This window comes from Neobacillus vireti (genome assembly GCF_036962345.1).
Classification (GTDB): Bacteria; Bacillota; Bacilli; order Bacillales; family Cytobacillaceae; genus Neobacillus; species Neobacillus vireti_A.
This window is the reverse complement of record NZ_JBALNB010000014.1, coordinates 1-57,671: the sequence shown is the minus strand read 5'-3', so window position 1 is coordinate 57,671 and position 57,671 is coordinate 1. Positions and strand designations below refer to the sequence as shown.

The 57,671-nt window shown below is 37.4% G+C and carries 59 protein-coding genes, 1 pseudogene and 1 riboswitch (1 of these 61 running past the window's edge); of the genes and pseudogenes, 31 read left to right on the top strand and 29 right to left on the bottom strand.

All coding sequences use genetic code 11. The annotated features are described in order from the left end of the window. The 11 genes from V7108_RS17405 to V7108_RS17355 all read left to right on the top strand — a co-directional run. A protein-coding gene (locus V7108_RS17405; RefSeq protein ID WP_335568953.1) for a carbohydrate ABC transporter permease crosses the window boundary here: on the top strand, positions 1-488 show its 3' portion. It extends 454 nt beyond the left edge of the window; the window shows 488 of its 942 coding nt (coding positions 455-942); its start codon lies off the left edge, out of view; its stop codon occupies positions 486-488. Positions 489-496: 8 nt separating this feature from the next. Next, positions 497-1,333, top strand: a complete 837-nt coding sequence (locus V7108_RS17400) for a carbohydrate ABC transporter permease (RefSeq protein ID WP_335509570.1) — start codon at positions 497-499, stop codon at positions 1,331-1,333. A gap of 142 nt (positions 1,334-1,475) precedes the next feature. Next, the gene (locus V7108_RS17395) at positions 1,476-2,819 is read left to right on the top strand and encodes an ABC transporter substrate-binding protein (protein WP_335568952.1); all 1,344 of its coding nucleotides are present in this window, start codon (positions 1,476-1,478) and stop codon (positions 2,817-2,819) included. An 86-nt stretch (positions 2,820-2,905) separates the two neighbouring features. Continuing rightward, positions 2,906-4,012: a glycoside hydrolase family 88/105 protein gene (locus V7108_RS17390; RefSeq protein WP_420489009.1), complete on the top strand. Its 1,107-nt coding sequence runs from the start codon at positions 2,906-2,908 to the stop codon at positions 4,010-4,012. A 121-nt stretch (positions 4,013-4,133) separates the two neighbouring features. After that, entirely contained in the window at positions 4,134-7,019 is a 2,886-nt protein-coding gene (locus V7108_RS17385) for a fibronectin type III domain-containing protein (RefSeq protein ID WP_335568951.1), read from the top strand. Positions 7,020-7,208: 189 nt separating this feature from the next. Further along, positions 7,209-9,014, top strand: a complete 1,806-nt coding sequence (locus V7108_RS17380; protein WP_335568950.1) for a sensor histidine kinase — start codon at positions 7,209-7,211, stop codon at positions 9,012-9,014. Further along, positions 9,007-10,569, top strand: a complete 1,563-nt coding sequence (locus V7108_RS17375) for a response regulator (protein WP_335568949.1) — start codon at positions 9,007-9,009, stop codon at positions 10,567-10,569. The genes V7108_RS17380 and V7108_RS17375 overlap by 8 nt, the downstream gene beginning before the upstream one ends. Before the next feature lie 172 nt (positions 10,570-10,741). After that, a complete protein-coding gene (locus tag V7108_RS17370) occupies positions 10,742-11,584 on the top strand; it encodes a sugar phosphate isomerase/epimerase family protein (protein WP_335568948.1) in 843 nt (280 codons plus the stop codon). 38 nt (positions 11,585-11,622) lie between these two features. Next, entirely contained in the window at positions 11,623-13,023 is a 1,401-nt protein-coding gene (uxaC, locus tag V7108_RS17365; protein ID WP_335568947.1) for a glucuronate isomerase, read from the top strand. A gap of 27 nt (positions 13,024-13,050) precedes the next feature. Beyond that, positions 13,051-14,520 (top strand): tagaturonate reductase, encoded by a 1,470-nt coding sequence (locus V7108_RS17360; protein WP_335509587.1) that lies wholly within the window; start codon positions 13,051-13,053, stop codon positions 14,518-14,520. 14 nt (positions 14,521-14,534) lie between these two features. Continuing rightward, positions 14,535-16,022, top strand: a complete 1,488-nt coding sequence (locus V7108_RS17355) for a UxaA family hydrolase (protein WP_335568946.1) — start codon at positions 14,535-14,537, stop codon at positions 16,020-16,022. Positions 16,023-16,064: 42 nt separating this feature from the next. On the opposite strand, the gene V7108_RS17350 is transcribed toward V7108_RS17355, so the two are convergent. Beyond that, on the bottom strand, positions 16,065-17,183 hold the full coding sequence (locus V7108_RS17350) for a metallophosphoesterase (RefSeq protein WP_335509590.1): 1,119 nt from the start codon (positions 17,181-17,183) through the stop codon (positions 16,065-16,067). A 204-nt stretch (positions 17,184-17,387) separates the two neighbouring features. On the opposite strand from V7108_RS17350, the gene V7108_RS17345 reads away from it, so the two are divergent. The 6 genes from V7108_RS17345 (at position 17,388) to V7108_RS17320 (ending at position 21,182) form a co-directional block, all read left to right on the top strand. Continuing rightward, positions 17,388-18,059, top strand: a complete 672-nt coding sequence (locus tag V7108_RS17345) for a hypothetical protein (RefSeq protein ID WP_335509593.1) — start codon at positions 17,388-17,390, stop codon at positions 18,057-18,059. Between the two features lie 19 nt (positions 18,060-18,078). Continuing rightward, positions 18,079-18,309, top strand: coding sequence for a 4Fe-4S dicluster domain-containing protein (locus tag V7108_RS17340; RefSeq protein WP_335509595.1), 231 nt, complete (start codon positions 18,079-18,081; stop codon positions 18,307-18,309). A gap of 19 nt (positions 18,310-18,328) precedes the next feature. Next, a complete protein-coding gene (locus V7108_RS17335; RefSeq protein ID WP_335568945.1) occupies positions 18,329-19,393 on the top strand; it encodes a 3-methyl-2-oxobutanoate dehydrogenase subunit VorB in 1,065 nt (354 codons plus the stop codon). Then, positions 19,390-20,136 (top strand): thiamine pyrophosphate-dependent enzyme, encoded by a 747-nt coding sequence (locus tag V7108_RS17330; RefSeq protein WP_335509598.1) that lies wholly within the window; start codon positions 19,390-19,392, stop codon positions 20,134-20,136. Before V7108_RS17335 ends, V7108_RS17330 begins: the two co-directional genes overlap by 4 nt. Before the next feature lie 7 nt (positions 20,137-20,143). Continuing rightward, positions 20,144-20,692: a 2-oxoacid:acceptor oxidoreductase family protein gene (locus V7108_RS17325; protein WP_335509600.1), complete on the top strand. Its 549-nt coding sequence runs from the start codon at positions 20,144-20,146 to the stop codon at positions 20,690-20,692. A gap of 148 nt (positions 20,693-20,840) precedes the next feature. After that, the gene (locus V7108_RS17320) at positions 20,841-21,182 is read left to right on the top strand and encodes a cupin domain-containing protein (protein WP_335509603.1); all 342 of its coding nucleotides are present in this window, start codon (positions 20,841-20,843) and stop codon (positions 21,180-21,182) included. 36 nt (positions 21,183-21,218) lie between these two features. On the opposite strand, the gene V7108_RS17315 is transcribed toward V7108_RS17320, so the two are convergent. Then, positions 21,219-23,396, bottom strand: coding sequence for an MMPL family transporter (locus V7108_RS17315; protein ID WP_335509606.1), 2,178 nt, complete (start codon positions 23,394-23,396; stop codon positions 21,219-21,221). A 189-nt stretch (positions 23,397-23,585) separates the two neighbouring features. Between V7108_RS17315 and deoC the strand changes: the two genes are divergently transcribed. From deoC to proC, 3 genes are all read left to right on the top strand, one after another. Next, the gene (gene deoC / locus V7108_RS17310; RefSeq protein ID WP_335509608.1) at positions 23,586-24,260 is read left to right on the top strand and encodes a deoxyribose-phosphate aldolase; all 675 of its coding nucleotides are present in this window, start codon (positions 23,586-23,588) and stop codon (positions 24,258-24,260) included. Positions 24,261-24,281: 21 nt separating this feature from the next. Further along, positions 24,282-24,452: a XapX domain-containing protein gene (locus V7108_RS17305; RefSeq protein WP_335509610.1), complete on the top strand. Its 171-nt coding sequence runs from the start codon at positions 24,282-24,284 to the stop codon at positions 24,450-24,452. A 66-nt stretch (positions 24,453-24,518) separates the two neighbouring features. Further along, entirely contained in the window at positions 24,519-25,322 is an 804-nt protein-coding gene (gene proC / locus V7108_RS17300) for a pyrroline-5-carboxylate reductase (RefSeq protein ID WP_335509612.1), read from the top strand. Positions 25,323-25,374: 52 nt separating this feature from the next. On the opposite strand, the gene V7108_RS17295 is transcribed toward proC, so the two are convergent. The 3 genes from V7108_RS17295 to V7108_RS17285 all read right to left on the bottom strand — a co-directional run bounded on the left by V7108_RS17295 (position 25,375) and on the right by V7108_RS17285 (position 27,679). Continuing rightward, positions 25,375-25,950 carry a YitT family protein gene (locus V7108_RS17295; RefSeq protein WP_335509613.1) on the bottom strand — a complete coding sequence of 192 codons (576 nt, stop codon included), beginning with the start codon at positions 25,948-25,950 and terminating at the stop codon, positions 25,375-25,377. A 110-nt stretch (positions 25,951-26,060) separates the two neighbouring features. Beyond that, on the bottom strand, positions 26,061-27,053 hold the full coding sequence (locus V7108_RS17290) for an inorganic phosphate transporter (protein WP_335509615.1): 993 nt from the start codon (positions 27,051-27,053) through the stop codon (positions 26,061-26,063). Between the two features lie 11 nt (positions 27,054-27,064). Continuing rightward, positions 27,065-27,679 carry a DUF47 domain-containing protein gene (locus V7108_RS17285; protein ID WP_335509617.1) on the bottom strand — a complete coding sequence of 205 codons (615 nt, stop codon included), beginning with the start codon at positions 27,677-27,679 and terminating at the stop codon, positions 27,065-27,067. Positions 27,680-28,003: 324 nt separating this feature from the next. Between V7108_RS17285 and V7108_RS17280 the strand changes: the two genes are divergently transcribed. Continuing rightward, a complete protein-coding gene (locus V7108_RS17280) occupies positions 28,004-28,264 on the top strand; it encodes a GlsB/YeaQ/YmgE family stress response membrane protein (RefSeq protein ID WP_335509619.1) in 261 nt (86 codons plus the stop codon). Between the two features lie 33 nt (positions 28,265-28,297). On the opposite strand, the gene V7108_RS17275 is transcribed toward V7108_RS17280, so the two are convergent. After that, positions 28,298-29,215 (bottom strand): RluA family pseudouridine synthase, encoded by a 918-nt coding sequence (locus V7108_RS17275; protein WP_335509622.1) that lies wholly within the window; start codon positions 29,213-29,215, stop codon positions 28,298-28,300. A 136-nt stretch (positions 29,216-29,351) separates the two neighbouring features. Here V7108_RS17275 and V7108_RS17270 point away from each other — a divergent pair, with 136 nt between their 5' ends. The 3 genes from V7108_RS17270 to V7108_RS17260 all read left to right on the top strand — a co-directional run bounded on the left by V7108_RS17270 (position 29,352) and on the right by V7108_RS17260 (position 32,394). After that, positions 29,352-29,738, top strand: coding sequence for a YhcU family protein (locus V7108_RS17270; RefSeq protein WP_335509624.1), 387 nt, complete (start codon positions 29,352-29,354; stop codon positions 29,736-29,738). A 146-nt stretch (positions 29,739-29,884) separates the two neighbouring features. Further along, positions 29,885-31,627 carry a phospho-sugar mutase gene (locus tag V7108_RS17265; protein ID WP_335568944.1) on the top strand — a complete coding sequence of 581 codons (1,743 nt, stop codon included), beginning with the start codon at positions 29,885-29,887 and terminating at the stop codon, positions 31,625-31,627. 44 nt (positions 31,628-31,671) lie between these two features. Further along, positions 31,672-32,394, top strand: a complete 723-nt coding sequence (locus V7108_RS17260) for an SDR family oxidoreductase (protein ID WP_335509627.1) — start codon at positions 31,672-31,674, stop codon at positions 32,392-32,394. A 106-nt stretch (positions 32,395-32,500) separates the two neighbouring features. Here V7108_RS17260 and V7108_RS17255 read toward each other — a convergent pair whose 3' ends face one another. Continuing rightward, positions 32,501-32,755: a YhdB family protein gene (locus V7108_RS17255; RefSeq protein ID WP_335509629.1), complete on the bottom strand. Its 255-nt coding sequence runs from the start codon at positions 32,753-32,755 to the stop codon at positions 32,501-32,503. A 150-nt stretch (positions 32,756-32,905) separates the two neighbouring features. Between V7108_RS17255 and V7108_RS17250 the strand changes: the two genes are divergently transcribed. Both V7108_RS17250 and V7108_RS17245 read left to right on the top strand, forming a co-directional pair. After that, on the top strand, positions 32,906-33,895 hold the full coding sequence (locus tag V7108_RS17250) for a M14 family zinc carboxypeptidase (protein WP_335509631.1): 990 nt from the start codon (positions 32,906-32,908) through the stop codon (positions 33,893-33,895). Positions 33,896-33,983: 88 nt separating this feature from the next. Then, entirely contained in the window at positions 33,984-35,393 is a 1,410-nt protein-coding gene (locus tag V7108_RS17245) for a SpoVR family protein (RefSeq protein WP_335509633.1), read from the top strand. Between the two features lie 46 nt (positions 35,394-35,439). Here the strand turns inward: V7108_RS17245 and V7108_RS17240 are convergent, their stop codons facing one another. The 8 genes from V7108_RS17240 to V7108_RS17205 all read right to left on the bottom strand — a co-directional run bounded on the left by V7108_RS17240 (position 35,440) and on the right by V7108_RS17205 (position 40,347). Further along, positions 35,440-35,805 (bottom strand): hypothetical protein, encoded by a 366-nt coding sequence (locus tag V7108_RS17240; RefSeq protein WP_335509635.1) that lies wholly within the window; start codon positions 35,803-35,805, stop codon positions 35,440-35,442. A gap of 60 nt (positions 35,806-35,865) precedes the next feature. Then, on the bottom strand, positions 35,866-36,156 hold the full coding sequence (locus V7108_RS17235) for a hypothetical protein (RefSeq protein WP_335568943.1): 291 nt from the start codon (positions 36,154-36,156) through the stop codon (positions 35,866-35,868). Between the two features lie 63 nt (positions 36,157-36,219). Continuing rightward, positions 36,220-36,549, bottom strand: coding sequence for a hypothetical protein (locus V7108_RS17230; protein ID WP_335568942.1), 330 nt, complete (start codon positions 36,547-36,549; stop codon positions 36,220-36,222). Positions 36,550-36,828: 279 nt separating this feature from the next. Continuing rightward, positions 36,829-37,347 carry a DUF1259 domain-containing protein gene (locus V7108_RS17225; RefSeq protein WP_335568941.1) on the bottom strand — a complete coding sequence of 173 codons (519 nt, stop codon included), beginning with the start codon at positions 37,345-37,347 and terminating at the stop codon, positions 36,829-36,831. 145 nt (positions 37,348-37,492) lie between these two features. After that, entirely contained in the window at positions 37,493-39,070 is a 1,578-nt protein-coding gene (locus tag V7108_RS17220) for a GMC family oxidoreductase (protein ID WP_335509866.1), read from the bottom strand. Between the two features lie 141 nt (positions 39,071-39,211). Then, the gene (locus tag V7108_RS17215; protein ID WP_335509864.1) at positions 39,212-39,586 is read right to left on the bottom strand and encodes a hypothetical protein; all 375 of its coding nucleotides are present in this window, start codon (positions 39,584-39,586) and stop codon (positions 39,212-39,214) included. 46 nt (positions 39,587-39,632) lie between these two features. Next, positions 39,633-39,917: a hypothetical protein gene (locus tag V7108_RS17210; protein ID WP_335509862.1), complete on the bottom strand. Its 285-nt coding sequence runs from the start codon at positions 39,915-39,917 to the stop codon at positions 39,633-39,635. 58 nt (positions 39,918-39,975) lie between these two features. Next, positions 39,976-40,347: a hypothetical protein gene (locus V7108_RS17205; protein ID WP_335568940.1), complete on the bottom strand. Its 372-nt coding sequence runs from the start codon at positions 40,345-40,347 to the stop codon at positions 39,976-39,978. Positions 40,348-40,618: 271 nt separating this feature from the next. On the opposite strand from V7108_RS17205, the gene V7108_RS17200 reads away from it, so the two are divergent. Both V7108_RS17200 and V7108_RS17195 read left to right on the top strand, forming a co-directional pair. Continuing rightward, the gene (locus V7108_RS17200) at positions 40,619-40,933 is read left to right on the top strand and encodes a hypothetical protein (RefSeq protein WP_335509858.1); all 315 of its coding nucleotides are present in this window, start codon (positions 40,619-40,621) and stop codon (positions 40,931-40,933) included. Between the two features lie 55 nt (positions 40,934-40,988). After that, a complete protein-coding gene (locus V7108_RS17195) occupies positions 40,989-41,576 on the top strand; it encodes a DUF1259 domain-containing protein (protein WP_335568939.1) in 588 nt (195 codons plus the stop codon). Between the two features lie 235 nt (positions 41,577-41,811). Here the strand turns inward: V7108_RS17195 and V7108_RS17190 are convergent, their stop codons facing one another. The 4 genes from V7108_RS17190 to V7108_RS17175 all read right to left on the bottom strand — a co-directional run bounded on the left by V7108_RS17190 (position 41,812) and on the right by V7108_RS17175 (position 44,697). Beyond that, positions 41,812-41,922, bottom strand: a complete 111-nt coding sequence (locus V7108_RS17190) for a YjcZ family sporulation protein (RefSeq protein WP_335568938.1) — start codon at positions 41,920-41,922, stop codon at positions 41,812-41,814. Between the two features lie 392 nt (positions 41,923-42,314). Further along, complete coding sequence (locus V7108_RS17185; RefSeq protein WP_335513389.1) at positions 42,315-42,482, bottom strand: twin-arginine translocase TatA/TatE family subunit; 168 nt, start codon at positions 42,480-42,482, stop codon at positions 42,315-42,317. 13 nt (positions 42,483-42,495) lie between these two features. Then, on the bottom strand, positions 42,496-43,665 hold the full coding sequence (locus V7108_RS17180; protein ID WP_335513391.1) for a ZIP family metal transporter: 1,170 nt from the start codon (positions 43,663-43,665) through the stop codon (positions 42,496-42,498). 18 nt (positions 43,666-43,683) lie between these two features. Next, entirely contained in the window at positions 43,684-44,697 is a 1,014-nt protein-coding gene (locus V7108_RS17175) for a multicopper oxidase domain-containing protein (protein ID WP_335568937.1), read from the bottom strand. Positions 44,698-44,920: 223 nt separating this feature from the next. On the opposite strand from V7108_RS17175, the gene V7108_RS17170 reads away from it, so the two are divergent. Then, a complete protein-coding gene (locus V7108_RS17170; RefSeq protein ID WP_335568936.1) occupies positions 44,921-47,059 on the top strand; it encodes a heavy metal translocating P-type ATPase in 2,139 nt (712 codons plus the stop codon). A 43-nt stretch (positions 47,060-47,102) separates the two neighbouring features. Here the strand turns inward: V7108_RS17170 and V7108_RS17165 are convergent, their stop codons facing one another. From V7108_RS17165 to V7108_RS17140, 6 genes and pseudogenes are all read right to left on the bottom strand, one after another. Beyond that, complete coding sequence (locus V7108_RS17165) at positions 47,103-48,179, bottom strand: putative glycoside hydrolase (protein WP_335568935.1); 1,077 nt, start codon at positions 48,177-48,179, stop codon at positions 47,103-47,105. 95 nt (positions 48,180-48,274) lie between these two features. Continuing rightward, a complete protein-coding gene (locus V7108_RS17160; protein WP_335568973.1) occupies positions 48,275-49,531 on the bottom strand; it encodes a DUF445 domain-containing protein in 1,257 nt (418 codons plus the stop codon). Between the two features lie 88 nt (positions 49,532-49,619). Further along, the gene (locus V7108_RS17155) at positions 49,620-50,591 is read right to left on the bottom strand and encodes an AtpZ/AtpI family protein (RefSeq protein ID WP_335568934.1); all 972 of its coding nucleotides are present in this window, start codon (positions 50,589-50,591) and stop codon (positions 49,620-49,622) included. A gap of 3 nt (positions 50,592-50,594) precedes the next feature. Continuing rightward, positions 50,595-50,981 (bottom strand): ATP synthase F0 subunit B, encoded by a 387-nt coding sequence (locus V7108_RS17150; RefSeq protein WP_335568933.1) that lies wholly within the window; start codon positions 50,979-50,981, stop codon positions 50,595-50,597. Positions 50,982-51,032: 51 nt separating this feature from the next. Next, positions 51,033-51,747, bottom strand: a pseudogene (gene atpB / locus V7108_RS17145) (F0F1 ATP synthase subunit A). A gap of 284 nt (positions 51,748-52,031) precedes the next feature. Further along, a complete protein-coding gene (locus tag V7108_RS17140) occupies positions 52,032-52,328 on the bottom strand; it encodes a HesB/YadR/YfhF family protein (protein WP_335513406.1) in 297 nt (98 codons plus the stop codon). Between the two features lie 369 nt (positions 52,329-52,697). On the opposite strand from V7108_RS17140, the gene V7108_RS17135 reads away from it, so the two are divergent. Further along, positions 52,698-53,033 (top strand): hypothetical protein, encoded by a 336-nt coding sequence (locus V7108_RS17135; RefSeq protein ID WP_335513408.1) that lies wholly within the window; start codon positions 52,698-52,700, stop codon positions 53,031-53,033. A gap of 67 nt (positions 53,034-53,100) precedes the next feature. Here the strand turns inward: V7108_RS17135 and V7108_RS17130 are convergent, their stop codons facing one another. The 4 genes from V7108_RS17130 to V7108_RS17115 all read right to left on the bottom strand — a co-directional run bounded on the left by V7108_RS17130 (position 53,101) and on the right by V7108_RS17115 (position 56,530). After that, positions 53,101-53,280: a hypothetical protein gene (locus tag V7108_RS17130; protein ID WP_335513410.1), complete on the bottom strand. Its 180-nt coding sequence runs from the start codon at positions 53,278-53,280 to the stop codon at positions 53,101-53,103. Between the two features lie 114 nt (positions 53,281-53,394). Continuing rightward, complete coding sequence (locus tag V7108_RS17125; RefSeq protein ID WP_335513412.1) at positions 53,395-54,747, bottom strand: hemolysin family protein; 1,353 nt, start codon at positions 54,745-54,747, stop codon at positions 53,395-53,397. A gap of 61 nt (positions 54,748-54,808) precedes the next feature. Beyond that, on the bottom strand, positions 54,809-55,210 hold the full coding sequence (locus V7108_RS17120; protein WP_335513417.1) for a MerR family transcriptional regulator: 402 nt from the start codon (positions 55,208-55,210) through the stop codon (positions 54,809-54,811). A gap of 186 nt (positions 55,211-55,396) precedes the next feature. Continuing rightward, entirely contained in the window at positions 55,397-56,530 is a 1,134-nt protein-coding gene (locus V7108_RS17115) for a histidine kinase N-terminal domain-containing protein (protein WP_335568932.1), read from the bottom strand. Between the two features lie 118 nt (positions 56,531-56,648). Beyond that, positions 56,649-56,755: riboswitch (TPP riboswitch) on the top strand. Positions 56,756-56,880: 125 nt separating this feature from the next. Here V7108_RS17115 and thiT point away from each other — a divergent pair. Then, positions 56,881-57,456, top strand: a complete 576-nt coding sequence (thiT, locus tag V7108_RS17110; protein ID WP_335513414.1) for an energy-coupled thiamine transporter ThiT — start codon at positions 56,881-56,883, stop codon at positions 57,454-57,456. Positions 57,457-57,671: the final 215 nt, after the last annotated feature.

Here is a 57,671-nt window from a genome sequence, read left to right as displayed (position 1 = left end):
TGGGTGTACTCAATGACTTGCTGATGAAAATGGGAATCGTTGATGAACCACAAGCTTTCTTAGCAAGTACGTCAACAGCCTTTACGTCTGTTATTATAGCTGAATTATGGAGGGGGATTCCGTTCTTTGCCATCACGTTACTAGCTTCATTATCAAGTATTCCGAATGAACTATATGAAGCAGCCAGGGTAGATGGTGCAAGCAGATGGAAGTCGTTTATTTATGTAACATTACCACAATTAAAAAATACGATTGTCCTAACTACATTACTTAGAGTAGTTTGGGAGTTTAATAACGTCGATCTTTTGTTTAACTTAACGGGTGGCGGACCTGCACATTCAACTACAACACTTACAATGTATATTGCAGATTTAGCTGTTCATGGAAGCAATTTTGGATATGGGTCAGCATTAACGGTCGTTTCATTTGGAATCTTACTCGTTTTCGCCATCCTTTATTTGAAACTATCACGTTATGAAAAGGAGTGATTTGAAGGATGTTTACAGCAAATAAAAAAGTCGACAAACTTTTAACTCTATACCTTCCTTTAACCATGTTGTTGAGTTTTACCATCTTTCCAATCTACTGGACATTAAATACAGCTTTTAAACCTGAAGGAGATATTGTAAAACGTCCTCTGCAGTACTTGCCGGTAAACCCGACAACTGAAAACTTTGTGACTGCGTGGACCAATGTCGGTTTTGCTACTTTCTTTAAAAATAGTTTAATCGTTGGAGTTTCTACTGTTTTGGTTGTGCTTGTCTGTTCGACTCTGTCCGGTTATGCATTAAGCAGATATCAGTTCAAAGGAAAACGCAGTTTTATGATTATGCTGTTATGTACTCAATTTATCCCAAGAGCGATGATGATTATTCCTTTGTTCGTCATTTTCAAAAATCTTGGGTTAATCAGTAATCCACTTTCACTCATTATTACATATACAGCAATTGAGATTCCGTTTACTACGATCTTGATGAGTGGATTTATCTCAAATGTTCCAAGGGAATTAGAAGAAGCAGCGATGATTGACGGCTGCTCGAAACTTCAATCACTGCGTCATGTAGTATTTCCATTATTGCTGCCTGGGATTGTAGCAACTGGAGTTTTTACCTTTATCTACACTTGGAATGAATTTTTAATCGCACTAATGCTGACCAATCAACAATCCAAATTTACCCTCCCTGTTGGATTAAGTACGATGCTGGGAGAATTTAGTATCAACTATGGTGCGTTGGCGGCTGGGAGTGTAATCGCTTTAATTCCTGCAGTTATATTATTTGCCTATGCACAGAAGCACCTGGTAAACGGTATGGGTGGAGCTGTAAAAGGCTAATTATAAAAGGCTCTTTAGAAAAGAGCTTGCAACCTTTATTATAAGCACCAAACTAGTTTGTTCCGCGTTAAAATCGGCTTTAAGATTTTAACACCATTCTTTTAGAAACAAGACTTATAAAAAATATTAAGGGGGCATTACCATGATGAAGAAAAAAATGACAACCTCTGTACTTGCATTAGCAATGGCGACAAGTATGCTGCTTGCAGGCTGCGGTGGGGAGGAACAAGCTGCAACAAAAACGACTAAGAAAGACACAACGAAATCGGATGAACCTGTAACACTCCAATTTTGGGATGAAAACGCAGGCCCAGCACGTACCCCTGTTTGGGAAGAAGTCATTAAGCGATTTGAAGAAAAGAACCCTAATATTGATGTTGAGTATGTTGGTATTCCGAATAGTTCAGCAAAATCAAAATATGATGCTGCAATTGCGGCAGATGATATGCCGGATATTGGCTCTGTGCAAACAACCTGGCTGCCAGAATTCTCTATTCGTGAAGCTTTGCTGCCACTAGATTCTTATTTCGAAAAGTCTGACATCAGTAAGAAAATTAACCCTAGTGCTACTGGTGTAAATAAGAAAATTACTCAAGATGGCAAGCTTTATGGTATTCCATATGCACAGAATTTAGATGCTTTATGGATTCGTACAGACTGGTTTGAACAAGCTGGTGTACAAGAGCCTAAAACATGGGATGAGTTCTTTACAGTTATTGAAAAAATGAAAGATCAAAACAATAATCGTTATGGATTTACCATTCGCGGTGGTGCAGGTGCATCTTTCACGATTCAAAGAGCAATGTTTGCTTATAGTGGTTTAGACTTTTTTGATAAAAATGGTAAGACGAACATCAACGATCCGAAACACGTAGAATTTGTTGAGAAGTATTTCTCTTACTATGACAAATTTACACCAAAGAGTGATATCACAAATGGTTATAAAGAAATGATTGCAGGCTTTGACACAGGTGTAGTAGCAATGGTACACCACAATCCTGGTTCTTACGGTGAGCACAATAAAGCGTTACCAGCTGGTTCCTACAAGTTAATTCCACTACCGACAACAGAAAAAGGTCAATATGTTGCAGAAGGTGGTAATGCAGTTAATCTAGCGATCTTCAAATCAACAAAGCATGCTGATGAAGCATGGAAATTCGTAGAATTTGTTAACTCAGAAGAAGCACAAAGCTATTGGAATGAACAAACGGGCCAAATCCCTACAAACTCTGATGTGTTGGATGATAAATGGGTACAAGATGCACAGCATATCAAAACAGCCTTTGAAGTTTACAATAATCCTGATACAAAACTATATGAACCGCCATTCTATCTGCCAGATTATCGTGCCATTCTTGATGGTGTAGTAGACCCAGGTGTACAGGCAGTTATGAGTGGAAAAATGTCTGCAAAGGACTTCCTAGATGAGTGGGCAAAAGCAATTGAAGACTCTAAAGAAAAATATGATGCAACATTTAAAAAGTAAGTTAGTACATTCTGGGTGTTGATTCTATTAACACCCAGTTTTCTTATATGGAAGATTAAATAGATAGCTGAGAAGGAGATAGGATAATGGAAAATACAACAGATAAAATAAGAACAGAAACTCCGTTGGTGATGGCGGAAAAGGCATGCCAAGCATTAATGAATACTTATCGGGCTGCGGATTTACCTCCAGTAAATTGGTTCCATTATCACCAAGGTGTCTTTCTATATGGAATGTATAGAGTATGGGAAGAAACCGGTAAGGAAGAGTATTTTAACTACATCCAAGGTTATTTTGATCACTTAATTGATGAAGAAGGAAATGTCGTTTTCGAGAGAGATCAATTAGATTCTATCATGCCGGGGATTCTTTTATTTCCTTTATATGAAAAGACAAAGAATCCTAAATATATGATTGCGGCAAAGAAATTAAGAAGCGCATTAGATACCATTAACAGAACCACTGAAAATGGTTTCTGGCATAAGGAAAAATACCCTTATCAAATGTGGTTAGATGGTCTTTTTATGGGTGGGCCATTCATGCTTATGTACAGCAAGCATTTTCAAGAAGAAGAATTGGTTCAGCATGTATTGCTTCAGGAAAAGTTAATGAGAAAACACATGACAGACCCTAGTACTGGTTTGCTCTTCCATGCTTGGGATGAGAAAAAAGTGCAGCCATGGGCTGATCCAGAAACAGGCTGTTCAACGGACTTTTGGGGCCGATCGGTTGGCTGGTACGGTGCGGCATTGATTGATCTGTTAGAGGTTTTGGGTGAAAAGAAACGTGGTCAAGAAGAATGGATTCAATCCCTCCAAAGTTTCATTCCAGCTATCGTGAAATTCCAGGATGAACAGTCTGGCCTATGGTACAATGTGGTCGATAAAGGAGACCGTCCAGACAATTGGTTAGAATCCTCTTGTTCTGCTCTCTTCTTATATTTTATTGCGAAGGCTGTAAAGCATGGTATTGTTGATGATTCTTACCGTGAAGTTTGTGATAAAGCCTATGCAGGATTATTAGAGCATATGGTGGAAACGAATGATTCTTCTTTCACCTTAAAAGGAATCGTGATCGGAACTTCAGCAGGAACATACGATTACTATGTATCACGTCCAACATCCGAAAATGATCTTCATGGAATGGGTGCATTTATTTTAGGCAGCATGGCGTACTACGACCTAATTAAGTAATAGCATTCAACGGAACGTTTTTTTTAGCCCTTCAGAATATTAAGATATGAACCTTTTCCTATGTAGCTTTTTTGCATAGGAAAAGGAGTTCCATAAAGTCAGAAAAAAGGTGGTAAAAGAGTTGAAGATATTTAAAAACAGTTTCTCTTTATTTTTTGCAATATTGCTGATATTCAGTAATTTGGGAACAGCACCTCTGGCAAAAACACAAACTTCTACTTCGGATGCACCAGTAAACTTACAGATACCGAAACTTGCTTTTGACGATGACAGCATCACCCTTGTGTGGGAAAAACCTGAAGATTATAAGGATATCGTTGATTTTAATGTTTATATGGATGGGGTAAAAATTGGCAGTGCTTTAAAGGATAACAGCGGTCCGGCAAAAGAGTATATAGATAGTTTCTATGAAAATATTGATAAAGATGATTTTCATGTCGACATTCTCATTCATAATTTCACCGTAGAAAATCTGGAAGCAAACCGTTCATATCAATTTTATGTCACTTCCGTAAAAAAAGATGGAGTTGAATCAGCTCCTTCTAACAAGATTGAAGGAAAAACAACACCAGTACCAGAGGTTTTCAATATTGTCGATTTTGGTGCCACTCCAGATGATGACACGAAGGATACTGCAGCCATTCAAGCTGCCATTGATGCAGCATCAACAGGAGCGAAAGTTTTAATTCCAGAAGGAAAGTTTACTTCCGGAGAGTTATGGCTTAAATCGGATATGACTTTACAAGTAGATGGTTACTTACTAGGTTCCAATGACCCGGAAGATTATAGCAGGAATTTCTGGGTATATGATTATTCGACAGATGAACGTTCCTATTCCCTGATCAATGCTCATACATATGATTATGGCAGTCTTAAGAATATTAGAATTACAGGGAAAGGAACGATTGATGGGAATGGCTGGAAGCTAGACCCGTCAAAAAAACCAACCATTGATGAACTAGGTAATGAACTGCCATTTTACTTTGCGGGCAATAACTCAAAAGTTACAGGCAATGTAAAAGTAGAAAATGGAAAGATGAGTCCGTTAGATCTTAATTCTCCTAATACACTTGGTATTTTAGGAGCTACCCAATCCTATGCGTCACAAGAGATGGGGATGAACGTGAAATCCGCTTATTCCACACGCTCTAGCTTAATTACGGTACGTGGTGTAGACGGTATGTATTATGAAGGATTTACACAACTGAATCCCGCTTTTCACGGGATTGTGAATCTTCATAGTAAAAACATTGTTGTAAATGGAACGATTTCAAAAACATACGATGCCAATAATGCGGATGGTTATGAGTTTGGGGACTCCCAGCATATTATGGTCTTCAATAACTTTGTGGATACCGGAGATGATGCCATTAACTTTGCAGCAGGTAAAGAACCGACTGGAAATGCATGGATCTTCAATAACTATATTCGTGAAGGTCACGGCGGGGTGGTAACAGGCAGTCATACTGGCAGCTGGATCCAAGACTTTGTCATCGAAGACAATATCATGTATAAAACGGATGTTGGTTTACGCAGCAAAACCAATACCCCGATGGGTGGCGGAGCAAGGAACATCCTATTCCGGGATAATGCTTTAGAAGGAATTGACGGTGATGGTCCATTTGTTTTTACTTCTGCATATGAAGACGCGAATGCTGCGATACTTTATGAACCAGCACAGCAAATTTCGCAATTCAGAGATATGAAGATTGAAAATACCACTGTACGCAACCAAGGCGGCAGCAATAAACAGGCAATCCTCTTACAAGGAAATAATGATGTCGGAGAAGTCTATCACGAAAATATTACCTTTAAAGATGTGAAATTTGATAATGTATATTCCGTGAAAATGGATTACGCGAAAGATATTAAATTTATAAATGTTGCATTTACGAATGTCAAAGATAACAATGGAAGTCCTTGGAGAATTACCAACTCTACTGGTCTAGTTTTTGAAAATACGACAGCAGCTCCTGTAAATGCCGCGCAAAAGCCTAAATGGTCTAAAGGTGCTGCGATGCAGGCAGTCTCATCTGAAGATGGTAAGAGTGTGACTTTAACCTGGGATGCCGCAACAGACAATTTAGGGGTAGCGGGGTACACTGTCTATAAAGATGGTGAGAAGATTGGAGCTGGCTACACGACAACGAAAGAATCGAGTTTTTCAGTTTCCGGTTTAACACCAGCTAAGAAATACACCTTTAAGGTAGAAGCAACGGACGGGATTGGCAATCGTACTTCTGATGGCCCAACCACCAAAGTAAAAACAAATGGAGGAGCGGATGTAACTGCTCCAGTGCTTCCAGCAAATACTGAGATTAAGGAACCAACAACTACGATTCCTGCTAGTGATACTTTTAGCGGCAAGGCAGTTGAGGTTATATATCCCGGCTTTACATGGGCTTCCGTTACATGGGATGCCGCAAGTGATGATACTGGTATTGCAGGTTATAATGTATATGCAAATGGCAAATTACAAGGATTTGCTAAAACTAGGAACTATACACTATCCAATCTTCAACCAGGCACAAAATATGATGTAACAGTGGCAGCAGTAGATCTTGCAGGAAACAAGACACCTTATAACACCACTCTTGAAATCGAAACAGCCGCTCCATATGCGATTGGAGCACCAAGCTTTAATGGTGGATTAAGGGCAAAAGTCGAAAAAGATAAAGCAAGTGTGACTCTCTCTTGGAACAATGCAAAAGCCAATAACCAAGAGGTAATTGGATATCGCGTATATATCAATGGGCAGCCAATTAGGCCTGAAGGTGTGGATTTTACGCCAATTAACGCAGAAATGACAACTGCTGCTACTACTTATACAGCAAAAGGTCTCGAACCAGGAAAAGAGTATACATTTAAAGTAGAAGCAGTCGGAAAAGGAATCAAGTATTCAAAAAGAGAAAGACTATCCGATGTCATTCCGAACGGTCTTGTCAGAGTGGAAGGCTATCGTTGGAGTGGCTTTGGACCAAGCAAAACGCTCACTTTAAAATGGTAATAATGCAGTAAAAGCATTAAGATTAATTGCTCCAGAGGTAAACTAGACTACAGCGGCTAGATTTTTTAATCTGGCCGCTGTTTTTATATCCAATTGACCAATAATTTTGTATTATGATAAAATGCGGAAAACGGTTACAATTAAATTAGAGGATATTAATAATTTATATACTAACAGGGAGTTCCTTCTATGACAGCTGTAAAGATTAAAAACTTTATTCGCAAACATTTTTTCTATTCTTTTAAATCCACCATTAATACTCTCTATTTACCTATCATTATTCTTTTTATACTCATTACAGGATGGGTTTCATCTTTGCTAGCAACCGCACAAATAGAAGAAAATGCCTATAAAAATGTGAATGATACGATTTTTCAAACGAAGAATTATCTTGATAATATGCTGGCAGATGTTTTTCAGCAGTTAGTCTCCTTATCGAATGATCCTAGAATATTATCGTTAGTAGATAAAGATGTATCTGAAATAAAGCCGGAATCTTATGTTGAGATTGATAATAATTTAAAGCTAATTTATTCACGATACAATGTCATTCTTGAATCCGTCCTCGTAAATCATAAGCAAAATGGTTTCTTATTGTATCATACCAATTACAATTCAAATCCAACGATCAATTATGATGAGTATTTTACAAAATTTAATGGTAACAAAGAGGGTTTTTATTGGAGAAATATCCACGAAGACCATGAATTTAATAAAGATAATAAGGTCATGTCGTTATTTCGATTGATTGATAAGAATCAATCATCCTCAAAAGGAATTATTTTATTTAATTTACGGGTAGAATTTTTTGAACAAGTATTGAATAAATCGTTAATCGGAGAGAATGGATACCTGACACTGATTAGTCCAGATGGAATCTATGAATCTAAAACTGTTAAAACCGAATATAAGCTGGATCAGCCTACTCTTCAATCGCTGCAAAACCTTAATGACGAAGCTGGGGAGTTCTCCTATGAAAATACCGCAGGGGAAGAAATGATTGTGATTTTCAATACATTACGTTCGAACAACTGGAAAATAGCAGCTGTAATTCCACAAGATGAAATCTTAAATAAAGTCAATTACATCAAAGATTTCACCATCCTATTGGTCATTTTGATGATTATGAGTGCAATTTTTATTACCAATATAGTAGGGAAATATATTACCCATCCATTTAAAAAAATGGCGAACCAGATGGCGATGATTAATAAAAAAAATCTGGACCTAAATATTGAAATGTCAGGTCCAGAAGAAATGAAAATTCTCCATACAGGCTTTAAAGAATTAATTATCCGAATTAATACCTTAATGGACCAAATCCGTTTAGAACAAGAAGAGAAACGACAATTAGAGTTCGCCATTATGCATGCCCAAATTAATCCACACTTTCTTTATAATACGATGTATTCCATTAAAGGATTGTGTGATATGGGTCTAAATAAAGACGCTAGCCAAATGATTAGTGCACTTGCAAGTTTTTTCCGCATTGGAATCAGTAAAGGAAGAGAAATTATTTCCATTCATGAAGAAATGGAACATATTCAGCATTATTTGTTTATACAGGAAATGCGCTATGGCGATGATTTTTCCTATGAAATTGCAATGGACAAAGAGATTCTTTCCAATAATATTATTAAACTTTCATTGCAGCCTCTTATTGAAAATGCTATTTACCACGGGGTAAAGCAGAAACGAGGGCAAGGAAAAATCACCATTCGTGGATTTCAGGTTAAAGATACCATCCACTTAGAGGTCGAGGATAATGGAAACGGAATTGAACCACAAAAGTTAAAAGATATCTTGCTAGAAATAGAAGCCTCGTATCAAGAGAAAAAGAGGTATCTCGGTATTGGCCTGCAAAGTGTAAATGAACGAATTAAAATTCACTTCGGAAACGAATATGGTCTTACTATTGCAAGTGAACCTGGTAATGGAACAGTAGTTAGCATTAGGATTCCCAAAACAAAAGGGGAGATTAACGAATATGCATAAAGTAATTGTTGTAGAGGATGATAGAATTATTCGTCGGGGCATATGCCAGGCGATCCCTTGGGGAGAACATGGTTTTGTTATAGCGGGAGAAGCAGGAGACGGTGAGGTGGCATTAGAGTTAATCGAAAAGGAACAGCCCCAAGTGGTCATTTCCGATATAAATATGCCCTTTATGAGTGGGTTAGAAATGGCGAAACAGATTAAAGAAAGAAGCCCTGAGACAAGAATTATTTTTCTGACTGGATATGAAGATTTCAAGTATGCACAGGAAGCTCTTAAGTTGAGAGCATTTGACTATTTATTAAAGCCTGTTGATTCGGAATACCTGCTAAAAAAAGCCAAAGAAGCAGCAGCAGATTGGGAAAAAGAATCAGTGAAGGAAAAAAGAATCATAGAGTCCCTGCCTTTACTGCAGCAGAAATTCTTTCAAAAGTTGTCTCGAGAAGGCGATTACCGAGTGGATGTCGAGAATGAGCTGCTGGCGCTGGATGTTGAAATGGAAGGTCCTTTCTATGCGGTTATTCTTGTTAAGAATACCATTGAGCTTGAGCTCGAGGGAAACTTTTTTAAAGATAAGATTACAAGTTTCACTTCTTCCTTTTTTATTGACTTACCTTGTTTGGTGATGAACGCAGAAGTTGGTGAATATGTCATCCTTTTATCACTTGAAAAAGATCAGGATTCAAGGAAAGGGGAGCTAGCCGAAGCTCTGTTTAATTATCTAAGCATAGAAATAGACGATAACATTACCATTACACATGGACGTGCCTATCCAAATCGGTTTGAAGTCGGTAAGTCTTTCCTAGAAGCCAGGGTAGCTATGGATATGAGACATATTATGGGGACAGGGCGTGTCATCTCTTTGGATGAGACGGTTTCAAAGTGTAACCAAAAAGAAGAGCATATCCAAGATTTAGAGATGAAATTCGAGAATCAAATCAAGTCCGGTTTACCAGAAAAGGCAAATGAAGCACTGGTGGAGTTAAGCACCGCTATAATTGATCGAAAAACGGTTCCTCTAGCAGATTTAAAAGTACTGGGACTTAAATTCAGTACTATGCTCTTTTTTGAAATTGAGAAATGGAAAAAGGAAGACTCAACAGATCGTTTTAACTCATCTGATGTATATAAAGATATCATGGCATTATCAAGCCTGACAGAAATGACAGAAATGCTGCATAGTCTAATCGAAGAATGGTCTTCAGCTATGTATAAAAAGAAAGAAAACAATTACTATAGTCATGTTGACCAAGCAATTAAGTATATGCAGGAGAATTTCCACGACAGCAGTTTAACTCTTCAAAAAGTTGCTGAGTTCATCCATGTCAGCACACCTTACCTTAGTAATCTATTTAAAATAGAGAAAGGGTTTAACTTTGGGGATTTCTTGCTAGAGTTACGCATGAAAAAAGCGATGGAGCTGCTGGGAGAAGGGAATATGAAAACGTACGAAGTATGTGAACAAGCAGGGTATAGTAATCCTCAATATTTTGGTATCTGTTTTAAAAAATATACTGGTTTTACCCCCGCTGAATTCAAGAAAAAATTCAAATAAATAACGAAAAAAATCCGCGTGGAAGATTCCATGCGGATTTTTTAATATTATGAAATTTTTAAGAAAATTGTTTAAGATTTTAAGGACTTTATCAGTATTAATTGTAACCCCTTTCACGGATTAATATAATCAACTTGTAAGGGAATGAACGGAAAATGACTGGAGGATGGAAATGACGGCGAATATAGGAATCCGGGCACATGATATTGGGGACCCATCAATCGAGAATGTCGTTAAAATAATCGCAAATAAAGGGCTCAGTTCTGTTCAGTTAGCATTAGGCAAATCCTTAAGGAATATCAATTCCGAATTAGGAAGCTTAAGTCCCGGTTTTGTACAAACTATACGGCGTGTTTTTAATAACCAGGATATTCAAATAGCTGTATTAGGCTGCTATTTCAACATGATTCATCCTAATCCCGCGGAAAAAAGAATAGGGATGGAGCGATTCAAGGAGCATCTCCGGTTTGCAAGGGATTTTGGCTGCTGTATTGTGGGGACCGAAACTGGAAATGTTCAGGCTGAAATCGTTTATACAGAAGAGAACTTTACGGAAGAGCCGTTTCTTGAAGTAGTGGAGAGTGTTAAGGAGCTCGTGGAGGAAGCAGAAAAGTTTGGTGTAATAGTAGGAATCGAAGGAGGAATCAACCACCCGATTCATACACCTGGGCGGATGAAGAGATTACTGGAGCTTGTTCCATCTAATAATCTTCAGGTAATTTATGACCCTGCCAACTTTATTTCCATAGATAATTATCCAAATCAAGAAGCAGTTATCCAAGAAGCGTTTGAGTTGTTTGGAGACAGAATGGTGATTATGCATGCGAAGGATTTTATTATTGAGGATGAACAAGTCAAAATCGTTCCAGTCGGTCAAGGATTGTTAAATTATGACTTACTATTTACCTTATTAAAAAAGAAAAAACCATTTATCAATATTTTAATGGAAAGCACACAGGAACCATACGTTGATGGAAGTCTAGCGTTCTTAATCGATAAATACGCGAATGCCTAGTTAGAGATAAAACAAAACAAAGAGAGTTGGGTGTCGAGATGAGAAACTTTATGGATGATAATTTCTTACTAAACAATAAAACAGCGATTACTTTGTATCGTGAATATGCAAAGGATATGCCAATCATTGATTACCATTGCCACTTAAGTCCAAAGGAAATATATGAAAATAAGAAATTTAAAAACATTACAGATATCTGGTTATCTGGGGATCACTATAAATGGCGCTTAATGCGCAGTAATGGAATTAATGAAGAGTTTATTACTGGCAGTGCCAGTGATTATGAAAAGTTTCTGGCTTGGGCAAAGACCGTTCCAATGACAATTGGGAATCCACTGTTTAATTGGACGCATTTAGAGTTACAACGGTTCTTTGGGATTAATGAGCTATTGAATGAAGAAAGTGCTCCAGTTATTTGGGTGAAGGTAAATGCTTTACTCAATAGTGATGGCTTTGGAGCAAGGGATTTTATCAAAAAATCGAATGTTCAAGTGGTGTGTACCACGGATGACCCTGTAGATAGTCTTGAATATCATCAACGATTAAAAAAAGAGTCCGATTTTGATGTAAAGGTACTGCCAAGTTTCCGGCCGGATAAAGGACTAGAAATTAATCGCGATGGATATCTCGAGTGGGTAAACAAGCTGCAGGAGGTTTCTGATATTCCGTTTGATACCTATGATGGCTTTTTACAAGCGCTTGAATCAAGAGCTCGTTTTTTTCATTCCGTTGGAGGAAGAGTTTCGGACCATGCGATTGACGTTATGATGTATGCTGATACAACAAAAGAAGAAGCTGCACAGATTTTTAAAAAGGCCTTGAATGGTCAAAAGGTTTCTATTGAGGATGAAAAGAAATATAAAAGCTATACATTAACTTTCCTAGGCAAGCTCTATTCCGAATTAGGCTGGGCGATGCAGCTCCATATTAATGCATTAAGAAATAATAATGCGAGAATGTTTAAAATATTAGGTCCAGACACAGGCTATGATTCTATTAATGACGAGGAAATTGCTAAGCCATTAGCAAGATTATTAAATACAATGGAGCAGGACAATGCGCTTCCTAAAACGATTATTTATTCTCTCAATCCTAACGATAATGCAATTATCGCAGCGATGATTGGTAATTTTCAAGGCGGCGGTATTCCAGGAAAGATTCAATTTGGAACCGCATGGTGGTTCAACGATAATAAATCAGGGATGCTTGATCAAATGCAGGCATTAGCCAATGTTGGGTTATTTACTCGTTTTATTGGAATGCTTACAGATTCCAGAAGCTTCTTATCCTATACAAGACATGAATATTTTAGAAGATTAGTCTGCTATTTCATCGGTGAATGGGTGGAGAATGGCGAGGTTCCTAATGATACAGAATTCTTAGGAAAGATTGTTCAAGGAATCTCTTATGACAATGCAAAAGAGTATTTTCAATTTTAGATGCCCCATTTATAAGGAGGAGCATTCATGGAACTTTTAAATAATAGCTTAGTTAAGGATCGCCAAAAATACCCTGAAAAAGTATTGCAATTTGGTGAAGGGAATTTTTTAAGAGGATTTGTTGATTGGCAGATTGATGTCATGAATAAACAGGGGATGTTTAGTGGCAGTGTTGTGGTGGTCCAACCGCGCGGCCAAGAAAAAATTGAGAGATTAAATATACAGGATGGTCTGTTTACACTCTACTTACAGGGGGTGAAGGAAGGTAAAGCAGTTCAGGAGCATTCAATAATTACCAGTATTAGTAGAGGCATAAATCTTTATAACGAATACGATCAATATCTTGAGCTGGCAAAGAGTCCAGAGCTGAGATTTATTTTTTCAAATACAACAGAAGCCGGAATTGCCTTTGACGAAAATGATCATTTAGAAGATCGCCCGCAAAAAAGCTTTCCTGGAAAATTAACCGCTTTTTTATATGAGCGCTACATTGCTTATCAAGGTGATAAGGAAAAAGGCTTTATTATCATTCCTTGTGAACTGATTGAACGGAATGGTGAAAAGCTAAAGGAAATCGTCCTAAAATATGCAGAATTTTGGTATCTGGATGACGAATTTATCTCATGGATACATGAAGGGAATACATTCTGTAATAGTCTTGTTGACCGAATCGTTCCTGGCTATCCAAGAGATACGATTGAGGAAATCACACAAGAGCTTGGATATAAAGATAATCTACTAGTCGCCGGTGAACAATACCATCTATGGGTAATCGAAGGACCACAATCAATTCGTGAAGAGTTTCCAGCACATTTGGCAGGACTAAATACGTTGGTAGTTGATGACTTGACACCTTATCGGACAATAAAGGTACGTATTTTAAACGGAGCCCATACGGCAATGACACCAGTTTCCTATTTATACGGGATCAATACTGTAGCCCAAGCAATTGAGGATGAAGTGACCGGGCAATTTGTCAAAGAGCTTATTTATGATGAAATCATCCCGACGCTGGACCTTCCAATCGAAGAATTGCATTCATTTGCAGAGGCTGTTTTAGATCGATTTAGGAATCCATTTATGCAGCATTTTCTATTAAGTATTTCACTTAATTCGATGTCTAAGTTTAAGACAAGAGATTTACCTTCATTATTGGAATATCACAAGCGGAAGTGTGAATTTCCAAAAAAACTTGTCTTTTCTCTTGCAGCCCTTATCTCTTTTTATAAGGGAAAAAGAGGAGAAGAACAGATTCAATTAGCCGATGACCAGGATGTACTGGAATTATTCAATGTACAGTGGAGTCAGTATAATGGAACAATCGACAGCGTTAAGAACATCGTTTCTACTGTGTTAGCATTCGAGAAGGTTTGGGAGATGGATTTAAACCAAGTGCCTGGACTAACCGCTGCTGTTACGAATGATCTTTTCACGATTGAAACAAAGGGAATGAAAAAGGCAGTAGAAGCAATTTTAGGACAAAAAGCAGCCAACTAACGGGGGGAAATCGAATGTTGGATATCATCCAGATCCATAATCAAGACAATGTTGTGGTTGCCTTAAAAGATTTAAAAGAAGGTCAAACTTTTACTGTAGATGGGGAAACAATCACGCTAAAGGAAGATGTGCCAAGAGGACATAAGGTCGCCATTCAAAACTTTGACATAGATGAGCATGTTGTTAAATATGGTTATCCGATTGGGCATGCCATCAAAGGAATTTCTGTGGGGGAACATATTCACACCCATAATACGAAGACAAATTTAGAGGGTATCCAGGAATATCAATATAATCAAAGGCTTAACACCACTCAATATGAAAAAGAGAACCGAACATTCAAAGGATTCAAAAGAAAAAATGGGCATGTAGGAATAAGAAACGAGCTGTGGATTGTGCCAACAGTAGGTTGTGTAAATGGCGTGGCTGAAAGAATGATTAAGCTGTTTGAAAAAGAAATAGGCGATATTAGTCCTTTCGAAAATGTCCTTGTCCTAAAACACAATTATGGCTGCTCACAGTTAGGTGACGACCATGAAAATACAAAGAAAATTCTTAGGGATGCTGTGCTACACCCAAATGCCGGTGGAGTGTTAGTACTGGGTCTTGGTTGTGAAAACAACAATTTATATGAATTCAAAGAAAGCTTGGGAGAATATGATGAAGATCGAGTAAAGTTTTTAGTCTCTCAAGAGGTGACGGATGAAATTGAAGCTGGTGTTAAGCTGCTTAAGGAAATCTATGAGAATGCAAAGGATGACAAGCGGGAAGCAGTGCCGCTATCCGAACTAAAGGTTGGTTTAAAATGCGGTGGTTCGGATGGATTTTCAGGGATTACCGCAAATCCGTTATTAGGAAGATTCTCAGATTTCTTGGTATCACAAGGCGGAACGACGGTGTTGACAGAAGTACCTGAAATGTTTGGCGCTGAAACGATTTTGATGGAACGGGCCGCAGATGGTAAAGTATTTGAAAAAACCGTTGAATTAATTAATGAATTCAAGGAATATTTCATTCAAAATAATCAACCAGTGTATGAAAACCCATCTCCAGGAAATAAAGCTGGCGGGATTACTACCCTCGAGGATAAATCACTTGGCTGTACGCAAAAAGCAGGTACATCGGTAGTAATGGATGTCCTTAAATACGGAGAAATGATTAAACAGAAGGGTCTAAATTTATTAAGTGCCCCTGGAAATGACCTTGTAGCATCTTCCGCTTTAGCTGCAGCAGGATGTCAATTCGTTCTATTTACAACTGGTCGCGGAACACCATTTGGAGCTTTTGTTCCAACAGTTAAGATTTCCACTAATACACCAATATACGAGGCGAAGCAGCATTGGATTGACTTTAATGCAGGCGTGCTGTTGGAGAAGGAGCCAGATGTAGTATTACGAGAATTTATTGAGTATATTATCCAGGTGGCAAGCGGCGAACTAGTAAATAACGAAAAAAATGATTATAGAGAGATAGCTATTTTTAAAACAGGAGTTACTTTATAGGAGTAGTAAAAAACGATAGGTCAGCGAAGACCTATCGTTTTTCTATATACCAAGTTTTTTTAAGAAGTCAACGGTTTCCTGATGTTCTGGTTTAATCAGTTTATATAACTTTTTATCAGTTTTCACAAGTGGGTTTCCGTTTTCATCGGCAATAGGTCTAGTAAATGAGGTGCTTTTTAGGATCTTCCACTTTCCAGCATTAGCCTCAAGCTGAAGGTCAATGATTCCAAGCCGGCTTCCAAAGGCACCTGCCATGACTACAGGTTTTCCATTAATTTTCCCTTCACTAATATTGGTCTTTGGTAAATCCTTATAGGTGCTTCCGGGAAATACGCTATGAGAATGTCCGGCCAATATTACATCAATATCTTTTATTTCGCTTAGGTAATAGACTGCGTTTTCTGTTTCAGGATGGTAAGGCTCACTATCTATTCCCGTATGAGCAAGGGCAATGATGATATCCGCACCTTCAGCCTTCATGATTGGTACAAATTCCTTGGCTGTCTCCACGATTGGCCTGGCTATCACTTTACCCTCTAGGTTTGCTTTGTCCCATTTCATAATTTGCGGCGGCATGAAACCGATGACACCAATCTTTATATTGTGGGCTGCCCCTTGTTTATCAACCATTTTTCTTTTTAAAATGACATAGGGCTTAAAGTAGGGCTTGGCTTTAATTGCTGAATAAACGTTTGCATTAACAACTGGCATTTTAGCCCCCTTCAAAACTGTTTTTAGAAATTTTAACCCATAATTTAGTTCATGATTGCCGATTGTAATGGCATCATACTTTAAGTAATTAAAGGCACGGTAAACGGGATGGATGTCTCCTTTTTGAATACCTTTGATCCGTACTAAGTATTCACCAAGGGGGTTCCCTTTTAAATGGTCACCATCATCAAACAAAAGAGAATTCATTGCCTCACTTCTTGCCTGATGGATAAGGCTAGAGGTCTTTACAAGTCCAATACTGTTGTCCGTTTTTGTTTGATAATAATCATAATTTACTAAAGCAGCATGTAAATCAGTTGTTTCAAGAATGCGTAAATCGATTATTCCATTGTTGTCTGCTTTAGTGGTTTCTGCGGACATCATGGAAGGAAATAAAGTCCAATTTACTGTAAGAAGAAAGAGTAATGGGAAAAACTTTTTAATTTTCACTAATGAGAGCCTCCTCTAAACTTCTAATTATATGTATTATTTGGCAGATGGTTTCGGTTGATACATTAGAAAAGACTCGTTTTCATTAAATTGTGACATTGGTCAACACAGTTGGGTGAAAAAGTCATTTATAATAAAAGTAGGCTAGGTACGTGATAGTGTTGTAAGTGTTTACAAAAATTCCTGGCGGAGGTGTTCATTCCATTGGAATTACATAAAAGAATTATTATTCTCACAGGACATTTTGGATGTGGGAAAACTGAAATCGCTATTAATTTAGCATTAAAGGAAAAGAAACTATATGAGAAAACAGCTATTAATGACTTAGATATTATTAACCCTTATTTTCGCTCAAGAGATGTATCCGATATTTTTCTGCAGCATGACGTAGATTTAATTGCCCCTCATAACCGCCTCGCAGCCTCAGATCTACCAATTGTATCTGGTGAAATCTATCGTGTATTACATGACGATCGCTATAGATTAATAATTGACGCAGGTGGTGACATAGATGGAGCCAAAGTATTAGGGCAATATTATCATGAATGGAAGTCATTAGAACCTGAGCTGTTATTTGTTTTAAATGCGAATCGTCCCTATGTCAGCACCTTGAAAGGAGCGAGTTACACGATTGAACAAATCGAAAAGGCATCGCGACTAAAGGTGACTGGAGTCATAAACAATTCCAATATTGGGAATGAAACGAGCATGGATGACATCCTTAAGGGTTATGAGTTGGGAGTCAGAATATCTGACGTGATTTCAATACCACTGGTTTGTACAACTATTTCTGTCGACTTAGAAAAGGAAGCAGAAAGTTTTGCGATAAATCATCCAGTCATGTTTATCAAACGTTTTATGAGAGTACCTTGGTAAGGATAGGAGATGAAATCAGGTGGAAAAGAAGGTTGTTTTTCATGAGGACATGTGTAAATCGTGTGGGCTTTGTGTACAGGTATGCCCGGCAAATGTTATTTTTCTCGCAGACTATTTGAATAGAAGAGGGTACCGTCCGGCTGCGGTAACCGATCAGGAGCATTGTATCAGCTGTGCAAAATGTGCACAAATTTGTCCGGATACTGTGATATCGGTATACAGACCGGTAAAGGTATTGCAAACCGTTTAACGTGAAAGGAGACTTCTTTATGGGGAAAGTATTAATGAAGGGAAATGAAGTAATAGCAGAAGCTGCTGTCCAAGCAGGCTGTAAGTACTTTTTTGGCTACCCAATTACACCGCAAAGCGAACTGGTTGCCTATATGGCGAGAAGACTGCCTGAGGTTGGGGGGCTTTTCCTGCAGGCTGAAAGTGAAATTGCCGCTATCAATATGGTATATGGTGCTGCAGGAACAGGTGTAAGGGTGATGACTTCATCATCAAGCCCTGGCTTTAGTTTAAAACAAGAGGGGATTTCTTATTTGGTAGGTTCGGAGCTTCCTGCCGTGGTTGTAAACATTGTTCGAGGTGGTCCAGGTTTAGGTAATATCCAGCCTGCCCAATCTGATTACTTCCAGGTAACAAAAGGAGGTGGTCACGGTGACTACAATATCCCAGTGTTGGCACCTGCCTCTTTACAAGAAATTGTCGAATTGACGAGTGCAGCATTCGATATTGCAGATCACTACAGAACACCTGTGATTCTGATGGGGGATGGGATGCTGGGACAAATGATGGAGCCAGTAGAATTTGAAGAAGAGGCCCAATCTGAACTTCCGGATAAGAATTGGGCAACTACTGGGACCCGCGGCGACGGTCCTCCTAAGATTATCACCTCGCTTGAGCTTAATGCAGAAGCGCTTGAAATGCGTAACGAGGCATTACAGAAAAAGTTTGCAAGAATAAAAGAAAATGAGGTTCGCTTCGAAACTTATAAAACGGATGATGCGGACTATATTTTGGTTGCTTTTGGCACAGTTGCCAGAATTACAATGAATGCCATTAATAAAGCAAGGCAGCAAGGCATAAGAGTTGGATTAATCCGGCCGATTTCACTTTGGCCTTTCCCTGAAAAACCTTTCCTGGAAACAAGAGATAGAGTAAAAGGATATATTTCTGTGGAAATGAGTACTGGGCAAATGGTTGAAGATGTAAGATTGGCTGTTAACGGTCATGCAGAGGTGGACTTTTATGGACGGACAGGTGGAGTTGTACCAACGCAGGAAGAGATTTATGCGAAGATTTTGAGTGTAACGGGAGTGATTACCGTATGACGATGAAGACAGTTTTCAAAAAGACAAGCGGTTTGACCGATACCCCTACACATTATTGTCCTGGCTGTACTCACGGTGTAATTCATCGCCTTGTTGGTGAAGTTTTAGAAGAAATGGATATTTTAGAAGATACGATTGGAGTTGCCTCTGTTGGGTGTTCGGTTTTATCGTATGAATACTTTAACTGTGATATGACACAGGCTGCACACGGAAGAGCACCAGCTGTGGCTACAGGTGTGAAAAGGGTTTTGCCAGACCGCTTTGTTTTCACCTACCAAGGTGATGGCGATCTTGCCTCCATCGGCATTAGCGAGGCCATTCATGCTGCGGCTCGAGGGGAAAAGATTACGGTTATCTTTGTTAACAATGCCATTTATGGAATGACAGGCGGACAAATGGCACCAACAACCTTGATTGGACAAAAAACAGCAACAACCCCTTTGGGGCGTGATGAAAGTGTTCAGGGTTTGCCGATTAAAGTCTGTGAAATGTTGGCAACACTGGATGGAACTGCCTACATCGAAAGGGTCTCAACACATGATGTACCACATATTCAAAAAGCAAAACGTGCAATTGGGAAAGCGTTTGAAGCACAAAGAAATGGTCTTGGCTTTTCAATGGTTGAAATATTATCGACCTGCCCGACAAACTGGGGACTTGATCCTTACGAATCCCTTGAATGGGTAAAAGAAAACATGATCCAGGTTTACCCTCTAGGTGTTTTTAAAAACAGAAGGGTGTGAAGTAACAATGTTGCAAGAAATAATTATTGCAGGATTCGGCGGACAAGGAGTTATGTCGATGGGTCAGTTGATTGCCTATGCGGGGATGCTTGAAGGAAAGGGGGTATCCTGGCTGCCTTCCTATGGTCCAGAACAACGCGGCGGTACGGCAAACTGTGCGGTAGTTATTTCCGATGAACCCGTGGGTTCGCCACTCGTCACAAATCCTTCGACTGCGATCGTTCTAAATAATCCTTCCTTCGAAAAATTCGAGCACCGTGTACGGCCAGGGGGATTACTGATTATTAATTCCTCATTAGTTACAAGGGTTTCAGACCGAAGCGATGTCGAAATAATTGAAATAACTGCAACCGATATAGCAGCGGACCTTGGAAATGCACGGGTCGCGAACACGATTTTATTAGGAGCATTTATCGAACTTACAAAAGTGGTTACCTGTGACTCCATCATCGAATCATTGAAGAAAGTCTTGTCAGAAGACAAGCATCATTTAATCGAAGTCAACAAACAAGCACTGCGTAAGGGAGCAGCAATGGTTTCGGTCACGGTAAAGTGAGATAAGCCAGCCAGACAGTTTGTCAGGCTGGCTTATTTATGGTTTGTTCAGGGAAATGTAAGAAAGAATAAACAGTGACACGCTTCACTTAATTGAAAATAATTTTCAGTTAAGATATAAGTAAGACAACGTTAGGAGGGAATTTAGGATGGAAAAAAATTCGGTAAAAGCCTACCAGGAATTTAATGAAGAGAGATTTACAAAACGAATTATCTACAAAAAAGGGGAAACAACAGCGTTTGTGTTAAACTTTATGCCTGGACAGCAGCTTCCGGTGCATAAGCACCCTGGTACTGAATTATATCTATATGTAGTAACAGGAAGCGGTACACTCATCATTGATGGTCAGGAAACCGTGATATCTGAAGCGGATTTAGTTCATGTAGGTGGAGAAGAAGAACTTGCCTTTAACCATACAGGCACTGAACCCGTAAGCTTATATGTAGTTTTAAGTAAGGTACCAAGTGAAGAATATGCTAAAAATATCTAGTAAGTAAGCGATCTAAACAGAAAAAGCCAGCTTAAATCATGCTGGCTTCTTTGTATTCTTTGTTTTACCTTTATATTTAATTCCAAAGAACCACCAGTTCCAGTCACCTAACAACTTCATCAACGCCGGAACGAGGACCATTCGAACGATGGTGGCGTCAATGAAAATGGCAATTGCGATGCCGACGCCAAGCTGTTTAATCGGCATAACTCCTGTAAAGGCAAAAGCTCCTGTTACGACAATCATAATCGCTGCGGCAGAGGTAATGATTTTACTTGTGTACGTCAACCCGGATATGGTAGCTTCCGTATTATTTCCAGTTTCTAAGTAAAATTCCTGTATTCTCGAGATTAAAAATACTTCATAGTCCATTGAAAGCCCGAAGACAAGGGTAAACACAAACACTGGTAAGATCAAGGCGATATCAACAGGCTCTACTCCAAAATGCCCCTTCTGAAAAATCCAGACGACAATTCCAAATGTACAGCTCAGGCTCAAGATGTTCATTACGATCGCCTTTAGTGGAATGAGAATGGACCTAAAGGCAGCCATGAGAATGAAGAAGGTTGAGACAACAATTAATAATAAACCATATGGTGCTTTCTCAAATATCTCATCGAAGATTTCTTGTTCAAACTTAATTGCTCCACCGAAATGGGTCGTTAGTTTTTCATCTCCATTTGATGACCAATCACGGACCCATTGTCTCGCTTCAGCAGAATGATCAGTAGTCTTTAAATACACGTCAACCAGCATTTTATTATCTCTGACAAAGTAATCAAGGATCGGTGCTGTCTGTTCTTTTGGACCAAAACGCAGCAATTGCGATAAAATTGACGTGTCGTCCACTCCCGTTGCAGAAAAAGGAGAATCAATCGTATCAACAAGTTTATCCTTCGAAAGTTTCTCAAGAAATCTGTTTACTTTCTCAAGATTGCTGGTTTCAATCATATTACCTTGCGTTTCTATAACAATTGAAACTTTGTTTTCAGTTCGTTTGTCTTTCGGGATAAAATGTTTTTCAAAGGCTTCGATGGCTATTCTAGATGGATATTTTTCAGGAAGGGATTCTGTTCCTGGAATTGACATAGTCATTTGGGCAACGGGAACAAGTCCTGCTAGAAGAATAACCAGAGATAACCCTGCCATAACAACGGGGTGCCTCATGACTAACTTGGCAAACCTATGCCATATACTTGTTTTTGTATCCTTGAAACGAAGAATGCTATATTTGTTAATTCTTGTACCGATAACCGCTAACAAGGCAGGAAGAAAGGTTAAAGCACAAAAGGCCGAAATCAATACAACGGCCATCCCGCCTAATGCAACATTCTGAAAGATATCAATTTGAATGAACCAGAGAGCGGATAAGCCAATAAAAACACAAAGACCTGAAAAGATAATGGATCGTCCAGCGGTTGCGACGCTAATTTTAATCGCTTCTTCAATCGACTTGGTATGTAATTCCTCTTTGTAGCGGTTTATTAATAATAAGGCAAAGTCAATACTTAAGGCGAGCCCAATCATCGGGACAATATTTAAAATAAAGATCGTCAAATCGGTGCCATAACTAAAAAAGAAAACAACACCCATTGTAGTTAAAATGGATAACACACCAATTACAATTGGAATAGAGGCAGCAATTAACCCTCCAAATGCAAGGACCAACACGATCAAGGCAATGGGTAATCCAATCATTTCTGCTTTTGCTAAATCCTCTTGGCTTGCGATATTTAGATCTTGAACAATAATCGGCTCACCCGTCATCGTAACAGATAGTCCCTGTTTGTTTTTCAGTATTTTTTTTAATTGATCAATTTCCTCTTCGAGATCCTCTGCTTTTTTATCAAAAGCTATCAGACCATAAGCAATTTCACCTTTCATCATTCCGTCCCTGTCTAAAGGACTGGTAATGCTTTTAGCACCATCGAACTCTTTTAATTTCTCAAAGGTATCATTGATAAATTGATTCCAGTCTGTTTTGTTAACAGTTTGCTCTTTTTCAAAAACAAGGATGATGGATGACTTGGCTTGTCCAAATTCCTCTTCAAGGAGCATTCTGGTTTCGTTGTATTCACCTTTATATTCAAAGCCATTTCCACTTAAAACGGCAGGTAATTTTAATGCAAAAACCACTGATAACCCAATCAGTACTACCCAAAGGGCTAGTACCCATTTCCGATAACGGTATGTGAATCCCCCTAGTCTCTCCAAATTTACCCCTCCTTTATCATAGGTTTTGATTCCCTACACTAGTATATCAGAACCAGTTCATGGAAAAGAATTTGAATATTACATTAGTTCGATAACTAATTTACAATTGTTTACCCGTTTTGTTATAGTTACATTTGTGAATATTAACCATAAAATTTATGCTTTTCTAAAATATGGAGGATGAAAAATATGACTCAAAATATAACTAAAATGATTGATCATACATTATTAAAAGCGAATGCAACCAAGGAAGAAATCGTGAAGTTAGTAGAAGAGGCAAAGAAATATTCATTTGCTTCCGTATGTGTGAATCCAACTTGGGTAAAAATATCAGCAGATATGCTTAAAGAAACCCCAGAAGTAAAAGTATGTACCGTAATTGGTTTTCCTTTGGGAGCATCTACATCTGAAACGAAAGCATTTGAAACAAAAAATGCGATTGAAAATGGTGCGAATGAAATCGATATGGTGATCAACATTGCAGCACTCAAGGATAAACAAGATGATTTAGTGGAAAGGGATATCAAAGCAGTTGTTGAGGCAGCGAAAGGCAAAGCATTAACAAAAGTTATTATTGAGACATGTCTTTTAACGAACGAGGAAAAGGTTAGAGCATGTGAACTTTCCGTTAACGCTGGGGCTGATTTTGTAAAAACTTCTACTGGGTTTTCTACAGGCGGTGCTACAGTTGAAGATATTCGTTTAATGAGGGAAACTGTCGGGCCAAATATTGGTGTGAAAGCCTCTGGAGGCGTTCGCAGCCGTGAGGATGCACTTGCTATGATCGAAGCAGGAGCTACTCGTATTGGTGCAAGTTCTGGAGTATCGATTAGTAAAGGTGAAATTTCTCAAAGTAATTATTAATTAACGATTTGAGGGATAAAAATGAAAGAAGTAGTATTGGCACTAATTGCTGGATTAATTGTAGGAATCATATTTAAATTTATGAGGCTGCCATTACCGGCCCCTCCAGTATTTTCCGCAGTAGTTGGGGTTTTTGGTGTTTATTTTGGAGGCGTTATTGCCAATTGGATGGTTAGTTTTTTCAATAAATAAAGTTTTTTACGTGAGACAGGCTGTGATCCCTGTCTCTATTTTTAATACTTTTGGAGGGTGAGCTTGGTGAATAGGAAGATCGGCTTCATCGGTGCAGGGAAAATGGCACAAGCTATGATTGAAGGCATGCTAAAAACAGATCAAATAGCAAGAGAAAATGTTATGGCAAGTGCTATTTCTGAAGAAACGATTGATAAGATAAAAACCGCCTGCCAAATAGCAGCGACTACGAATAATAAAGAAGTGGCAAGATTTGCAGATATTCTTTTTCTTGCTGTAAAACCTGACTTACATTCAAAGGTCATAGCTGAGATTCGTAACGAGATTAACCCCGATGTAATAATCATTACGATTGCTGCAGGGATTACATTAGCAGATATTGAACGTGAATTTGGTTTTCGGATTAAAACGATACGGACTATGCCCAATACCCCAGCATTAGTGGGTGAGGGGATGAGTGCAATTTGTCCAAATGATGTATTGAGTGAAAATGAAATAGTGGAAGTAGAACAGATTTTTCATACCTTTAGTAAGACTGAAAGAATCGTAGAGAAATTAATGGATGGTATTCCGTCGATAAGCGGCTCGTCACCTGCATATGTGTATATGTTCATTGAAGCCCTAGCAGACGGTGGTGTACTCCAAGGTATTCCAAGGGATAAAGCGTATCGTCTAGCAGCACAGTCCGTACTTGGGGCTGCTAAGATGGTTCTTGAAACGGGAATACACCCAGGAGTCCTTAAAGATAATGTCTGCACCCCTGGGGGAGCAACAATTGAAGCCGTATCCACCCTTGAGAAAATGCAGTTCCGCGGTTCCATCCTCGAAGCGATGGAAAGCTGTACAAAAAAAGTAAAATCACTAACTTAACGATGTTTAATAGGAAAAGAACCTACAATGGAGTAGGTTCTTTCCTTTTACATTAATAAGTTTGGGGTTTTTTAATCACTGTCAGAGATGTCATTAAGCCTACAAAAATAATCGTTAATAAAGAGTAGAAAAATTTCTCTAATCCAATTACTTGAATTCCACTTGTAATGACAAGACCATCAATTAAAAATATGATAACTCCAACATTAATGGAGGTAAATTTCGTTAGTATCTGGGCAAGTAAATCAGTTCCACCCGTACTCGTTTCGTAGCGCAGCATGAGCCCGATTCCAACTCCTACAAGAATGCCTCCAATGATTGTACTAGGAAAAATGCCAACCTCTATTTTTCCATTTATAAAGGATAGCAGGTCAATACAGAAAGAGGAAATAATTAATCCATGCAGACTGTAATAAAAATAACGTCTTTCATAAAACCATGCCAAGATATAGAGAGGAAGACTTAAAACAATCATACTCAGCCCTGTCGGCCATCCATAAAAATAATGAATAATTAATCCTAAACCAATCACGCCGCCATCTAAAAGATGATAAGGCACGAGAAAACCATTGACACCAAGGCTTAATAATAAGCTGCCAATCAGCATGGCGGCTATTTTTTGTTTCATTTCGCTCACTCCAAACTTGTCCCTCCATAAAAAATATGAAGAGGATTTCCATTTAGAAGTGCCGAAAATAAAAAAAGGATGGGAAAACCATCCTCTTTTAAAGTAGTATGCTAAAAAAACAGGTTTAAGATGAAATAAGAAATGGCTGCGATTCCAGCTGATATTGGAAGAGTGATCACCCAAGTTATCAGCATCCGCTGCGCTGTATCCCACTTAACTCCTTTTATGCGGTGTGCCGAACCAACCCCTAAAATACCGGAAGAAATAACGTGTGTTGTACTAACTGGTACATGTAAGAAGGTTGCACCAAAGATAACAGCTGCACCAGTTAAGTCCGCTGCTACACCGTTAATAGGTCTGATTTTCATGATTTTACCGCCAACGGTTTTAATAATTTTCCATCCACCGACAGATGTACCTAGTCCCATTGCCAGCGCACAGGAGAACTGTACCCAAAATGGAACTTCAGCATTACCGCCTAAGTAACCATTCGCAATTAGTGCCATAGTGATGATCCCCATCGCTTTTTGAGCGTCATTGGTACCATGAGAATACGATTGAAGTGCAGCGGTAGCAATTTGCATAAACCGGAAATTCCGGTTTGTCTTCGCTAAATTTGCATTTTTAAACACCACTTTAAAAATACTGTAAACAATATAACCGACAGCAAAAGCTAAAAGTGGTGAAATAATTAACGCTTGGATGATCTTCAAAAATCCACTATAGTTAAGTGCACCAAAACCTGCAGAAGCTAGCGCAGCACCAGCAATAGAACCGATAATAGCATGAGAGGAGCTGCTTGGGATTCCATAGTACCAAGTCAATAGATTCCAAAAAATAGCTGCGAGTAATGCGGCTAGAATAACCAGTGATCCATTTTCAAGCGTAAAAGGATCCACGATATCCTTTGAAATTGACTTTGCGACACCTGTAAACGTCATTGCCCCAACAAAGTTCATGATTGCTGCTAAGAGAATAGCTTGCCGCGGTCTTAGAGCCTTTGTTGAAACGGAGGTTGCGATTGAGTTTGCTGTATCATGGAACCCATTAATAAAGTCAAATGCAAGGGCACCAATGACAATTAAAATAATTAATATATCCATTTGTTTGCTCCTTAGGCATTTTTCATGATGATGGCTTCAAGTGTATTCGCAACTGACTGGCAGCTATCAGCGATATCCTCAAGATTTTCATAAATTTCCTTAAACTGAATAATTCTAATTGGGTCTTTTTCTACTGTAAACAAATGCTTAATCGATTGACGTAGAATGTTATCACACTTTGATTCGTAATCTTTTATTTTTATTGCATGCTCCCTCATTTGAGGTAATTTCTTATTCGCTAACAAATCAGTCGCTTTATCAATTTCATGAACACTGGATTTTATGGCGCTAACAAACTGAAGCATAAAATCATCCGCTTTAGTTATGGAATACATTTCAAATAATGCAGCTGTTGCTTCCAATCCGTCTAGTACGTCATCCATACTATTAGCTAGGTGAAGAATATCCTCCCTTTCAATAGGGGTGATAAAGGCATCATTTAATTGTTTAATTACTTCGTGAACAAAAGAATCACCTTTCGTTTCAATCTCTTTCATCTTTTCGGAGAAAATTTTCAAGTCACTAACATTTTTTAATTTATAATCAGCAAAGTAATCTGCGCCTTCGGTTAAATTAGAAGAAATATTACGTAAAAGACCAGAAAATTTATCTACTTTTTTCGCCATTGTATGAATCCCCCTAAATAGTATGTAAAAATTATTAGACCAACGGACAACATTTTATAGGAAAAAGAACGAAAAAACACAAAAAATTAACCTAATTTACAAAAACTTAACAAAAGAAAATTCTGTTAATTCAGTCTATCAATATAGATTATTATTTATTTCATTAATGTTACCTGACCAAATATTATTATGTATTTTTCGGAACAAAGAATAATCCTTTGTATGGAAATTCAAATGTTGGGTATTTTAAGGGTACACGGCAGCAATGTTTATCAATAATAAACCGTGTCATTAAAGTAATGATTTTAAAAAGGAGTGTTCTGAATGAGTTTCATTTGGTCATTAATCGTCGGAGGCGTTATTGGATGGTTAGCTGGTCTTATTTTAGGTAGAGATATTCCAGGTGGTATTTTCGGTAACATAATTGCTGGGTTTGTAGGTGCTTGGCTAGGTACTGCATTATTAGGAGATTGGGGACCTGTGGTTGCAGATTTTGCGATTATCCCCGCCATTGTCGGATCTGTGGCGTTGGTCTTCCTGTTATCACTAATTATGAGGGCATTTAGAAAACAGACAGATAAATAAGCAAAGGCCTCCCAAAATGGGGGGCCTTTTGCATTAAATACGATAGACATCGATTCCTCTAAATATAGGGGGCTGATCTATAAACGGGGCATAGCAAATAATTTCTTCACCCGTTATAGGGTGGGGGAACTCCAATTTTGCGGCGTGCAGTGCCTGCCGCTTAAACAGTGGTTTGCCCCCATACAATCGATCGCCTACTAAGGGATGGCCGATATGGCTAAAATGGACACGTATTTGATGGGTCCTTCCGGTATCTAGCCAGCATTTTACATAACAATCCCCATGATCTTCTTTGAGAAACTGATAATGTGTTTTAGCTTCTTGCCCAGTCACAGATACTCTTCTTCTAGTCGGGTGATGCCGGTCTCGTCCTATTGGCTCTATTATTGTCCCCTTCTTCTTCTTTAAGTGACCCTGGACGAGGGCAAGATAGGTTCTTTTTATTTCGCGCTTCTCAAGCATTCGATCTAAGATAGCACCCGCTAATCCATGTTTTGCAAAAAGGATAGCACCGGATGTATCCCTATCTAATCGATGTATCTGCCGAACCATCATAACTTCTCCTTTTGATTGGGCATAGAACTGAGCTGCATTTACAAGTGAGTTTGTATCAGAATCATCATTCGGATGAGTGTTCATATAAGGTGGTTTATTAAAAACAATAACATGGTCATCTTCGAACAAAACTTGTACATCATAAACGAAGGCAGGTATAGTATTTTGCTCTTCTTCAGCAAATAATTTAATAAGAATCTTATCTCCTATTGTAAGTGGTAAATTCCAATTCGCTCTATTTCCATTTACTAATAGGCTTTGTTCCATGCGGAAATGATGAGTAAGTTTCTTCGGGACCTGCCATTCCGTTCGAAAGATATCTTCAAGTGTTTTTCCTTCCCATTTTCTTGGTGTAATAATTTCCATCCAATTGCCTTTTCGCGTGTATGTAAGCATTTTTACTCCTTTTTCCTGGGATACCCCTGCAAGTTTTGACGTGGTTATAATTACCACCGTGAATTTTACTTTTTATATGCTATTCTTATGTATATATATTACGATAGATTATTGTTATCGCAAAGGTGGGTTACAAGTGAAAATTGTCTTTGCCTCGACGCCGGGTCAGGAAGAAGAAATTAGTGGACTTGTGAGGTATATCTATTCAACTGTTTTTCCACTCTACTTTACGGATAAGGAAATTAGTGAATTTGAAGAATTAAAAGTATTGCATACTCCAGATGACTTTAATACATTAAAAGATGCTTTTCAAGTGATGACAAGTATGCAAACTGTAATTTCGATATTGGAGTCTCCAACATTAGATGATCAATATGAAGCATTATTTAATAAGAATGTTTCCACATTACAAGAATTCGGTCTTTTCTTTCCGTTTGAGTTTGAGCAATTCGTTGAAGCAAAAAATATGAAAAACAGTGTATTTAGTGTTTATATCAAAGCCGCTAATGAGTTACTTATATAATTTAGAGGAAAATGTCTGCAATTGCAGGCATTTTTTTATTAATTTATCCTTGGAACTACTAAAGATACAATATACAATAAGTAGGTGTAAGTTTTTTGGGAGAAACAAACAATAATTAAGTATGGAAGGAACAAGGAGGAAAAATCATGAGTTGGAAAGAAAATGCAAACAGGTGGATGGGGTTTCCTGCTTTAAATGAAGAGCTAAAGCAGCAGCTTGAGGAAATCAAAAACGATGAAAAACAACTTGAAGAAGTTTTTTATAAAAATCTTGAGTTTGGTACTGGCGGAATGAGAGGGGAAATTGGTGTTGGTACCAATCGGATGAATCTATATACAGTTCGCAAAGCTTCCGCTGGACTAGCTGCGCACATAGATGAACAAGGCAGTGAGGCAAAACAACGTGGAGTCGTCATTGCATACGATTCAAGACATAAATCTCCAGAGTTTTGTATGGAGGCTGCCAAAACACTTGCTTCTAAAGGGATCAAAACATATGTATTCGATGAATTAAGACCAACTCCAGAACTATCCTTTGCATTAAGGTATTTGAATGCCTTTTCTGGGATCGTTATTACCGCAAGCCATAATCCGCCAGAATATAATGGATATAAAGTATATGGATCTGACGGCGGTCAGCTGCCGCCAGAGGCAGCTGACGAGGTAATTGCGAAGGTGAACGAAATAGCGAATGAATTGATAATTGAGGTTGACACTGAGGAAAATCTTAGAGCCCTTGGGTTAGTTAACACCATTGGTGCAGAGATTGACCAAGCTTATAACGAAAAATTAAAAACCATTTCAGAAAATCCATCGATTTCAAAAGAAATTGATGTGAAGATTGTATTTACACCGTTGCATGGAACAGCGAATAAACCTGTTCGTGCAGCTTTAGAGGCATTGGGATATACCAACGTAACCGTTGTCAAAGAACAGGAACTGCCAGATCCCGAATTTTCAACCGTGAAAAGTCCAAATCCTGAGGAACATGCTGCCTTTGAATTAGCGATTCGGGACGGTAAAAAAGTGGGAGCAGATCTATTAATCGCAACAGACCCTGATGCAGACCGCTTGGGAATCGCTGTTCTAAACCATGAAGGTGAGTATGTGGTGTTAACAGGAAATCAAACAGGAGCTTTATTGTTGGATTACATCCTGACACAAAAACAAAGCAAAGGTACTCTTCCATCAAATGGAGCTGTACTAAAAACGATTGTGACATCGGAAATCGGCAGAAAAATTGCTGAAGCATACAAAATTCCTACTTTTGATGTGTTAACAGGCTTTAAATTTATTGCTGAAAAGATTAAGGAGTATGAATTAACTGGTGAGTATTCTTTCTTATTCGGTTATGAAGAAAGTTATGGTTATTTAATTGGAGATTTTGCAAGGGATAAGGATGCAGTTCAAGCAGCTGTTTTAGCAGTAGAAGTCTGCGCTTATTATAAAAAACAAGGTAAATCACTTTATGAAGGCTTACTGCAGGTATTTGAAAAGTATGGTTATTACCAGGAAGGCCTAAGATCGTTAACGTTAAAAGGGAAAGAAGGGGCTGAACAGATTCAAAGCATTTTAGCTTCTTTCCGTTCAGAGCCAATCAAGAACCTTGGAAATTTAACTATTGCGTTATCAGAGGATTACCTCACAGGTATCCGCCAAACAGCAAATGGTGAGGAAAAAATTGATTTACCAAAGTCGAATGTATTAAAATATACTTTTACTGATGGATCATGGGTTTGCTTGAGACCATCCGGAACGGAACCAAAAGTTAAATTCTATTTTGGAGTAAATAGTGTAAGCTTAGAGGAAAGCAGAAACAAGTTACAGGAAATTGAAAAGAACTTTATGGGACTGGTTGACGAAAAAATTAAAATGGTCACAGGAAACTAATTTGCGACGCAGTTAAGTACTTCATCACGAAAGGAAAGAACAACATGCTAAAGGATCAAATCGCCATTGTAACTGGTGCTTCTAGAGGTATTGGTAAAGAAATTGCGGTTAAACTTGCGGAGCAAGGAATGAAGATAGCAATTATTGGGAGTTCGGCACAAATATCAGAAACAGCTGATGAACTTAAGAAAAGGGGCTTTCCACATATATTGCCGATTCAAGCTGATGTTTCAAAGGAAGAAGACTTACAGCAAGTAGTAAAAAAGACCATCGAAGAATATGGCCAGGTGGACCTTTTGGTTAATAATGCTGGTATTGGATTTTTTAAATTAACAGAGGAAGTAACGCTGGAGGAATGGAAAAAGGCGTTTGAAGTAAATGTCCAAGGTGTGTTTCTTGCTACGAAAGCTGTCCTGCCTCATATGAAAGAGCGCAAATCAGGCACCATTATTTCAATTGCTTCAGATGTAGCCAGATATACGATTCCCAACGGAGCAGCGTATACCGCAACGAAATATGCGGTTCAAGGCTTTTCTGGTTCTGTCGCACAAGAAGTTCGTGAATATGGTATCCGTGTAGGGACGATCAACCCCGGTATGGTGGATACGTACTTTGCTGAATCTACACAAGGTTTACCGGAGAAACAAGATTGGCTGAAAGTGGAAGATATTGCAAATGCGGTTGTCTATATGGCTTCAGCACCGAAGTATATGCTTATCGATGAAATTGTCCTTCATCCGCTTGTTCAACAATATCCCATTGCTTAATATAAAGAACTTTTAAAACGGCTTCCAGTTAGGAAGCCGTTTTTTTGGTGGAATTCTTTGGTCCGGTTAAGTATTTCTCAACAAAAATGGTATCCACTTGTTTTTTTCAGGAAAGACTATACATCGGTAACTCATTATTATCAGGATCACTGTTTTCGTTAGCATGGTCGATATAACGGAGCAGTGAATATAATTTCTTTTCAATTACTGAATAGTCACGTTCAAAGTGATAGGCATGCAGGAATTGCTCTATCCTTTTTGATAAGAACTGATCTTTCGTTCGTACCATGAGTATCAGTAAATTATCCCATTGAGATCGATGTGTATAGTACAAAGCTCGATCATAATCCATTTTATTCATTTGGTTTGTCTCCTCCTTACTAGGAGTTGAATTTATTTTATGATATTTTGCAGATAACTTTCGCAGAAAATGTTGGACAAACCGTTATATAGCGGTTTTCAACATTTACCTGTATAAAAGCAAAATTATTCATTTCGAAAGGAAGGCAGTATGAAGAAGCTACTCTCCATTTTGTTGGTTGTATCCTTCCAGATTGAACATATTGCGCATGCGAAAATTCTTGATACAAAACAACCTTATACATATGAAGGAATGAAAGAAGATATTGTGAAAATTAATCATCAATATCGTGCATTAAAAGTTAAAAAAATTGGGGAAACTCATTTTGGAAGAAATATTTACGCGATTAAGCTTGGAAAAGGAAAGAAAAATATTGTATTAATTGGGGCCCACCATGGGCGTGAATGGATTACAAGCATGCTATTAATAAAGAAACTTGAGGAGTATGCTGACGCTTATCATAGAAAAGTCAAATTTGGATCCTTTTCAACAGATGTATTAAATGATGTATCCATCTGGTTTATTCCTATGCTAAATCCTGACGGTGTCACCATCCAACAAAATGAACTTGATTCGTTTCCCAATAGATTTACCAAGAAACTGTTACGTATGAATGATGATTTAAAGAACTTTGAACGGTGGAAAGCAAATGGAGTTGGAATTGACTTAAATCGACAATATCCAGCGGGGTGGAAGGGGCTGAAGGATGGACCTACATATCCTAATTACCAATTTTACAAGGGGAGAAGGCCATTAGTTGCTAAAGAGGTAATATACTTAACTAACTTCATTGACGAGGTGAATCCGGAAATTGCCATAGCCTATCACTCATCTGGCAGAGAGATTTTTTGGAATTACAAAAATGGCAGGCACCTTCAACGCGACAAGAAGGTTGCGGCAAGAATCTCAAAACTGACGGGGTATCCACTAGCTAAACCGCCTAAACAAGCTACTGGTGGAGGTTTTACCGACTGGTTTATTACAAAATACCATCGCCCTGCCATGACGATTGAAATTAGCCCGCTTGTTGGAGAAACTTCCCCTCCGCTTGATGTCTTTGAATCAGAGTGGGAGAGAAATAAATATGTGGGACTAACCTTGGCCGAAGAAGCAAAAAAACTTGTTCAAAAGCAAAAATAAGTGGGTAGACTTGTTGTTTTTTACATCTTGTTTCATCATTCCAATATTTACTTCATACATTGTGGTAAGAGGTAAAGGGGGAATGGCGATGAATGGGGACGATCGCAAAGCACTTGAATACGCAATTAGTGAAATAACTGAAATTGCACGAGGCTTTGGTTTGGATTTTTATCCTATGCGGTATGAAATTTGTCCAGCAGAAATCATTTATACGTTTGGTGCCTATGGTATGCCTACTAGATTTTCTCATTGGAGCTTTGGCAAGCAGTTTCATAAGATGAAACTTCATTATGATTTAGGGCTAAGTAAAATATATGAGTTGGTTATAAATTCCAATCCTTGTTATGCATTCTTATTAGATTCCAATTCACTCATCCAAAATAAATTAATCGTTGCGCACGTACTTGCCCATTGTGATTTCTTTAAAAATAACGTTCGGTTCCAAAATACCAAGCGGGATATGGTAGAAAGTATGGCCGCCACAGCAGAGAGAATTCGCCGCTATGAAATTCAATTTGGTAAAAAGGAAGTGGAGACTTTTCTCGATGCGGTGCTGGCTATTGATGAACATATTGATCCTTCACTGATGAGACCTAAGCTTGCTTGGTCACTTGAAGATGAGGCTGAAGAAGAAGTCCAGCAAACAGCCACTCCATATGATGATTTATGGAAGTTAGACGATAAAGGGAAACAGGCGCCGGCTCAGCCTAGAAAAAAACAATTTCCACCAAGACCCGAAAAGGACCTACTCTTATTTATTGAAACGTATAGCAGAGAGCTGACGGATTGGCAGCGAGATATTTTAACGATGATGCGGGAAGAAATGCTATATTTTTGGCCGCAGCTTGAAACGAAAATCATGAATGAAGGCTGGGCATCCTATTGGCACCAACGAATTATCAGGGAGATGGACTTAACAAGTGGTGAAGCGATTGAATTTGCAAAGTTAAATGCCGGAGTCGTTCAGCCATCAAAAACAGGAATCAATCCGTACTACCTAGGTATTAAAATCTTTGAAGACATTGAAGAACGTTATAATAATCCAACCGATGAAATGATTAAAAGAGGGGTTGCACCTGGTTCTGGTCGGGAAAAAATGTTTGAAGTTCGAGAGGTTGAATCAGACATCTCGTTTTTACGCAATTATTTAAATAAAGACCTTGTCATGAGAGAAGATATGTATCTTTTTCAAAAGCAGGGAAGGGATTACAAAATAGTGGATAAACAATGGGAACAAGTACGTGATCAGTTAGTAAATATGCGGGTAAATGGAGGGTTCCCATACATTACTGTCAATGACGGTGACTTTTTAAAGAATGGCGAGCTTTATCTAAAACATTGGTATGAGGGTGTCGAATTAGATGTTAAATACCTTGAAAAAGTATTACCCTATATTCAACAATTATGGGGAAGACCTGTTCACATTGAAACTTTGATTGAAGAGAGAAGAATGTTATTTTCCTATGATGGAAAAGGTGTCCATCGGAAATACCTATAGACGATATCAAAACTTAAAAGAGTGGAACAAATTATTCCACTCTTCTCTAATTTCTTTTGAATAATTTTACGTCAGAAATGTTATTAGGTACAAATGAAGTAACATTAAAATCCCGGTCTTGGGTAAGTTTTTCAAGACGCCTTACTGCTTCATTAAACTCTTCCACAGTCATTTGTTTGGTTGCGAGCAGGGAAGTAAGGATGGCAAATGCAATTGGAGTGGTATCAACAAATACGTCAACTTGCACATCTACATCGGAATTACCACTTTGTCCAATCGTGTTAATGTTTTCACTTTTAATCCTTACATCATCTTTTTCGAAAGCAAGAGATTCAGAGGTGTTGTTATTATTCATCCTTGAGTTTTGCCAGCCAGAAGGGATATACCCGTTTCTACCTCTGTGTTTTTCCATTAATTCCCACCCACCCTTGTTATAAGGGTGGAATACATTTATCCCACCCTCAATGGTTTATTATAAATCAACGTCCACATCTGTATTTTGTTCTTGATCGTTGTCTTGGTCTTGATCCGATCTTACTCGAGCATTACTTCTGCTATTTAGTGCAATATCTACACGAGAATTTCCTGAATTATTGATTGTCGCTCTCGCAACATTTGTATTTCTGTCAGTATTACGTACTTCCGCATCTGCTTCTGATTCTGAACGGTTGCGAACATCATTTTCAAAATCAGTATTTACATCCACATTAACGTTTGTGTTTGTGTTATTACGGCGGTTTCTTCCTGAATTTCTTCTTGCCATTTTGGTAATCCCCCTAAAATTATAAATTTTGTAAAAGAGTTTAAGAAATATAAATAAAATAACTTAAAAATCTATATCCAAATCGGTATTTTGGTCTTGCTCATTGTCTTGCTCTTGATCAGTTCTTACACGAGCATTGCTGCGGCTGTTTAATACAACATCAACCCGAGCATTTCCTGAATCGTTGACAGTTGCTCTAGCAACATTTGTATTTCTGTCAGTATTACGTACGTCTGCATTTGCATCTGATTCAGAACGGTTGCGAACATCGTTTTCGAAATCGGTATCTACATCAATATCTATGTTAGTGTTATTGCTGCTATTGCTGTTATTGTTTTTAGAGCTTCTAAACCCACTTTGATTTCCCCGATTATCAAATTCTCTTCTAATCAATTAATCCACCCCTTTTCCTTTACCTGTTAAATAGTTTATTCTTCAAATGGAGTAAGGGAATGGACAAATTACCGAGGGACAAACACCTTTTTTTATTTGGTGAAAACTCTTCGCAAAGGTCATCGCATGAAGTTGAAGGAAACCGTTGTAATGACTAAAAATGATCTCTATATATTTAGTACTGGTAGCTATTACATAAGCTATGGAAGATATTATAGGGATAAAATATTTAAAGCCATTTGTGAGATAGAATAATAATCGTCACAAATGGCTTTGATTTTAAATCAAACCAACTTCTCTAGCGGCTTCAAAACTGTTTCTTGCAAACTTAAACGGATCTCCAACATTCTCCCAGTGCATATACATTAATCTTGGATTCTCAAAAAGCCAATGGTTATGAAATGCAGTTACAATAATGCCTCTCTTGCGCAACGCAGTTAGGAAAGGATTAATTTCTTTTTGAAGGATAACTGTTTCTCCTAGATTCAGCGTTCTTCCGTCAATGTTATTTTCAAAGGATAATGCAAATGGAAGTGCAAGTGGGGATCGGGTGCGGCGGCCTAAAATAGTACCATCAATGTTACGAAGACGTTGCACAACACAGGCAGGAGCTGCAGTAATAACCTCTCCTCCAATAATATCTGCAAGTTGTTGGCAAGTTGAGGTATTACTTTTTTTATCCATATTTCTTCTATCATTTGAAGGTCTTTTTCTTGAATCTAGATCCATATTCTGGTCAAAATCAAAATCTCTTGAGTAATTATCATTTCCTGAGTAATCATACGCTCTTCTACTCACTAAAATCACCTCCTTGTCCAAAAGATTTATTAATCAGTTTATTCAGTAATGAAAAATCGGAATAGGCATTAAACCGTTGGTAAACAACTATTTTCGAAAAATGGCTATAAGGTATTTTCAAAAGTAGTATATCACCAATGTTATTTTACTGTGTTAGGTGTTTCGCTATTGTATATCCAATTAGGTAAGCGGCTGCAGAAGTGTTACCGTCGACTGTAAACGGTATGATAGAAGCATCGGCAACAATTAAATTATCAACTCCATGTACATTACCAAAGCGATCAACTACCCCTCCGCGATTAAAAGGTGCCATACGTAGTGAGCTTTGTTGATGGTGGTTATGGTCGAAGTTTTCTCTTATATAGTTTTCCAGTTCTTCATCGTCTTCAATGGTTTCAAGAGTGGGACTAACCAGCTGATAATTAGGGTCAATTTTTGAAAGTTTGTCGGCAATATCTGTAATGTAAGTTTTATATATTGCTTTAACTACCTCCATGTCATAACGGTTATCAAGAAAACCTTCATCCGCAAGTACAATTTTTAACGGATCATTGTTTTGAATTTCAATTCTTCCACGGCTTCTAGGTTGTAAAAATAAAATAGCAATATTTAAACTTCCTTCCGAAAATATCCCTATTAACTGTACACCACGACGTCTGTCATTTTTGCTGTTAAGTGGATTAGGCAAAAAAGCACCGCCTGTATAAAGAGCGAATGGGTCATTTTGCAGCTCTGGAATATCTTTCCGATTTACCGTAAATGTAGCTGTATTTAAAGTATGATTGGTTAAAAATTCACCTACATTTGGATTATTAAATACAACAGGAATACCTACCTGGTGAAGATCGTCTGCTGGTCCAATCCCCGATAACATTAAAAGTTGGGCACTGTTTATGCCTGCTGATATAATCACTTTTTTACGGGCAAATGCACGTACTTTTTTCCCTTCACTTAGAAATTCAATACCAATTGCGGTTTTGCCATCGAATAAGATACGTAGTGCAGTTGACTTAAACACCACTCTTAATTTACGCCCATTTACACCAATTCCTTTAGGAATCATAATGTCTGAAGACAAAAATGCAGTGGATGAACTCTCACGCTGTCCATTGTTTTTTTGAAATAGTTGCCAGCGAGTAAAAGGACCTATAGGGGTTTTGGGGTCATTATAATCAAGTATTTTATGAAAACCAGTTGCTTGTTCCATTGCTGAAACCAGCTTTTTTGTCATATTAGGAGGATTTAATGGGGATTGCCTGATATTCAAACGCCCATCAAAACCGTGAAATTCTGGGCTATTTGTTTTACCACGAAAATTTTCTAACTGTTTAAAGGTTTGTATAGCTTTTTCAGGTGACCAGAGTGGTCCTAAGAGCATTTGCCAATCTCTTAAAACAGAAGGTGTAGGTCTAACATATTGTTCTCCATTAATAGATGAACCGCCACCAGAAAGCCGGCCGGTGGTCCATTCAAAGGTTCTGTTATCTACTCCTGGTTGAGGTACACCTTCTCCTTGCCAAAAATATTGCGCGAAAAATTGTTCCTCTAATTCTGGAGCAAATCTAGAATCCTTAATCGGCTTATCCCTATCATTATTTTCTCCTGCCTCTAAAGCTAGCACCGACGTTTGTTTATCATCAGAAAGTGTCTTAGCCATCACTGCACCAGCAGGACCCGTTCCAACGACGATAAAATCAAACATGTTTGTTGAACTTTTTTCCATATAAACATCCCTCTTTTTATCAACTTTCTATGATACGGCAAAATAGGGGAAACGAAGCTCAAGGGAGGTCTATAATAAAAATAATTAAATTGCTAATCCCTCGTTCTCTAATAAATTTTATTGAAAAGAAGAGTGGTACAATTAATCCACTCTTCTTTTACTTCTTGTGAACAATTTTACATCAGTAACATTATTCGGTATTAATGAAGTAACATTAAAACCCTTTCCATGGAAAAGACTTTCAAGCCGTCTTACCGCTTCATCAAACTCCTCCACAGTCATTTGTTTAGTAGCAAGTAGCGAAGTCAGAATGGCAAATGCTATTGGTGTAGTCTCCACATGTACATCAACATGCACATCTACATCAGAGTTGCCACTTTGTCCAATCGAATTTATGTTTTCGCTTTTAATTCTTACGGTATCTTCTTTGATAGCAAGAGATTCGGAAGAGTTATTATTTTTTGAATTTTGCCAACCAGGAGGGAGGTACTTACTCTTGCCTGTGTATTTTCCCATTATTTCCACCTATCCTAATAACATGGCCCCACCATTTATTGTTAAATTAAAAATCTACATCTACATCAGTATTTTGATCTTGATCGTTTTCTTGATCTTGATCAGTTCTTACACGTGCATTACTTCTGCTATTTAAGTTAATATCTACACGGGAATTACCTGAGTTATTGATAGTTACTCTAGCCACATTTGTGTTTCTGTCAACATTGCGTATGTCTGCTTCTGCATCTGACTCTGAAACATTACGAATGTCGTTTTCAAAATCATTATTTACATCAACATTCACATCTGTGTTTGTGTTATTACGACGGTTATTTTCTCTTCTTGACATTTTATTTCCTTCAAAATTTCTTAAATGTTTTTTAAAAATTCATTTGTCAGAATCCATCTTAAAAATCAACATCCACATTTGTGTCTTGATCTTGTTCATTATCTTGCTCTTGGTCAGATCTTGCACGAGCATTGCTGTTGCTGTTTAATCGTACATCCACCCGAGAGTTCCCTGAGTTATCGATCATTGCCCTAGCCACATTTGTGTTTTTATCGGTGTTTTGTACCTCTGCTTCCGCTTCTGATTCTGAAGTATTTCTCACTTCATTATCAAATTCATTATCAATATCCACATCAACATCTACATTTGTATTATTGTTGTTGTTCCTATTCCTGTTCCTGTTCCTGTTGTTGTTAGTGTCATTGCTTTTTGCAAAACCTCTAAACACAGATTGGTTTCTTCGATTATCAAACTCTCTTTCCCTTTTCATTTAGACCAACACCTTTCCCTATTCTCTTTAGCATTTTATTCGTTAATCGCCTCTCTAGATTGGACATGAAGCCGAAGACAAACGCCCTTTTTTGGGTAAAAATGACCATAGTTGGAATTATTTTTCGAGAAAATATCTTAAGTAGGGAGGGAGTAATGGTTTAATTTACAATATTTTCAAAAAAATAGGTAGTAACCTCAGACACGCAACCATGCCATTTTTAATCAAAGGAATAAAATATTTAGCAAGGACAAGAAAGGGGAGATTTTCAATGGAAAGAAACCGACGTAACAGGAATAATGTCAATACAAATGTAGATGTCGATACAGATATCGATAATAGAGTAAGAAGTCGAAGCGAATCTGAGGCTGAGGCAGATGTTCGCAACGTTGATAGAAATACCAATGAGGCTCGTGCAACAATAACAAACTCAGGTAATTCAAGAGTAGATATTACTTTAAACAGTAGAAGTAATTCGAGGGTTGCTTCTGAACAAGAACAAGAGAATGATCAGGATCAAAATTTAAATGTTGATCTTGATGTTGAACAAAGACGTAGACGTAGACGCAGACGCAGAGGAGTCTAATTTTATTATGGGTGGAGTTTTTAAAAAATAGTAAGGGACAAGGAGGTGGTTTTTGATGGAGAGAAGAGACATTTTTGGTAATTGGTTCGGATTTTCTAATCGTGATACCGATCGCAACTCTTTTGATAGTATTCAGGCTGATGCAGAATTTGAATCAAGTGGGTACAATTCAAACAACAGAGTTAGGAATGAAATGGATTTTGAATTAGAATCGAGTTCAAAATTTACTAGGCATGATTCCCCTGGTGATGTTAGGGGTATCAGTACTTCACAGTGCCAACGGCTGGCAGATATTATTGGTGGCATGGTTATATCAGCAGCTCCTGTTTGTACTATAATGCGTTTACGAGATATTAAAGCTACTATTTTAGGTCGTCGCACTCGTTCTCCACTTGCACTGCCATTTATGTTAACGTTTGAAAATAATGGTCTTAATCTTGGGGAATCCGTTGTTCTCCAAAGAGAAATTAATCCATTAATTTCAGCATTACGAAAGAGAGGAATTATTGTAACGGCATTTCATAACCATTGGCTGTTTGAAAAACCGCGTTTAATGTATATGCATTGGGAAAATGTTGGCATGACACCTGAAGAGTTTGCTAGAAATAGTTTTGCTGCTGCAAAAGAAGCAGGTCTATTCTAAACAAATAATGCGAATCTGAAAATTTAGACCTTCTTATTGAAGGTCTTTAATTTTTTAAAAATTAATCAGCATTGGATTTGTATTTTTAAAAAAGCGGTAATCGTTATAGAACTATCAAAAGACAGTGCCTTATTAAGCATCCCAAAATAAAATAAAAAGTAAAATAGAAGCGTCGCTTGACGCTTCTATTCACTAAAGAAGTTGTGTGTTTTTGTTCTGTAATTCATTTACAGGGTTAGTACCCGCTCATGAAACTTGCACCAATAATAATTAATAGAATGAATAGAACCACGATTAGTGCGAAGTTCATTCTAGATCCACCACCATATCCGCCTTCGTATGACATAATGTTTCACCACCTCTTTATAGATTCTATATATAGTATGGAATGATGGTAAATCTGAAATGGACAAACATGCAATTTTTTTTAGATTAATCACTCTTAAGTTAGGATTTTGGTATAACGTAACTGCTATTTTCGGATGTAGTTTTATATTTGCTTTGTATTTTGGCTTACTATTTTCTATAAACATTTAAGGCTATAATTATTGAATTATTTAAAAATATAGACCTCCTTCAAAATACCATCAATGGAGTACTAATCAACAAATTGGAGATAAATAGGGCAATTTTATTTTGAGATAATGAAAGAGCGGTCCATTGGAAATACTTATAAAGTGAAAGGATGTTCCTAAAAGTAAAACTTTCAGAACATCCTTCTTAATATTAGGATTATGGTTATTTTTCTTTATCTTGATTATCGTCCATTATTCCTTTTGTGGACTGTCTAAACTCTCTAAGCGTTGTCCCCACTGCACGACCGAGCTCTGGAAGCTTTTTCGGTCCAAAAACGATTAAGGCTATTACAAAAATGATAATTCCACCGCTTAATCCGATATTTCCCATTTTTAAGCACCCCTTAAAATTTTACAAAGAAAGCTGTAAAATACATGATTAACATTCCAATTGTAAAGCCAGCAAAATTCATCCATGAAACAAAAGGTTCATTGTTCTTTTTATGATCTTCTAACAGCATTTTAGAGATCACGAAGATTACCTGTAAGATAGCACCCGCACCAATTCCTAAAAATACTGCACCCCAAATAGGTGAAAAGATAAATCCACCGAACCAAGTTCCCAGTATGGCGGGTGCACCAGCGATTGAGCCTAATAATACAAATTGGCTGAATTTTGGATTAGTCTTCAATAAGGGTGCCGCAATTCCGATTCCCTCCGTGATATTATGCAGGGTAAATCCAATAATTAAAAACGTACCTAATGCAGCTTCACCAAGGGCGAAGGAGGAACCAATTGCCAATCCTTCACCAAAATTGTGAAGTCCGATTCCTGTTGCCATCAATAAGGCGATTCCAAGTGGTGAATACCCATTTCTTTTCTGCCTTTGTTGTTGATATTGATCGAACCCAATTAAGAGAAGGAAGGTAAGAACAGTACTAATGATAACGACCATATTCCCTTGAAACACGGACGGTGCTTCAGATCCAATTTCGAACCCATCGAATAACGTCCCAAAAAATAAAAATAATAGGAGCCCTACAGTAAGAGCAAGAATGGCATTAATCCAGCTTTTTTTCATACGTTTCATAAATGGATACCACAATAATCCTAATGTAATCGGGACAATCCCTACATAAAAACCAATAAATCCGTAATTCAATACATTATCCCAAGAGAATTCTGGGGTTAATGCGGCGGCATCAATTACAGCTTCTGTTATGATTCCGTTTTCAGATAGTAAAAGTATGGTATGTGGATCACCTTCAACCCATGGATAAGGGATGGTTACCTGCGCACTATCAAATCGATTAAGCGTTGAATCCGGAGTCATGGTGAAATTCCAGACTGAATCATCAACAATCACTTGAGAGATCGTTAATGCCTCCGGCCCCGTATTACTGACATCTAACTCAAATCCTGATGGGACAATGTTAATTTGCTCGACATTTAGCACTTCAATGGGAGCCGCAGGATCTCGTTCTACTCCGGCCCCATTTTTAAATACCCATCCCAATACCAGCATTAAAAGAACTAGTGGAATTAGTAAGGTAATCAGCCATTTTGCTTTCATTATCATTTACACTCCTTTCTATTCAACCTGAAAAAATCCCATCCAGCCCAGCTCAGCAAATTCACTAACATGAGCATGAAACATATATTTTCCCTTGTATGGAAAACGGACTTCAAGTATCCCGCGTTCACCCTGACATTGCATGATGGTGTCTGTAAAATGTGTTGGGTTTTCATTTCTGCCTGTTGGGATATAGGTAAAATAGTTGGCGTGTAAATGAAATGAGTTTAATAAATCAAACTCGGTTAAATTACTTAAATAAATACGGACAAGTTCATCCTTCTTCACTTTAATTGGATGATTCATAAAGGCAAAGGCATACCCATTTACCGTATAAAATTCGTTTGCTCCATCCAAATCTAAATCATATGCATTCATGACCATATTTAATTCAAGTGCAGGATTTCGCGGCGTTTTTGGATCAATAATAAAGTTGCCGTATAAGCCTTTGTGAATATGTCGAGCCAAAGGCAGTACGTGGCAATGATAAATTTGTAACCCATAGGGTTTTGCTTCAAATTCATAAGTAAATGATTGGCCAGGCAGGATAGGACTTAATCCATCCATTTCAGGTGGATGAATACCGTGAAAATGAATAGAGTGGGGATGGCTTCCTTTGTTCACAAAATAAAATCGTAATAGATCTCCTTCGGTACAACGGAATGTTGGCCCAGGGATGGTTCCGTTAAAGGTCCAACCAGGAAACTTAATCCCTTTTGCAATTTCAATTTCCTTGTCAACTGCTATAACCTCATATTCACGTAAAGTCCGACCGTCTGAAAGCTTTGTTACTTTTCCATAATCAAATTCAGTAAGAAGACGATTGGCCATCATATATCCTTCTGTTTTTGAAGAATCATGCATATTGCTGTGATTCACAGAATGAGTACTGTGACTTGATGGATGCTCTTCAGCATGAACTACATTAGAAAGGGGTGCCATTTTATTTAAATAAATACTGCCGGCTATCCCTAGTGCCCCTGTAGTCCCGATTTTTAAAATATCCCGGCGTGAAATCTTATTATCAGCCATTCTTTGACCTCCTCTTAAAAAGTTTCCTTAGTGCAAAATTATTTGTATTTGCCAATACTCTATGTTAAAGACAATCTTTTTGTCAATATGAAAATAAAATAATATATTAAAACATTCAAATAATCGTTTGACCATTAATAAACCAATTGTATATACTATAATCAAATGAACATTTGAATGTATATACGAAATGCCTTTACTCACCGATTGGAGTTGAAAGCAAATGAGTAATGCTGGTTTGGAAAAAGTAAATGATAAAACCGTTTATCGTGTACAAGGGTTCACCTGAGTAAGCTGTGCGACAAAGTTCGAAAAGAACGTAAAACACCTGGATGGTGTTTCTGATGCGCAAGTAAACTTTGGTGCTGCTAAACTAACTGTTTATGGTGTAACCACCATTGAGGAAATAGAAAAAGCAGGAGCTTTTGAAAACATAAAAATATTTCCTGAAAAACAAAAATTGGAAGAGAAAAAAGAACCATTCTTTCAAAAACATTCGACCGTGATTGCCTCGCTGGTTTTCTTATTGATTGGGTGGATTTCGGCGGAATTGTATGGGGAAAATAGTATTTCTACGATTATAGCCTATGGGGCTTCGATTTTAATTGGCGGTTACCGCCTATTTAGCACCGGAATTAAGAATTTAACCCGTTTAGAGTTTGATATGAAAACGTTAATGACCCTTGCTGTTATTGGAGCAGCTTTTATCGGTGAATGGGGTGAAGGGGCCACTGTTGTTATTCTATTCGCCATAAGCGAAGCCCTGGAGTCTTACTCAATGGATAAAGCCCGTCAGTCCATTCGATCTTTAATGGATATTGCTCCTAAAGAAGCCTTGATTAGAAGGGGGAAAAAAGAATTTACAGTCGAAGTGGAAGATGTTCAAATCGGTGATATTATGATTGTCAAACCTGGACAGAAAATTGCGCTGGACGGAATCGTAGTAAAAGGGGAATCTGCTGTTAACCAAGCAGCTATTACAGGTGAATCGGTTCCTGCGGCAAAAACGATTGATGAAGAGGTCTTTGCCGGAACTTTAAATGGAGAAGGTTTACTTGAAGTTAAAATTACCAAACATGTCGACGATACAACGATTGCAAAGATTATTCACCTGGTTGAGGAGGCTCAAGCAGAACGGGCACCTTCGCAGGCAATTGTTGATAGATTTGCAAAATACTATACGCCAATCATCATGCTTTTTGCATTAGGGGTAGCCGTGCTGCCACCACTGTTTCTTGAAGCAGATTGGGGAAAATGGATTTACCAAGGGCTGGCAGTATTAGTGGTAGGTTGTCCTTGTGCACTTGTTATTTCCACTCCCGTATCCATTGTAACCGCAATTGGTAATGCGGCTAGGAATGGTGTTCTTATCAAAGGCGGAATCCACTTAGAAGAAATGGGAGCCATTAAAGCAATTGCCTTTGACAAGACCGGGACGTTAACGAAGGGGATCCCGGTGGTTACGGATTATCTGCCACAATCCCCTGTAGATTCAGATGAATTACTAAAGATTGTTGCCGCATTGGAAAATGGGTCGCAACATCCACTAGCTTCAGCGATTATGAAAAAAGCAGTAGATGAAAAATTATCATATCAAAACATAATGATTGAGGATTTTACATCTATAACAGGTAAAGGAATTAAAGGGAGAGTAAATGGGTTAATGTATTATGTTGGCAGTCCTAACTTGTTTGAGGAAATCTTACCAAACGGATTGGCAAATGATCAAAAAGCCCAAATTGCACACCTGCAAAAACAAGGGAAAACAGTAATGGTGGCTGGTACTGCATCAGAGGTATTGGGAATGCTTGCTGTTAGTGATGAATTGAGAAATAACAGTAAGGATGTTATCCAAAAACTTCACTCCTTAGGAATACAAAAAACGATAATACTGACGGGGGATAACGCTGAAACAGCACATGCCATTGGAAAAATGGCAGGAGTTTCTGATATAAAAGCAGATCTATTGCCTCAAGATAAATTAACTTTCATTAAAGAACTTCGAAAACGATATGATCGAGTTGCTATGGTTGGTGATGGGGTGAACGACGCACCAGCATTAGCTGCCTCTACGATTGGTGTTGCCATGGGGGGAGCTGGAACCGATACAGCTCTCGAAACTGCAGATATTGCATTAATGGCTAATGATCTTGGAAAACTACCGTTTACGGTTATGTTAAGCAGGAAAGCCTTGGTAATTATTAAACAAAATATCACCTTCTCTTTGGGAATTAAACTTGTGGCATTATTGTTAGTAATTCCGGGATGGCTGACACTTTGGATTGCTATCTTTGCTGATATGGGTGCGACGCTTATTGTCACATTAAATGGTTTACGGCTTCTCAGAATAAAAGAAAAATAATAAAGGCTTCCCGACAGTTTGGGAAGCCTTTATTCAATTTATATTAGAAAGGGGTATAATCCACGTTTGGAGTATAGTTATTTGCTGCATTCCATAATAAGAACTCATTGATTCCCTGTGAATGTAATGCTCGGATTTGGTCTTCGACTTCTTTCTTACCATAGGCCTTATAGTTACCATTTCCGAGCCAAGAGGCAGTAAAATCCTGTAACCATGGACGGGAAATTGGCGGATTGGTCAATCTTCTTAATCGTTCCTTTTCAACCTTCGCATAGCCTTCAACAAGGAGATAGGGGTGTAAATCAGGTTTTTCTATACCGAATATCGCTGTCCAGTGGCTTGGATAAATCATCGCAGAAATAACATCTACATGTTGGGCGATATTTGTGAAATTTTGTCCTATTCCACTTGCCTCAGGGATAACAGTAGCATTTCCAAAAACATCGACTGACACCTTAACATTATATGGCGAGAGTTTCTCCTTTGCGTATTTTACAAACTCGCTTACTGCCGTAACCCTGTTTCCTTGAAATGACAATTTATCGTAGGTAAGCTCCTTTTCCACTTTTTCAAACTTCTCAGGAAAACGTACATAATCGAATTGGATTTCTTTGAAACCTAATTTAACTGCTTCAAGGGCTATACCAATATTATAATCCCAAACCTCCTTGAGAAAGGGGTTTGTAAAAGAATCTCCGCGGGCATTCTTCCATAATCCATTCGTTGATTTAAAAGATAAGTCTGGGTTCTTATTAGCTAGGACATTATCCTTAAAAACCACAATTCTTGCAATTGGATAAATATTATTTGACTTTAAGGTAGTCATGAGTGAAGAAGGATTCGAAATGTATGGACGTCCTATTGGGTAATAGGTTGAATTTTTTGAAGGGATGAAAGTTAGATTTCCATGATCATCTTTGATATCAATGACCATTGCGTTTAAATCGGTATTGTTGATAAGTGATAGTAATTGATTAAACAAGGGTTTTTTTGTGTTTGAAGCAGTTACATAGATACCCCTGATGGGCTCTTGAAGGGGGTTAGAAGCTAGAACCGTTTCATGAAACAGAAGACTGAAGGTTAATAGTAATACAAAAAGGGAAAGCAAATATTTTCTCATACCATCGCTCCTTTTTTATTTATTCCTTTTAGCATGTGCATAAAAGTGAATTTTATCAAAAAGAGCTATCTTGAAGTTCAAGATAGCCCGGATTTTTAAAAAATTAATTTTATGCCGACCAAGATAAGCCCAATGAGAAATCCGCAAACAGCACCATTGACCCGAATCCATTGCAGATCTTTTCCGACATTGTTTTCAATCATATCAATAAGTGTTTTATTATCCAGCTTTTCTAGGTTTTCCTCGACTAGTTTTCCAATCTTGGAATGATTATTATCGACAAAGATTGTGATTTGCTGTTTAATCCAAGACTCTATGGCGTCTACCTTTTCCTGATCTGATTTTAAGCTTTCAATGGCTTTTATTAATAGTGGAAGGAGATAATTCTCGTAAAAGTTAGGTGATTCTATAAATATAGTGGCTTTTTGTTTTAGCTGTTCTATAAAATCAATAATTTTATCCTCTATTTTCCATTCTGTAATCATTTGATCTTTGATATTGTTTAATTCCAGGGTAAGGTTCTTATCGGTTTTAATATCCTGAAGCTTTGTATTTATATGAAAAAGCAGAGTTTGTCTATTTTGATTGTAGGGATCCTGAAAGCTGATAACACCCTTTTGAATAAGACCCTGAATAATACTCCCTAATTTCTCTTCATTCACAATATTGGTAAAAGATTTTAGAGCAAACTGCATAAAACCATCCGCTTTAATATTTTCTAATGCGTCAACTGCCATCCTGCCAAGTCTTTCTTTTGTACTTTCTTTTTTGGACCACTCATCAATTTCTTTAAGGACAAAATCGAGTGCCTTTTCATCATATTTCCTGCTTATTAACTGCTCAATTGCGAGTGGTAGATAGTTACTTGTGTCTATATCATTTAGCTTAGATTTTAATTCAACTTCGATGACAGGGGCGATTTTCTTACTATCAACAGAGTGTAGCAAATGCTCGATAGCCTTAATTATTCCTGTTCTAACAGGTTGACCTGATATCGCTTGTTCGGCAATAGGAAATAATCTTTCTGCAAATGGAATCGTTGCTATTTTCTTTCTGATACTATCTTTTGTCAACCAATCATTTTCGAGCATAGAAATGATACCTGCAATGATTCTTTTACGGTTTTTTGGTAATAGTGCAGTATGTGGTATAGGTAACCCTAAAGGATGGCGAAATAATGCAGTGACTGCAAACCAGTCTGCTAAACCCCCAACCAAACCTGCTTCAAATCCTCCCTGGAGAATGGTTCCCCAGAGAGTATCCTGAAAGGGGAAAGTCCCAACGAAACCTACTCCCATCACAGCAAGAGAAATCTTCGCTAAATGCTGCGACTTATACGTTTTTCTCGACATCATTGTATCCCTCATTTTTTTACTGTATAGTGTCTATTTCCTATTATCTCAATATCACCAAAAAATGCAAAAAAAAACTCCTCATTTGCTAGTATGAGGAGTTTTCTACTTTTCTTTTTTCAGGGCGGATGTGGGTTATGAGACCATCTAATTCAGTTATATAAAATTGTGTTTCAGGTGTGGATTTTAAATAATTATCTTGAATTAACTGGTAATAGTTTACTCTTCGATCGGGATCAAATCGAAGCATGGGGAATTCCTTACGTTCCTTCACATATAAGTCGACTGCATTTTGAACCATATCCATTTCAACCGGTATTTTCTTTTCGGCCTCTTCAAAAAGATCATAGGTTTCTTTTGACATATAAAACTTTTTCGAAGGAATCCCGCCTAAAATATGGGCTAGTTGTTTAAAGTCAATGCGATTATCGTCCTCGACAATAATCGTCCGATATACCCCTTTAGGAAGATTATCTGAAAATTGTCTTATGGCTTTCCTAACCTCATCAATGGTTAAATCAATGATTGGATATTCAGTTGCTTGGTTCACTTCCCTTTGTGAATCATACTCATTCTGAATCGTTGTGTTCACTGGTTTTTTTAGGTATTTTTGAACCATTACATAGCCTGTAAGTCCGCCGATTCCAATGCCTGCAAACGTACAGAGGACTGTCAGCCAAGGTTGGAGGCCATAGCGGCCATCTAAGAAGTAGCCTAATTTATAAAATCCAAAGACAATTATGGCGGCTGTTAAACCTAATACCATATTTAGAGAAAGGGTCTTCATTAAGAAATTTGTGAATTCGCCCCAATGTTCATCGGTAAAGTTCTTCTCATTGTTAATAAATTTTCTTACCTCTTTCTTCATTTCTTCAGAGACATTGTTTTCTTTGAAGAAAGGCTCTAGATAATCATTTTTAGTTTTATCATTATTTTTTAAAATACAAGCTGTTTTTTCTGTGTCGCCTTTTGAGTAATGAATGTAAATAAATTTTTCTTCAAAACCTATTTCAAGATTTTCAGTTACTCTGCCCACATGTTTAATAAACTTGTGTTTCATATTTTACGCCCCCTTACTATCTTTATGCATAAATGAACGGGAACGGAATGATTCCTCTTTTACTTCCTTTAGGATTTCTTTAGCCTCGACTTTAGCATTGAAAATAATTGATTTTGCTTCGTTTTCACTTTTCTTCATTATTTCTCTAGCGTCTTTTCTAGCTTGATTAAGAATTTTAGTACTTAGCTCTAGTTTTCTTTCAGCTTCTTGCTTATATTGCTCTGTTAATTGAAGTTGATTTTCGATATGTTGTTTTCTGCTGTCTAAGACACCAACTAACTTTTTAAAAACGAGTTTCTTTAAAATAAAAACTAAAACGGTAAAAATAAGTGCTTGATATACCATCGTTCCCAAAGAAATGGGGAGTCCAAACAAGGTTATATCACCCAATTTTTACAACTCCTTTCATTTTATTGTCTAGTGTAAGCAGCCGATACGCTGTTATGTTAAGCGGTGAGCAATATAAACCATCGTAAGTGTTACAAATATGTAAGCCTGAATAGCACCAATAAAGACACAGAATGCTTGCCAAATGAGCATTGGCAATGCTGCTAAAACTGCTGCCGCAAATCCATGAGTGACAGCACCAGCCAATAAGGCAAGCATAACCTCTCCAGCATATATATTACCAAATAAACGAAGCCCTAAGGTTAAAGTTGTAGCAAATTGTTCCAAGATATTTATTGCGAATAAGGCTTTAAAGGGTTTGAAGAAGCTGATTAGGAAATGTTTAAAAACCATGCAGGCGGATATCGATGAAGTGTGTGTAGGCGATAATCATGATGGCTAACGTCATAGTGACATGGGCATCTGAGGTAGGGGAGCGCCACCATGATACTGGGTGGTCTTCACTCGTGATAATTGAAAATGGGACACCCAATAGATTGGCGATAAACAAATACATTAAAAGTGATACCCCAGTCGATAAAATAAATAAATTATTTGTGGAACCCATTGAGCTAGTCATAATGCTCTTTACAAAGTCCATAATCCATTCCATGAAATTTTGCCATTTTTTTGGCACACCCTTGGTAAGATTTCTAGTGCAAAAATAGGCAATGGAGAAAACTAGTAGAGCTGCAATGGTGGTGGTTAAGATGATCGATAAATCAAAAGTTAAATGAAATAGTACTATCTGAGGTCTAGCGTGTTCCAAGATGTCCAACCCCTTTCTCGAGATTAGGCGGATAAGCTATAGCTCATAAAATATAGGTAATATTTACTAGATAACGCTTTCATTATATAACGAATGAATTATTATTTCAACATAATTAATAATTTATTTCTAATTTTCGGAAAAATATAATTTTCATGATTTAAAACAAAATTAATGCAGAGTTAGTGAAGTCATTTATATTGTTTTGAATAGTATTTATGGAGTTAAAAGGGCACCCGCTAATCATGGGTGCCCTAGATATTATCTGTATAGAATTGAATTTCCTAGTTAATCGCGATTGTTTCCTTGAAGGATATTTGAATTTCTTTCACATCTTCATTATAAGATAAACATGTTTCAGTATCCTCGAAAAACCAAACATCGTTCCCTTCAACATAAAGCCGAACACCTTTTATTTCTTTTGTAAATCCAATATTGGATGGTGCTTCTGCAGAAAATGCCAGACTAAAACCCTTATTTTTCACACCAAAACCATCATATTGTGGGTACATTCTTACGGAATTGTTTTGGAATTCATTCGTTAACCACTTTGCAGCTTTTTCATCAATTGAAATGATCATCTTAAATCCACCAGCCTTTTCCAAATGGTAATATTCCTAATAGGATTGAAACCTTGTATATTTTTTAAAAGAAATGTTAGGACATTCCTTATGATATTAGAGTAAGGGTTTTCAGAAGGTTTGCATGTGACATTATTCACAATCCTTCGTTTGCTGATTATGTTTTTTATAAATGTTCAAAATTCTGCAATATTTACCTTTAAAAGTGGATAATAAGGATATATAGACTGGGAAGGATTAAGGGAAAATGGCTGATGTAATGGTTCAATAGGAAAGTTAAATGTTCCAGCTAATGTTTTCTAAATTGTAACATAATTAAGATAGTAAAGATGATAAAATGGATTTACTACGAAAAGGGAGTTAGAAACGATGGAGCAAAAACTTGATAAATTAACTGAGAACATTTCAGACATTAAAACGTTAATTCATACTTTTAATAAAACCTTAGAGAATATCGAACATCGACTTTCTCGTTTAGAGCAAATGGACAGTATTGAACATCGAGTAGAGGTCAACCAAATAGACTTATCTGATATTAAGGAATCTCTGCAACGTATTGAAGATGTGCAGAGTAATGTGGTGAATGAAATAAAGAAGCATGCAGGAAAAAGTGAGGAAGTTAAACACATTAATCGTCGGCTTGATTCACATCTAATTAAGCTAGCCAAAGCCGAAGAGGAAATTATTATCCTAAAAAATAGATAACTGCAAAAAAGATCAGATAATAATAATCTGATCTTTTTTATCGAAAACGTTTGAAATCGCCTTCAATTTATCTGCCAAATAATTTTTTGAGCGCTGTAAAGAGAAGTGCTAAAGAAAAAATAATCATTGCTAATGAGCCTACGATATCAAGAATTGGACCTAAGAAACTTAAAAATGATACCAGTTCAACACTCATTAATACAAATCCAGATAGGATTGCAGCTAAAAATAATAAAATTAATTCCATCGGTAGTTCTCCCCCCTTTAGATTAAAATATGTTTTCAAGGTGGAGAGTGATTGGATTATTACAAAAATATTACAAAAAAACAGACCAAATTTGGCCTGTTTTGAAGAAGGAAATTAGGATAGCACTTCAGTTTGTGACAAGGTAATTTTTTTAGAGTTTGCTTCTTCATCACTTACATTTTTTGTTACCTCGACATATTTAATATGATGCTCCTCCATATCAAGAATCTTAAATGAATAGGATTCGTGATGAATCGAGTCTCCTTCTTTTGCCTCATAATTTTCGGTTAATATCCAGCCGCCGATGGTGTCAACATCTTCATCATCAATATCGACTCCGAGTAAATCATTTACTTCCGTAACTAAAACCTTAGAGTCAATAATGTAGTGGTTTTCCTTTATTTTCCGAATCATTGGGATTTCATCCGAATCAAATTCATCTCTGATTTCACCAACAATTTCTTCAAGAATATCCTCAACTGTAACTAGACCGGATGTTCCGCCGTATTCATCCATTAAAATTGCCATATGCATTCGATCTTTTTGCATTTTAACGAGCAGGTCATGGATTGGAATCGTTTCTATGACTCTAATAATGGGACGAGTATAGTGTTCTAGTGTTTTTGTGGAAAGAGTTTCGTTACTGATTAAATCAGTCACCATTTCCTTAATATTAACTAAGCCAATTATATGGTCCTTATCACCATCTATAATTGGATATCTAGTATATTTTTCTTCCCGGATGACGTGAAGAAAAGTATCCAGAGAATCATCCTTTGATAATGAAACGATTTCCGTTCTTGGAACCATAATTTCTTTGGCGATTCGGTTATCAAATTCAAAAATTTTATTTACATACTTAAACTCAGATTGGTTAATCTCGCCACTTTTATAGCTTTCAGATAGGATAATTCGAAGCTCTTCCTCGGTATGTGCCATTTCATTTTCAGAGACAGGCTTAAGACCAAAAATGCTCGTCACAATACGTGCTGACCCATTTAATATCCAAATAAAGGGGTACATCACCTTATAAAAGAATATTAGAGGTCGTGACATAATAAGCGTAATTAATTCGGCCTTTTGAATTGCCAATGTTTTAGGTGCTAGCTCTCCTACGACAACATGTAAAAATGTAATGGTCGCAAATGCAATCCCAATGGATAATATGTGGGAAACACCTTCAGGAATTTCTAGTCCGTTGAAAAGGGGAGTAAGTAAATGCTCAATCGTTGATTCCCCAATCCAACCTAAAGCAAGGGCAGTAATGGTAATTCCTAACTGGCAGGCAGATAGATATTCATCCAAGTTCGAAATTACTTTTTTTGCTGAAATCGCACTCGAATTACCTTCCTCAATTAACTGGTCGATTCTTGAACTCCGGATTTTTACAATAGCAAACTCTGAAGTTACAAAAAAAGCAGTTAACGCAATTAAAATGGCTATTATCACCAAGTTAAATATGTCCAAATAATTTCCCTTACCTCGAATAATACGAGGTAAGGAGTCACCTCCTAGTAATATAAAAAAATTAACACTTAACAGTCAAAAGGGATTTCTTTAAGACTGATTTAAGCAGCATAAGATTGGTAGTTAAATTTTCTTTCTGCAGGTCATCCAATTTATAACTAATTGGAATGAGGTCAAATAAATCATTTTGCAGTTGATGCATTTGCTGTATAACTATATTTAGATGTTTTTCCACTTCTGCTTCACAAATTGATTTGTCTTTCCTCATATCTAGCTTTCTTTTAATCTCTTCAAGTGGAAAGTGTAAACTCTTACATTCTTCTATAAACTTTAAGTCCTTTAACGTTTCCTCAGAATAAATTCGGTAATTAGATTTGGAACGCTCTGCGTTTAATAAACCAAGTGAAGTATAATAATCGATTGTCCGCTTAGAGACCATTGCAATTTCCGCTAATTCACCGATACGATAGACAGCCCCATCATACCACCTCGATCACTAAATTTTAAAATAATTATAGTCAATTACAACTGTACAGTCAAACGTTCTAGTTTGAATAATAGTTAGTATCAATATTTTATGAATAAAGTTCCGCAGGTATGAATAAGAAAATTATAAATTTTCAAAAATAAAATAAGAAACAAAAGTCTCCTATAAAGGAGACGCAGCTAATGGTAATCTAATTGTAAATATCGTGATTTTAGGCGACGATGAACAGGTTAATTCACCTTTATGTTTTTCAATAATTTCTTTGCACACGAACAACCCGAGCCCGGTACCGAGTTTTTTTGTTGTAAAAAAAGGCTCGAATATCGTTTTACTTAATTCAGAAGGGATCATTGGCCCATTATTGGATATAGATAACATAACATGGGTGTTATTCTCAATATAACTGTTAATTTCGATGGTTGGGTTTGGAATTCTGTGATGAATTAACACGTCAATGGCATTAAAGATAATATTAATAAAAACCTGACGAATTTCATCTGCATATCCATAAAGAGAAATTTCTTCGACAATTTCTTTTTTTATTTTTACTTTACCATCTAAAATTGAAGGATATAAGAAATTTAAAACCTCATCAATTAATTTATTAAAATGAAATTCCTCTTTTTCTTTTCCTATTAGTTCTTTCTTTGATAATAATAAAAATTGTGAAATTCGAAAATTCAGCTGGTCTAACTCACTTGAAATAATCTCTAAATATTTCATATCCGGATGGTCAGCCTTAAGAAGTTGAATAAATCCTTGAATCGAAGTGAGTGGATTTCTAAATTCATGGATAAAACTTGATGTCATTTGCCCGAGAAGGGTTAAACGGTCTTGATGAGTCGAATCAATAAACATCGTTTTTTCTTCAATAATTTTGTTTTTAGCTTCTGTATAATGAGTAACTGCGTAATAAAGGAATTTATCAAAGCAGAAATTTATCCTATTAATTGATTCTTGAAGAACTGACCATTGTAAACCAGATTTCCCTAAATAACTGTATAAAATGGTTCTTCCGAGATTGACATTATAGACAAAATCGCCAATATTAATATTGGCTTGGGCTCTTTCTTCAGAAGTTTCTAATGCATGCTGTTGAATCATCTCTAATAAATCTTGTTCATTCAGTTTATGCATGTCTAGCACTATATTAAACATAGTTATCCCATTCTGCCTTATTTTTTCTTTAAAGGGATCTCCATCAGCTATGACAATTGAATTTTCCCACTCTTCTATTAAACTTTTTTTATTCTTATCAAAAAAAGTAATTAATTCCGTTTGTACTTCAGATACCATCACACTTTTCCTCCTAAGGCAAATCCGAACAGACTAGTTATTTAATTATACCATGATTAGGAGGTTTTCCTTGTAAAAGTTCTATAAAAATAGTATATTTGTTAAGAAATTAATTAAATATTTCCACAAGGGGAGCTGCTTTCGGTGGCTGAGAGTGAACGTTCGAGTTCTGACCCTATGAACCTGTTAGTTAACGCTAGCGTAGGGATGTGGTTTGCCAGATATCAATATCAAGCAATGCAGACAATCCTTATATGTCGTGCATTGCTTTTTTTTGTTAATAAGGCACCATATTAAATTACAGGAATAAGCCTATCGAACGTTCTCCAAAAAAATTAGGGGGAACAAGTATGGAAAAAAAGCGCAATAAAACATTATTTCTAGTCGAAGTAGCCGTATTTTCAGCACTAGCATATTTATTAGATTTGGTTTCAGGTCTCTTGTCGCTAAAAATATGGCCGCAAGGAGGATCCATTTCGATCGCGATGATACCAATTTTCTTAATGTCCTTTCGTTGGGGGTGGAAAGGCGGTATCCTATCTGGGTTTTTACTTGGATTACTTCAGTTCATTCTAGGCTTTTCGCAAATCTATACACTGCTTCAAGGTATTATTGATTATGGCATTGCCTTTTCAGTCGTTGGTTTAGCAGGAATTTTTGCTTCACAGGTGAAAAATTCTCTTGCAAATAATCACAAAAAAAGCTGGATCACTTATGTAGTTTTAGGTACATTCTTGGGAAGTGCATTAAGATATCTTGCTCACGTCTATTCCGGAATCGTATTTTTTGGTGAATATGCGCCTGCGGGTCAGCCAGTAGCTGTGTATTCCTTTGTTTACAATGGAACCTACATGCTTCCAAGCTTTATCGTAAGTGCAATCATTGTAATCCTGATTATAAGTGCGGCACCGAAAAAAATGATCTAAGATAAAAAGAGAAAAGTCCTTGACTTTTCTCTTTTTTTTGAAATAAAGGATGAATTTTTGAACCTAGATTACTGTCCAGCTCCAGCGCCCTAGCGGCTAGTGTCCTTCGGTCTCCGCGAGTAAAAATCCTTCAGGATTTTTACCTACCTACGATAAGTCACCATCGAATCGCCTACGGCTCTTCGTGTTTCCTTTATCTCAGTTGGAGCCCTCCA

Coding starts and splice junctions, on each gene's coding strand:
- V7108_RS17400 (WP_335509570.1), top strand. CDS start 497: ATGTTTACAGCAAATAAAAAAGTCGACAAACTTTTAACTCTATACCTT.
- V7108_RS17395 (WP_335568952.1), top strand. CDS start 1,476: ATGATGAAGAAAAAAATGACAACCTCTGTACTTGCATTAGCAATGGCG.
- V7108_RS17390 (WP_420489009.1), top strand. CDS start 2,906: ATGGAAAATACAACAGATAAAATAAGAACAGAAACTCCGTTGGTGATG.
- V7108_RS17380 (WP_335568950.1), top strand. CDS start 7,209: ATGACAGCTGTAAAGATTAAAAACTTTATTCGCAAACATTTTTTCTAT.
- V7108_RS17375 (WP_335568949.1), top strand. CDS start 9,007: ATGCATAAAGTAATTGTTGTAGAGGATGATAGAATTATTCGTCGGGGC.
- V7108_RS17370 (WP_335568948.1), top strand. CDS start 10,742: ATGACGGCGAATATAGGAATCCGGGCACATGATATTGGGGACCCATCA.
- uxaC (WP_335568947.1), top strand. CDS start 11,623: ATGAGAAACTTTATGGATGATAATTTCTTACTAAACAATAAAACAGCG.
- V7108_RS17360 (WP_335509587.1), top strand. CDS start 13,051: ATGGAACTTTTAAATAATAGCTTAGTTAAGGATCGCCAAAAATACCCT.
- V7108_RS17355 (WP_335568946.1), top strand. CDS start 14,535: ATGTTGGATATCATCCAGATCCATAATCAAGACAATGTTGTGGTTGCC.
- V7108_RS17335 (WP_335568945.1), top strand. CDS start 18,329: ATGGGGAAAGTATTAATGAAGGGAAATGAAGTAATAGCAGAAGCTGCT.
- V7108_RS17330 (WP_335509598.1), top strand. CDS start 19,390: ATGACGATGAAGACAGTTTTCAAAAAGACAAGCGGTTTGACCGATACC.
- V7108_RS17325 (WP_335509600.1), top strand. CDS start 20,144: ATGTTGCAAGAAATAATTATTGCAGGATTCGGCGGACAAGGAGTTATG.
- V7108_RS17320 (WP_335509603.1), top strand. CDS start 20,841: ATGGAAAAAAATTCGGTAAAAGCCTACCAGGAATTTAATGAAGAGAGA.
- deoC (WP_335509608.1), top strand. CDS start 23,586: ATGACTCAAAATATAACTAAAATGATTGATCATACATTATTAAAAGCG.
- V7108_RS17305 (WP_335509610.1), top strand. CDS start 24,282: ATGAAAGAAGTAGTATTGGCACTAATTGCTGGATTAATTGTAGGAATC.
- V7108_RS17295 (WP_335509613.1), bottom strand. CDS start 25,950: ATGAAACAAAAAATAGCCGCCATGCTGATTGGCAGCTTATTATTAAGC.
- V7108_RS17290 (WP_335509615.1), bottom strand. CDS start 27,053: ATGGATATATTAATTATTTTAATTGTCATTGGTGCCCTTGCATTTGAC.
- V7108_RS17285 (WP_335509617.1), bottom strand. CDS start 27,679: ATGGCGAAAAAAGTAGATAAATTTTCTGGTCTTTTACGTAATATTTCT.
- V7108_RS17280 (WP_335509619.1), top strand. CDS start 28,004: ATGAGTTTCATTTGGTCATTAATCGTCGGAGGCGTTATTGGATGGTTA.
- V7108_RS17275 (WP_335509622.1), bottom strand. CDS start 29,215: ATGCTTACATACACGCGAAAAGGCAATTGGATGGAAATTATTACACCA.
- V7108_RS17265 (WP_335568944.1), top strand. CDS start 29,885: ATGAGTTGGAAAGAAAATGCAAACAGGTGGATGGGGTTTCCTGCTTTA.
- V7108_RS17260 (WP_335509627.1), top strand. CDS start 31,672: ATGCTAAAGGATCAAATCGCCATTGTAACTGGTGCTTCTAGAGGTATT.
- V7108_RS17255 (WP_335509629.1), bottom strand. CDS start 32,755: ATGAATAAAATGGATTATGATCGAGCTTTGTACTATACACATCGATCT.
- V7108_RS17250 (WP_335509631.1), top strand. CDS start 32,906: ATGAAGAAGCTACTCTCCATTTTGTTGGTTGTATCCTTCCAGATTGAA.
- V7108_RS17245 (WP_335509633.1), top strand. CDS start 33,984: ATGAATGGGGACGATCGCAAAGCACTTGAATACGCAATTAGTGAAATA.
- V7108_RS17240 (WP_335509635.1), bottom strand. CDS start 35,805: ATGGAAAAACACAGAGGTAGAAACGGGTATATCCCTTCTGGCTGGCAA.
- V7108_RS17235 (WP_335568943.1), bottom strand. CDS start 36,156: ATGGCAAGAAGAAATTCAGGAAGAAACCGCCGTAATAACACAAACACA.
- V7108_RS17220 (WP_335509866.1), bottom strand. CDS start 39,070: ATGGAAAAAAGTTCAACAAACATGTTTGATTTTATCGTCGTTGGAACG.
- V7108_RS17215 (WP_335509864.1), bottom strand. CDS start 39,586: ATGGGAAAATACACAGGCAAGAGTAAGTACCTCCCTCCTGGTTGGCAA.
- V7108_RS17210 (WP_335509862.1), bottom strand. CDS start 39,917: ATGTCAAGAAGAGAAAATAACCGTCGTAATAACACAAACACAGATGTG.
- V7108_RS17205 (WP_335568940.1), bottom strand. CDS start 40,347: ATGAAAAGGGAAAGAGAGTTTGATAATCGAAGAAACCAATCTGTGTTT.
- V7108_RS17200 (WP_335509858.1), top strand. CDS start 40,619: ATGGAAAGAAACCGACGTAACAGGAATAATGTCAATACAAATGTAGAT.
- V7108_RS17195 (WP_335568939.1), top strand. CDS start 40,989: ATGGAGAGAAGAGACATTTTTGGTAATTGGTTCGGATTTTCTAATCGT.
- V7108_RS17190 (WP_335568938.1), bottom strand. CDS start 41,922: ATGTCATACGAAGGCGGATATGGTGGTGGATCTAGAATGAACTTCGCA.
- V7108_RS17185 (WP_335513389.1), bottom strand. CDS start 42,482: ATGGGAAATATCGGATTAAGCGGTGGAATTATCATTTTTGTAATAGCC.
- V7108_RS17180 (WP_335513391.1), bottom strand. CDS start 43,665: ATGAAAGCAAAATGGCTGATTACCTTACTAATTCCACTAGTTCTTTTA.
- V7108_RS17175 (WP_335568937.1), bottom strand. CDS start 44,697: ATGGCTGATAATAAGATTTCACGCCGGGATATTTTAAAAATCGGGACT.
- V7108_RS17165 (WP_335568935.1), bottom strand. CDS start 48,179: ATGAGAAAATATTTGCTTTCCCTTTTTGTATTACTATTAACCTTCAGT.
- V7108_RS17160 (WP_335568973.1), bottom strand. CDS start 49,531: ATGTCGAGAAAAACGTATAAGTCGCAGCATTTAGCGAAGATTTCTCTT.
- V7108_RS17155 (WP_335568934.1), bottom strand. CDS start 50,591: ATGAAACACAAGTTTATTAAACATGTGGGCAGAGTAACTGAAAATCTT.
- V7108_RS17140 (WP_335513406.1), bottom strand. CDS start 52,328: ATGATCATTTCAATTGATGAAAAAGCTGCAAAGTGGTTAACGAATGAA.
- V7108_RS17135 (WP_335513408.1), top strand. CDS start 52,698: ATGGAGCAAAAACTTGATAAATTAACTGAGAACATTTCAGACATTAAA.
- V7108_RS17130 (WP_335513410.1), bottom strand. CDS start 53,280: ATGGAATTAATTTTATTATTTTTAGCTGCAATCCTATCTGGATTTGTA.
- V7108_RS17115 (WP_335568932.1), bottom strand. CDS start 56,530: ATGGTATCTGAAGTACAAACGGAATTAATTACTTTTTTTGATAAGAAT.
- thiT (WP_335513414.1), top strand. CDS start 56,881: ATGGAAAAAAAGCGCAATAAAACATTATTTCTAGTCGAAGTAGCCGTA.